Source organism: Lysinibacillus sp. FSL K6-1151 (genome assembly GCF_038630755.1).
GTDB lineage: Bacteria > Bacillota > Bacilli > Bacillales_A > Planococcaceae > Lysinibacillus > Lysinibacillus fusiformis_D.
Map to the genome: position 1 here is coordinate 4,214,677 of NZ_CP152040.1, position 57,671 is coordinate 4,272,347.

The following is a 57,671-nucleotide window of genomic DNA, read 5'->3' on the forward strand; positions in this document are numbered from 1 at the left end:
GAATAATTTGATAAGCTAGTTGCTTTCCTTCTTCAGGTCCTTGATGGATAACCTCTAAAAGTTCAAAGCCTTCTAAATTTTCCTTTTTCATGAGTGATGCTAGTGCCTCAGAAGCAACCCAATAACCATTTACATGGACTAAATGGCGATCCTTCATTTGTGTAGTATCAATGACTATAGGTGATAACTGCTCTTTATCCATTAGACCACAGTATTTACAGTGTGTGCTTAAAGAAAATAATGTCCCTTTGTCCTCTAAGAACATTTCTGGTGAATTACCTGTTGAATTTAAAGTAAATAATGGTGCCCGTTCATATTCCATATCTGAAAATTCAAAGTAAAAACGTTCTCCTATTGAAACAATACCAAATTCGCGTTCTAATGATTTATATAAAGCTGTTACCTGTTCGTATGTTACATCTTCATTTAATGTAAAAATAGGATTAAACTTTGTTTTTAAATTTCTTTTTCTAATTTCAGGCGCACCAATCGCAATACCATGACGATTATAAACGTTAATAACTTGATCTTGACTAGTTTCATCTACGGAAAACAAATTTTCAAGTTCTACTTTCACAATACACGCCTACCTTTATAAAGTTTTATGGTGAAGTATATTGACTAGCTAGTAACATTCTACAATCTACTAACGCTACTTTATTCATAGATAGTCAGGCTGCTTATTCTAATAAAATCTATTGTCTATTACTCACTAAAGCAAATCTACTTAACCACCGTTAATTTAAGCGTACCAGTACTTACACCGTCTTTTCAACTTCGGGTTTACGCCAATTTTTTGGCGTGATTCAAGTGAAAATCTGGCGTGATTTGGCGGTCATAAAAAACACCGCCACTTTTTTGGCGGTGTTCCTAGTATTTTATAGGTTATTTCTCATATAAATATGGTTTTATTTTACTAAGGTAATATTTAGGATAGTAAACTCCCAGAAAGCTCCCTTTTTATTGAAAAATATACCAAGAGTATAGCATAGAAATAGTTTAGAGTAAATTCATTCTTTCAGCTAGATTTACAGCCTCTGTTCGTGAATCTACATTGAGCAGAGAAAAGAGTTGTGTCAAATATCTCTCAGTTGTTCGCTGAGGAATGTTTAATTCAATCGCGATGGCTTTATTTGTATGGCCCTCCGCAATCAATCTTAAAATTTTCTTTTCCTTTTCATTTAAATGAATATCTTTTGCATCTTGCAGTTTAAATTTATCATCCAAAAAATCCAAGAAATTTTTAGGTAAAACAATTTCCCCATTTGCAATGGCCCTCACCGTTCGTAAAATCTGCTCTTTAGAGGCCGTTTTAGCTAAAATGCCTTCTATTTTCCTTTCCAAAATAAGCGGGTAATAATCCGTGATATCATCACCTGTATAGAGGATAACTGCAGCATTTGACTGAAAAGCTTTAATATTACGGGCTAAGTTAATGCCATTTTCGAGTGGCATATTGATATCAATCAAATAGATATCATATGGCTTATTTTTTATTCTTTGAATAACACAAGTAGCATCGCTTTCCGTATCAATGATAATATCATCATTTTCTTGAAATAAGTTTTTAGTTCCCTCTAATACTATTGGGTGATCATCCACTATGAGCATCGTAATCAAGTGTTTCACTCCCTTCTTTCACTATTATTCTAATAGACATCCCTTTGTTTATGTGAGCGTCAATATAAAATTGCCCATTAAATGCTTTTACACGCTCCTGCATACCTCGAATACCCATAGACTCTGCTACAATAATATCCTCCACGTTACAGCCTACACCATCATCATTATAAATGATTTCAAAGCCATCATTCATCTCATTTAAATGGATTTCAACGGATGCGGCATAGGAATGCTTTAACGCATTATTCAGTAGTTCTTGAAACAATCGATAAATCATTAAATTCATGCGCTCATCCTCTAAATAAAGACGATCGATTGTATAAATGAGCACAAAGTTAGCTCTTTCTTGAACTTTTCGAATTAACTTTTCTAATGCAGCATTTAAACCTAAAGTATCCAATAAAGGAGGCTTTAGATTTTCACAATAGCTCCGCAATTCATATAAAGAGATAAGCATTTGTTTATGAATTTTAGCAAGTTGCTCTTGAATATCCGATGTATTCTTTGCATTAACAAGGACATCCACTTCTCGTGCAATATGGAGTTGCTCTTGTAAATTGGTGTCATGTAACTCTTGAGCTAACTGGTATTTTTCTTCTTCAAACCTTAACCATAATAGCTTATTTAGCCATGGTAACTGACCATCGTCAGCCTGTTTCATATGCTTTAGTTCCTCTATCAGTTCTTCCACCATCTTTGTATTTTCAATAAAATTATTTACATACAATAGGAGCAATTCAAGCCATAAAAGCTCCTCATCTTTTAAATGGATCGTATTATTATGCCCCAAAACTAATGCTCTTTTATAATGTGCGTCTTGATGGAGAAAGGCTACATACACTTTGTCTATCTTTCTTATTTCTCCTAATCTCAACTCTTCCACAGTATCAGGATGAATCGTAAAACTTTCTCCAGCCATCGTTAAGAATTCATTCGTAACATAGTTATATGTTATGACAAAAACATCCTCTAACTCAAGATGCATAGAAACTTCATAAGCAAATTTCTCTAAAAGCTCGTCGATTTTAATGGTTTTACCAATTTTATCTACAGCAGTATATAGTTGATGAATATAGTCACCTTTTGTAGAAAATAGTATTTTCCGTTTTCGATAATCAACCTTTTCTTTTACGTAAAAGAGAATTACTAATGATGAAAATGTAAAAAGTGCTACTCCTGACATGACAGTCATAGTTAAATACTGTCCTGCAATAAAATACAGTCCCATAGTAATCCATAACGTAAAGCTTAAAGAGAATATGACATAATAGCGTAATCTTGTAATATGATACTCAATATCAAATAGCCTTTCCGTTAGTTGTGTAAAGATAAAGCTAAAAGGTATAAGCAATAAAAATAATGAGCAAATTTCAGCTGAAAGAATGTACGTATGAAAAAGAATTTGTGGAAGTGCATACAAAAAAAGAAATGGTAGAAACGGTATTAATATACTATTTAATAAAATTTTCAACTGTGGTGAGCTGTATTTGAAATAGCTTATTAGTAAAATACTAAGGATAATCACAAGGAGAAGAAGAAACATGGCTAATACAATATTGGAAAGAATATCGTTAGCAGCAGGATAAATAGTGCCTGTAAAACCTAGTATAAAAGCGATTATGGGGAAAACATAAAAGAGTTTGATATTATCCATAAATACCCAATTCGCTTTCACAAATAAAAAGTAATTTCTTAAAAAATGTAATAATAGGACTAAACATAACACCATACTACTACGATTGACGATAATACCGATCGCATCTAACCTACCAGAGACACCACTGCTCACATATGCTAATGAAACATTTAACATAAAAAGAATAAGTAAGTCTGCTAACTTTGAATTCCTTTGCTTGGAATGTAAATAAAACGCAATGAATAACGTCAAAAAATAATAACACGCCGGAACAAAAAATATATATAAAAATTGCTGAGGAATATCTAAGTGTCTAATATGTATGTTTATTAAACTTCCACTTGGCTTCATAACTGTTAAATCATTAGCTGATAATATTTTGGATTTATACTTCAGCTGATTTAAATGGTCAATTGGACGTTCATCTACCTTTACAATAACATCACCAATGGCTATATTTTGACTGTCCGCCCAGTCTTTATAATCAAGTTGAGTTACTACCCACTGACCATTTTCTTTTTCTACCTCAATATCAATATATGGCGCGCTATAATTCACATAATTTAAATAAAAGCCAATCATTAAATAGAGAATTATAGCTGGCCAAAATAATTTACTACGCAATGTTTTTAGTTCCAAACATCACTTTCTGCAATCATCTCTCCGCTAAATGCTTCTAGAATTGCTTTTTGTTCAACAGGTGAAACTCCAATTAATGAGGCTTTTTGTTCTTTTAATAGTCCAACTAGGCTAGGATTTTGTTCTAAATACTGGATTACATTAATCATACTAATCTCTCCTCATTTCATTAATTCTTGCAGATATATTTTACCTAATTCGTTTATCTCTACATTTTCAAGGTAATTCAAGGCTTTAAACTTGTAAACATTTTTTATTGTGATGGCATAGCGTATTGCTCCACTATTTGTCAACTCATTTTCTGTTGCATTTTGATCTAAAACTGTAACTATATCATCATTATAATAGCTGGCAACAGAATTTGAAATATCATTTTTCTTGGTTAAAAGGTATATAATAGGCAATGAATATTTTTTGTTTAGCAGGTCATTTTTAGGGCCCCACACTTTCAAGCCTTGTATATCATTTTTAATTTGCTGGATAATACCTATGTATTTCCCATACTCCTCTACTTCTTTAGAAACTTCCCCTTTTGCAAGTACTTCGCCGATCAAACAGCCCATTGCTGTTAAAGAGCCAGATTTCTGAGTTATCATTTGTACATAGGATTCTTCATCGCGGCAATTATTTAGTAAATCTAGTTGTTGACCATTTATACTTTGTAACGCGTATTTCTCAAGTAGTCTTATAGCAACTTGTTTATGCTCAAAGGAAGTGTCATCGATTGCTTTAGAAGCCATGATCAGCATTGCTAAGGCAACGTTTAATGATAACTCAGGTGTTTTACTCCAAATATAGTCTGAATCCTTATCCTGTATATCATCAATAATATCAAAGGAAAGTATTAAAAGTTCAATTGCCGCAGCTACTTTATAGATATCTTCATTTACTCCGTCAGAAAATGCTTCGTAATGCCAAAAGCATAACTTACCAAAGGAAAAACCTCTGGTTGTTTTTTCTTCTTTAAAGCTTTTTAACAGTAATTGTAGCTCATGTCCCAGTAATGTCTCATTTTCTATAAGAATGTCTAATGATTCATTAATACGTTCATCTAAACCGTTCAATAGTCCTCTCTCCTCTCTAGCATATTACTAGATATTATATAGATTAGTGGGAATTAATACTAGTAACATAATTAGGTAAGCCATATAAAAGCATTAATTCTTTTTTAGAGATAGAGACCGCCAAAAAATGGCGTTATTCATGCAAACCACGCCAGATTTTTGCTAATAATTACTAAAAAAATGGCGGTAGAGAACTAAGCACCGCCACTAAAGTGGCGTAAACTTACCCTTGAAATGGCGTTCTAACAGATGTTACGCTTATAGTAACTCGAGGATTAGTAATTTTAGCTATAGCAAGATTTTTATCCTGCTCAATATACTACTGCTATGTAAAACAAATGAAAGTACTGGTAAATGACTATCTGTACTGTCTAATACATATTTAATTTACAAATAAGGGGATCAGGACTTACGGTTTGAAATAAATATTATTTTCTGTATGTTTGTCTCTGCCTTAATTACTAAAATATTCTAAATTAATTGAATTTAATATTACTACAATATCTGTATTATTAGAACAAAAGATTTTATAGCAATAAATTAAACATTAGTGAACAATAAATTCTTTTGTACTGGGAGTGATTTAATATTGAAAAATGCATTAAATGAAACTATTTTCATACTTACGGCTACTTTTTCATGTAATATCTCTGTCTCAGCTGAAGAAATTACAATTAAACAGCCTACAATTGATCAACATCGAATGGAGCAAGTCATTATTCAATCCGAGTTAAAAGCTTATCAAGAAACTTTAGCAGCATATCAAGGTATTTCAACCGTATCAAATCTTATTAGTGATATTCCTGGATTTGAGGATACATTCCAACAAAAAAGGGATCTTTATATGGAGCAGCATGGCATTATAAGAGTTTCGACCGAAAGTTTATCCAGTATGGCATCTGTCAATCCTTTTACCTTTGGATTAAACCTAGATTCACCTTCTGTCTATATGACACCACAATACACCATCATCAATGCTAGAGGGCTAGAAATGGAGACGACGACTCAAGATCATTTTGATGAGCAAGGAAATACAAGCATTTCAGGATTGTCCATCAATGAGAGCACGATATCCTTTAATATGGATTCAACATTTAGTGGGTGGCGAAAAACATCAATTAAACATTAAAATATAGTTAAGCAGGTCACCATCATCAACGTGACCTGCTTTTATATGTATTAAAAAAGGTGCCTCAATCTCTTGAGACACCTTAAGGCTATTAACCTTTTACATAATAAACTTCTTGTCCACTTTCAATGATATGATCAGGCTTTGGCTTTCCTGCGCTTGCCTTGTGGCCGGCAATATGCTCAGGGCTCTTCTCCCAATTTTTCCATGCTTCTTCTGATTCCCAGCGAACCATCACTAGCACTTCCTCATCACCGCGGCGAACTTTCTTTACAAGAACCTGTTTATCAATATAACCAGGTTGTTGTTCAAGTAATGATGGACTGTTTGGCTTAGCACCAAAACGTTCCACAACCTTATCCGAATTCCCTTCCGTCACAACGATACGTTTAATTTGTACAAACATATTAGTTAAACGCCTTTAACACATCTTCAGCTTTTTGTGTTTCTGATTGTAAACCGCCACCTGAAAGGTACCAAACTTCTGGATCTAGGTAGAATACTTTACCGTTTTTCACAGCGTTTGTTGCACTTACGATTTCGTTTTCAATTGCAGCTTTTGTACCTGATTCACCGTTTTCATTTACAACAGCGTCACGGTCAACAACGAATAAGATATCTGGGTTTTTCTCACGTACGAATTCAAAGCTTGCATTATCACCATGTGACTCGATTTTGAAGCCACTAGCTTCAGCTACAGCTTTTACACCATACACATCATGAATCACACCGAAACGTGAACCAGGACCAAATACAGATAATGAACCTTCACTACCTAAAACGATTAATGCTTTTTCTTCTGTTGCAGTTGCTTTTGCTTTTACTTCTTCTACTTTTGCTTCATAGGCAGCAATTGCATCTGCTGCTTCTTTTTCTTTACCAAAGATTTTACCTGCTAATTCTGTATTAGCTTTGAATGACTCTAAGAAGTTATTGTTATCTACACCAACATATACAGTAGGTGCAATTTTAGATAATTCAGCATAAGCTGCTGATGCACGACCAGAGATGAAAATAATATCAGGGTTGATTTCAGATAGTTTTTCATAATCAGGCTCGAATAATGTACCTGCATTTACATAAGTGCTATCTTTATATTTGCTTAAGTAAGCTGGTAATGAATCTTGTACTACAGCAGTAGGATTAACACCTAAAGCATCTAATGTATCTAGGAAACCATTATCAAAAACGACAACTTTTTCTGGCATTTTATCAAGTTTTACTTCTTCAAATGTAGTAGTGCTATCACGACCTTCAACCGTGCTTCCAGGAATTGTTAGTGGGTATACTGATGATTCTTCATTTTGTTCTTCAGCCGGTTTGTCAGTTGAAGTCCCTTTATCTTCTTCTTTTGCTTCGTCTTTTGAACCGCAAGCAGCTAATACTAATAGCATCATTGCCATTAATACCGTAAGTAATTTCCATTTTTTCATTGTAAAATTCTCCTTTAAATAATTTATTTGATAGTCAATTGATGGTTGATCCATCGATAACTATTTTTACGAATTAAAATAAACACAAATTCGACAGCCATCCTGTTCTTGAACAGGGATATCCATATCATAGATTTCCTTCAATGCATCTGAGTTAATAATGTCATTTGTAGGACCGTTTTTAACTACACGGCCATCTTTCAATGCCACGATATTATCAGAATAAACAGAAGCAAAATTAATATCATGTAATACGATGACCACTGTTTTCCCTAACTCATCAACAAGTTTACGTAAAATCTTCATAATCTGGACAGAATGCTTCATATCTAAATTATTCAATGGCTCGTCCAGTAAGATATACTCTGTATCCTGCGCAATAACCATTGCAATAAAAGCACGCTGACGTTGACCGCCTGATAGTTCATCTAAATAACTTTGTTGCATATCTTCTAAATTCATGTAGCGAATAGCTTCGTCCACTTTTTCTTCATCTTCAGGCTTTAGGTTTCCTTTTGAATAAGGGAAACGACCAAAGGATACAAGCTCACGAATGGTTAGACGGACATTCATAAAGTTTGATTGCTTTAATATCGAGACACGCTTGGCAAAATCATCTGATTTCCAACGACGTACATCTGCTTTATCGAGTAGTACTTCGCCAGTATCTGCATTCAGTAAACGGCTTACCATTGAAAGTAGCGTGGACTTCCCTGCACCATTCGGTCCAATAAAAGATGTGATTTTTCCTGAAACAATGTCAACACTTACATCTTGAACGACAGGCTTTTTCCCAAAAAACTTCGTAATTTCTTTGACTTGAATCATCCTGCTGACCTACTTTCTCTTAATAATAAGTAGATGAAGTAAACCCCACCCACAAAATTAATAATGACACTAAGTGTAGTACTGAAACCAAATACACGTTCAACCATCCACTGTCCACCGATTAAAGCAATAATACTCATGACACAGGAGCCAGTAATCAAAATAGAATGCTTGTATGTTTTGAAATACTGATACGATAAATTTGCAACAATTAAACCAAAGAATGTGATCGGCCCAACGAGCGCCGTCGAAACGGCAATCAAGATCGAAGCTAAAATCAACATACGTTGTACCAACTTATCGTAAGGTACACCTAAATTAATCGCTGTATCTCGTCCCAAGGACATCACGTCTAATTGATTCATGTGGCGAGCACCATATGCAAACGTTATTAAAATGATAACACCTGCTAGCCAAACTAAATCTGAATTGACATTATTAAAGCTTGCAAACATTTTACTTTGTAAACCTAAAAACTCATTAGGATCGATTAATACTTGGAAGAACGTCGTAATACTTCCTAAAAACGTACCAACAATCATTCCGACAAGCAGTAAAAAATAAATCGGTCGCTTTCCTTCTTTAAATAATACTCGGTAAAAAATTAAAGCGAATATAATCATCACTACAATAGCAAGCGTGAAATTATAGTAAATATTAATGACTAATATAGATGTAGAGCCAAAGAAAAAGTAGATGAATGTTTGAATCAACATATATAAAGCATCTAATCCCATGACACTTGGCGTTAAAATACGATTATGGGTAATTGTCTGGAAAACTACTGTTGAATAGGCAATAGCTATACCTGTTAACGACATCGCTACTACCTTTATGACACGACGTGGAAAAGCATAATGATAGTTACCATTTAGTGCCCAAAATAAATACAATAAAATGGCTATTACGGCAAGACCTAGTAAAATGAACATTTTTGTACGATTACGCATATGCTCTCCCCCTAAACAACATGAATAGGAAGATGGCACTTCCAATTACACCAACAGTCATACTAATTGGTATTTCATAAGGGAAAATCAGTACACGTCCCAAGATATCGCAGAATAATAAAAATGACATACCAAGTAATGCTGTATGTGGCAAGGTTTTTGCCAAATTATCACCTTTAAACAGTGAAATTATGTTTGGAATAATCAAACCAAGGAAAGGAATGACACCGACTGTTAACACCACTGTTGTGGAGATAAGGGCTACCAACACTAAGCCTAAATTCACCACAAATTTATAGGATAGACCAAGGTTTTTTGCAAAATCCTCTCCCATCCCAGCTACAGTAAAACGATTTGCGTAAATGTAAGCTAAAATAAGTACTGGCACACTTATGTATAACAGTTCATAACGGCCTTTCATGATTAATGAGAAATCTCCTTGTAACCATGCAGAAATGTTCTGGATAATATTCGCCTTGTACGCAAAGAATGTTGTAACGGAGGACAAAATATTTCCATACATTAAGCCAATAAGCGGTATAAAAATCGCATCTTTAAACTTAATTCGGTTTAATATTTGCATAAATAGTAATGTGCCGGCTAAAGCAAATATGAAAGCGAAGGAAATTTTTTGAAAATACGTGACATTCGTAAAGAACATCATGGAAATCAATACACCCAACCGCGTGGCATCTAATGTACCAGCTGTTGTTGGCGATACGAACTTATTCCTACTTAAGCTTTGCATAATTAAACCAGCAATACTCATACCTGCACCTGCTAGCAAAATAGCAACAAGTCTAGGTACACGACTAATTAAAAATAGTCTAGCTTCTTCTGATTGAAAGTCTAATAGGTCGCTAGGCTTAATATCTATTACTCCGATAAATAGCGACACAATAGACAGCACAATCGTTGCTGTTAAAAGATATCTTATTTTCATAGTAATCCCCGGTAGATTTCATTTTTGTGTGTAATTCACTTTCTAGTGAAAATGATTATCATTACTCACGTTTCCCATTATAAGCATGATTTTATTCTCAGTCAACCAACAATTGAGAATTATTCTCGTTTTATTGAGTATTAACTAAAAAACGTGTCTAATAAACAAAATATCAGTAAGTTCGCTAAACTTTACAACTGAAATAATTCACTATTTCTACAAATTTTTTATCCAAACAAAAAGGTAATTGAGAACAAAAGCTATCTCTCAATTACCATTTTTATATTAAATAATCTTCCTCGTACCTCTTAACCACGCAGAAACAATAAATATAATTAACACCAAACCTACATAGCCCATTACTGCATACAGCTTTGCGACTAGTGTCGTGAATCCTACAAGACTCGCTAGAAATCCGAGACCACCTATAAAAATAACTGCTACTCTAAAGCTAGCTTTACTAGGCTCGAAAAACCTTACCATGAAAGAATAGAGCATTCCTACGGCCGTATTATAAATCATCCCCAAAAGGGAAATTGCCATTAAAAGGCCCACTATAGGATGGATTTCATTTGCTAAGGCTAGCATTGGAATATCTAATCCAACAATGATATTCATTTTTGCTAGAAGGGAAAAATTAACAAGTAAAATTAAAGCGCCTAACAAAATGCCACCAATTATGCCACCCATGCCAGCAACTTTGGCATTGCGTATAGAACCACACATAACCGTTAGTAAAGAAAAGCTAACCCCTACATTGAATGACATATACAGTAAGGCCGTCACCCACCAACTGTTTGCACTTACTTGAACCTGTTGGGCAATAACTGCCTGCTCTACAAAGGTAAGGTCCATCGTTGCTATAGCATAGATTGCGATAATAGAGACAATTGTTAGTAGATAGGGTGTGGCAAGGGCAATGATATTAATAATGCTTTTGACATCCATCATGACCGTAGCTACTGTAAGTAAAATCATACAAATACTCCCTAGCCAAATAGGTAGTCCAAACATTTGCTGAAATGTTGCACCCGCACCAGCAAACATAATCACGGCTACACCAAATAAAAAGAGAGATAATACAAAATCCAACACAAAGCCAATCGTATTCCCTGAAATTTGATAAATCAAATCCTTATGTGAGGCTGTGCGGAGTCTTGAGCTCACTTGAGCAATACACATGCCAACAATAGAGAAGCCAACCATGGCTAACAGCGCACCATATACGCCTTGAAAGCCATAGCTTGTAAAATAGAGGACAATTTCCTGTCCTGATGCAAATCCAGCTCCAACGATGATTCCTACATAGGCCCCACCGACTTGCAAGCTTTTTTTCAATCAGTTCTCTCCTTGTTTTTCCTTTATTGACTTACTAATGCTTTATTGATAGACCTCTGTACTAATCGTTAACTTATCAATAATAGTCATATTAGGCGCATACCCAATACCAACTGACTGCGACACCTCAATATAACCATCTTTCACTACTACTTCAGGAACAATTATATCTTCATACCAATAATGACTAGAACCTGCAGTATCACCAGGTAAAATAAAATGACTAAGCGATGTTAAGGCAATATTATGTGCTCGTCCGATCCCTGCTTCTAACATACCACCACACCAAACTGGAATTCGTTTCACTTTACATAAATCATGGATTCGTTTCGCTTCTGTTAAACCACCTACTCGTCCAATCTTGATGTTAATAACACCACAGCTCCCAAGCTCAATCGCTCGTCTGGCATCCTCAAAAGATGTGATACTTTCATCTAAACAAATAGGCGTTTTTAACTTTTTCTGTAATGTTGCATGATCGACAATATCATCCGTAGCTAATGGTTGTTCAATCATTAATAAACGAAAGTCATCCAGCTGCTGAAGTATATTTATATCCTCTAATGTATAAGCAGAGTTTGCATCCACCATCAAAGGTAAGTCTGGTAGTTCCGCACGGATTGCTCGTACTACCTCAACATCATAGCCAGGCTTTATTTTTATTTTCACCCTTTTGTAACCCTTTTCAATATGACTTTTTATTACCTCTATTAATTGCGCAGTGGAAGGCTGGATACCTACACTGACTCCGACTTCAATACGCTGCTTTTGGCCACCTAATGCCTGTGCAAGTGATTGCTTCGTTAGTTGAGCATAGATGTCCCAGACAGCACCCTCTATCGAAGCCTTCGCCATACAATTTCGACGAATAGGGGCAAATAAGGAATTGACCTCATCTGGATGCCCAATCTCTTTATGTAACAAGATGGGTATCAAAAAATCCTGTAGCATATGCCATGTGGTCTTTAATGTCTCTTCTGTATACCAAGGTGCTACAAAAGCAACGGTTTCTCCCCATCCTGTAATTCCTGACTCATCTCTTGCTTCTACTAATAACAGCTCTTTTTCATCGACTGTGCCAAAGCTCGTTGTAAATGGTGTTTTCATGGGCATTTTTAAGTGCCTTAACGTTATCTTTTCTACTCTCACGATATTCACTCCTTATCCTTATTATAAGGCTAATAAGGAGCGTCTGACTAACAGATAGCTATGAACATATTCTGGGTGCTTCTTCATACGTACAATGGCATAATCTTGATTAAATAATGTAGTTAAGATTGTGCGTATTTTATAACGCCAATCCTCTGCAAGTTTTGGACTCTCTACTTTCATTTTCTGTAAAGATTGTGGAATTGGTAAGAGATAGGCATCCTTGTAAAAGGACTGCTCCATCTGAAATGCATTTTCCACATCAAGCGCAGGTAAGCCATCGACGGTTAATGTCCACGGTACAATCTCCCCCGCTATTTCTTCTAATTCATCAAGGCTATCTGTCATTTGGTCACGCTCGATCCACCATTCAACGACTAACCTATCTGAAGGTAGTCCTTCATTAAAATCATCCTGGAGCGGGCCATAGTAATCATTTTCATATTGATAGCTAGTGGCATTTAGTTTTAGAAACGCTAGATTAGCTAAACGTACTTCTAACGGTTCAATTAACCAACGGACAAGCTGAAAACCATGTTCTTTTGCATATTCTTGTTGCGCGTGCTTCAATAATTCAGCTACACCTTGTTCACGATATGCTTTTTCTACACCAATCATGTGCGAATGTAAGTACATTTCGCCATCTTGATAACCCACGAAGCAATAGTTAAAGCCAATTAGCTTTTCTCCTAAATATGCCCCTACTATTAACCCACCATTTTGTACAGCTGCTAGTAATTGATGGGAGGGAATTGCTTGGCTACCCCATATTTCTGCATTCAATTTTTGGACCTCTGCAATTTCTACCGGTGTCATTACTTTCTGTATACGCACTTGCTCTAACATTATGCTGACGCCTCCTTTGTCTGCCCTGAATCCAATGCTAGCAGTACTGCCCTCGTTAGAATTTCAACTCCCGTGACAAGTCTTGCTTGTTTAAATTTCATTTTTGGATGATGCAATCCCGGTGTAAGACCACAGCCCAAGCCAAGCATCGTTGTTTTTAAATGTGGTCGTTGCACAGCATAGTGATGAAAATCTTCTCCACCAGGTGTATGAACTGGCTTTCTTAAATTCGATAATCCCACAGCCTGTATAATGGCCTGCTCCATCATGTATTGTGCACTTGTGTCGACTTCAGCAGCTACAATATTCGCAACAGTGCGTAATTCAATCTGCACCTTATGCAAGATTTTAGAGGAATCTATAACGCGCTTTACCCCTTGTGCTAAATCATCCATTACATTATTTTGCTGGGCACGAATATCAATCGTAAACGATGCATTACCAGGAATAATATTGCCTGAATCTCCACCAGCATGAAATTTCGTCATCTTAACAGACACTGGCACCATAGGATCAGTATGAATAGTTCTTAAATCTTCAATGATCGTTGCGCCTACTTCAATGGCATTAATGCCTAGGTGAGGTCTTGCAGCATGGGCATCCTCCCCTATAATCTCCCCCTCAAGCAAGCGAGAGGCACCGTGATAGAGCGCAGCACAATACGTACCATCCTCTAGCTCATGGACAGGTCGTACATGAACACCAAATAAATAATCTAAGTCATCAATAACACCTTCCTCTAAAACAGATAACGCTCCAGTTCCCTTTTCTTCTGCCGGTTGGAAAATAACACGAATTGTACCATTAAATGATTGCTGTAAGTCTTTTAAAAGTAATAGCGTACCAATGGCCATCGTCATATGTCCGTCATGACCGCAGGAATGATTTGCACGGAAATGACCATCGACCTCCTGCCATAAGGCATCTATATCTGTTCTTAACCCCACTTTTGGATATCCATGGCCAACATCGACGTATAGACCTGTGGAATTTTTAAACCGTATAGGAGAAAATCCTTCCTGTGTTAATAGCTCAACTATATAATTGGTGGTTTCTACTTCATGCCAGCTAATTTCAGGATTTGCATGTAAATACGTAAAAATCTCCATTAACCTTGGCCTCAAATAATCTAACTCTTCTTTCATGGCTTCCAACCCCTTAAATTTTCATATTATTAAGACTATTATAACGAAAATGATTATTATCTACATAGAAACTTATACCCACATTCAATAAATTAACTACTTACGATAATATATTTCACTCTAAATTTCTTAGATAGACTTTTATTTAGATAGCAAAAAAAGATGCAAGTACAGTTACTAATCAAACTGTACTTGCATCTTTCTTTTAATTAATACCCTTCATCGCTTTTGAAATAATCGGTGAAAGTACTAATATAATAATTCCGACCACAATAGATAATGAACCTAAGAAGCCGAAGTATGTGAATTCGCTTACAACTTCATAAACCTTTACTAATTGCGCATTAATTGCTTGTGCTGCGGCACTTGTTAAAAACCATAATGACATAGTTTGTGCTGCAAAGGCTTGCGGTGCCAACTTTGTTGTAGCAGATAGACCAACTGGTGATAATAATAACTCACCAACCACTACTAGGAAGAATGACAGGACTAGCCATAAAGGGCTTACTAACGTTTCCCCACCAGATAAGTATGCTGGAATCATCATTACTAAGAATGAGAGACCTGCAAAAAACAATGCATATGAAAACTTACGTGGTGTAGTTGGTTGCTTGTCCCCCCATTTAAGCCATAGCATCGCAAATAATGGTGCCAATGTTATGACAAATAAAGGATTCAACGACTGGAACCATGAAGATTGAAGCTGAATGCCTCCAATACTTAACTGAGTACGCTCATCTGCATACGTAGCTAAAATTGTTGCCCCTTGTTCTTGTATAGCCCAGAACATTACCGCTGATAAAAATAATGGAATATAAGCAAGTAGGCGAGACTTCTCATCTTTCGTAGTTTTTTCACTGCGATACATATAAATGAAGAACACAGTTGGAATTAATACACCTAGTGCCGTAATAATAAAACTGAATACATTCATTGTTAATGTACCCGTTTTAATACCAATAGCACCTAAAATGATGATAAGTAAGGCTACAATTCCGAATTGTGTAAAGACTTTTTTACGTTCTTCAGGCTTTAATGGATTATTAACTTGTAATCCTGCTAAGCCTAAATACTTTTTCTCTGTTAATTTGTAAACAATTAAACCAACAAACATTCCAAGACCAGCTAAACCAAAGCCTAGATGGAAGCTATATTTTTGTCCAATTGTTCCGACAATAAATGGCGCAATGAATGCCCCCATATTAATACCCATATAGAAAATAGAAAAACCTGCATCACGGCGGCTATCTGTTTCAGCATAAATGTCCCCAACAATACTTGAAACGTTTGGCTTTAATAAACCTGTACCCATGACGATAAATGCCATTGAAGCAAATAACATAGTCACTCCGCCAGGCAATGCTAGCAGTAAGTGACCGATCATAATTAACACGCCACCATAAAAAATGGTTCTACGTGTTCCTAAAACTCGGTCGGCAATCCAGCCACCTATAATACCAGACATATAAACAAGTGAGCCATAGATGGCCATAATAGAGTTCGCTGTTCCGCGGTCTAGACCTAAGCCACCCTCATTCAATTCATAATACATAAAGAAGATGAGAATTGCTCGCATTCCATAATACGAGAAACGTTCCCAAAATTCCGTGAAAAACAAAGTAAAGAGCCCTTTAGGGTGTCCAACAAAGCCATTTTGAGGGACAGATTTTACAACTTCATCTTTACTAGACATACAATACCCTCTCCCAAATAAAAATTATTCTCCAAAAACATTACTACCCTAATTTAAGGATAAAAAAACTTTGTTTCATCATACTAAAGCGTTTTATTATCTTTAGCAAGAGTTTTAAAAAATGTTGAAAATTTGTCATTTTTCTATAAATTCTGATTGGTTATAGCACAAAATATTAAATCCTTTGATATATCTAAGTTTTCTCATTCTTTGTTTTCAGAAAACTGACATAAAAGCTTTAAATTATTCTAAAATATTTAACATTCGGATTTTTTACTTATTATACAAATTCACACTATTTTGTCTATAAAATTTACGAAGTCCTGTCATGTAGTTCTAGATTCTACTATTCCCACTAATCACAAAAAGCATGCCAAAAATCCTTTGGCATGCTTTGGGTGATCTACATTTTTTTAATTGACAACATATTGTTGGTACTTGGCATAATCTGCTGCCTTTACTTCAAGCGATAATAATGTACCGCCCTCTTCATAGGCTGTATTAAAAACAGAGGCATATTCATTTAAATAAGAAACAACGTTGCCTTGGTCATAAGGAATTAACATGTCACACGTCACATAATGAGAGAAGATATGCTGACGAATCAATTGTATTAATTCCTCTAAACCGATCCCTTGTTTTGCTGAAATCCACATATTATCACCGCTGACTACAGGGTAAGGAACATCTGCTATATCAGCCTTATTGTAAACATAGATTGTTGGAATGTCTTCTACTCCAACCGCCTTCAGCGTTTCATTTGTCACATCCATCATAAATCCATGCTCTGCATTTGAAACATCAACAACATGGAGTAAAAGATCAGCATCTCGCGCTTCTTCTAATGTGGATCGGAACGCTTTTACTAAATGGTGGGGTAATTTACTAACAAAACCAACTGTATCTGTCAGTAAAAATGTCTTTTTATCGGGTAGTTCAATTTGACGAACTGAAGTTTCAAGTGTAGCAAAAAGCATATCCTTTTCAAAAACCTGTTTATGTTCTTCTTGCCCTATTTGGGCAAGCAACTGATTCATAATGGTTGATTTACCCGCATTTGTATAGCCGACGATTGATACAACTGGGAGTGCATTTTTTCGACGCTGTTTACGTTGTGTTTCTCGTTGCTCTTTAACGTGCTCAAGATCCTTTTTAATTTTAGCAATTTGATCTTCAATTTTTCGTCGATCCAATTCAAGCTTCGTTTCACCAGCACCACGGTTTTTAAAGCCGCCTCCAGTACCACCGCCCTGACGACTTAGAGAGGCATGTAAGCCCACTAAGCGAGGTAGCATGTATTGTAACTGAGCTAATTCCACCTGCATTTGTGCTTCTCGTGTTTTTGCCCGTCTTCCAAAAATATCTAAAATAAGCATTGTTCGATCAATAACCTTCGTTGCTAAATCACGCTCTAAATTACGAATTTGAGAAGGCGACAATTCATCATTAAAAATAACAAGATTTGCTTGCGCTTCTTCATAAAAATTTTTGATTTCTTCTATTTTACCTGTCCCCACATAATGAGACGGTGTAACACGCTCCAAATTTTGCGTGACAACGCCTACTACTTCCACATGCAAGGCCTCTGCTAAATTTTTTAGCTCTTCCATAGAATAATCAAAATGCTCATCATTTCGTAAATTTACGCCAACTAATATGGCCTTTTCAAGTAATACATCGACTTCCTTAATTCTATCCATTAGAAACCTCCCACCAAAGCTTGGTGTCTCTACGACAAATTTTCTTCATTTTACCATATATAACTCTTTTTCGTATCTCTTGATATTCAGCTATTTTTCTAAAAAATGCGCCTCTTAAGAAAAGGCGCATTTTAACTATTTTCTTTCTTCTTTTAGTATTGTCTCTGAGCGAGTGAACTCTTCTTCAATTTCTTTATTTGGTCTATATGTCAGCATACTGACAACAATCGCAACAATTAAACAAACAAAGAAGCCAGGAACAATTTCATATAGAGCACTTGATAAAACATCCACTTTACCCCAAACAAACGCAGTTGCAGCCCCTGTTATCATTCCGCTAAGTGCCCCATAATTCGTGAGCTTTCTCCAATATAAAGAGAGTAAAATAATAGGTCCAAACGCTGCACCAAATCCTGCCCAAGCAAAGCCAACTAAGCTTAAAATGGAACTATCTGGATTCCACCCTAGGATTGCTGCAATAATTGCAACAACTAATACAGCCATACGCCCAACAAACACATAATGTTTATCATCTGCTGTTTTATTAAATAAAGCTTTATAAATATCCTCTACAAGCGCTGAGGAAGTCACAATAAGCTGTGAGGAAATGGTACTCATAACAGCTGCTAAAATAGCCGCCAGCATAATACCGGCTATAAATGGATGGAATAAAACTTGTCCTAGGACAATAAATACTGTTTCAGCGTCTTTCAGCTCACCAGCGTTTTGCTCATAATAGGCTACCCCTACCAAAGCTGTCCCAATAGCACCGAATAAACTTAACATCATCCAGCCAATACCAATACGTCGAGCCTGCTTTGTTTCTTTCACAGAGCTAATTGCCATAAAGCGAACAATGATATGTGGCTGTCCAAAATAACCTAATCCCCAAGCAACTGAAGAAATAATTCCTGCCGCTGTCGCAGTGGCTGGTAATAAATTTAGAAGATCTGGACTAACCGCTTTAATAGAGGTAATTGTATCTCCTATCCCACCTGTTACAAATAGCCCGAATAACGGTACCATAATAAGTGCTAAAAACATAATAAGCCCTTGTAAAAAATCTGTATAACTAACCGCTAAAAACCCACCGAATAGGGTATAGGCAACTGTTACGCCTGAAACGATTAATAACCCTGTGTGATAATCATAACCAAATGAACTCTCGAAAAACTTGCCTCCTGCTACCATTCCTGACGATACATAAAACGTGAAAAATAATAGGATGATAATACCTGAAGCAATCCTAATAAGCTTAGTATTATCACGTAATCGATTATCCAAATAACTTGGAATGGTAATGGAATCATTCGTAACCTGTGTGTAAACCCGTAAACGTGGTGCAACAAGCAGCCAGTTTAAATAAGCCCCTATTGTAAGTCCAATCGCAATCCAAGCTTCCACAAGACCTGATAAAAATATCGCACCTGGTAAGCCCATAAGGAGCCAGCCAGACATATCCGCAGCACCTGCACTTAGCGCAGTAACCGCTGGACCTAAGGAACGACCGCCAAGCATATAGTCTGTTAAATTGGATGTTTTCACAAATGCATACCAACCTATTGCTAGCATGGCGACCATGTAAATAATAATTGCTAATAATTGATACATGTTATCTGACATATTTTCTCCTCCTTTTTTCCTCTTTAGTATCTCCAATTCAAAAAGAATTACTATATTTAAGATACCATGAATATACAATTCCACCTATAAATACTCAGAATTTTTATTAAAATTTTTCCGAATGTCAAAGTAGCCATTGTCTATTATAAAATGTGTTAAACTAGTGCCATCTATTACACAATAAAGTAGGCGAAAATGTATGACATTTGAAGAAATGAAAGCTCTGCTCATTGAGCAAATTTTACAGCAACAGCTTGTGACTGCTACAATCAGTCAACCACGCATGAAATCGAACGAAATCAAACGTATAAAATTAAAGCCATTAATGTTAAAAAATCATTATCATATACAAATTGAATACCAATATGAACGCATTTTAAAACATGAAAATATTGAAGTGGCCGATTTCCCTTACAAGCTTGAAGCCATTTTTGAGGATTATCGTCAAGCACATATCGATTTTGTAGATGAAAAAGTACATGTGCAATTATCCAAAAAGAATAAGGTCCTTTGGAAATCTAATAAATCGACCTCCCCTAAACAAGTCAATTTAGCTCATAATCGAAAAAAAAATTATTTACTATCTGATGACCAGCCCTATCCATTTTTAATTCGGCTTGGGGTACAAACAGAGGAAGGGAGAGTAAAGAAACAAAAATACGATAAGTTTAAGCAAATTAATCGTTTCATTGAATTTATTGATGATGCTTTAACTTACTTACCTCAGGATCGACAAGTGCGTATTTTAGATTTTGGTTCGGGTAAATCTTACTTAACCTTCGCTTTGTATCATTATTTAAAAATCGAAAAGGGCTTAGACATTCGTGTTACTGGTTTAGATTTAAAAAAAGAGGTTATTGAAGAATGTTCAAGAATCGCACAGGATCTAGGCTATGACCAGCTCGAATTTCTTGTAGGAGATATTAATGATTATAATGATGAATCTGCTGTGGACATGGTGGTAACACTACATGCATGTGATGTTGCGACAGACATGGCACTAGCTCGTGCTGTGAAATGGGGGGCCAGTGTAATATTAAGTGTCCCTTGTTGTCAGCATGAGTTAAATCGTCAATTAAATACGCCAGCTCTTGATATTATGTTGCAACACGGTCTTGTTCGAGAACGTTTTGCAGCACTAGCCACAGATGCTATTCGTGCTGAAATATTATCCTTGGTTGGCTATGAGGCACAGCTTTTAGAGTTTATTGATATGGAAAATACCCCTAAAAACATTTTAATCCGAGCATATCAAACAGGTAAAAAACCTAGTGAAGAGCAACGCGCCAGCTATGATGCCTTCTTAAAATTGCTCAATGCCACACCATTTTTAGCTAAAGAGTTAAAAGATTATTTATAATCTACGGGGTACTCCTTCCCTAATAGAAAGGCGATCCATCTTTGAAATGGACCGCCTTTTATTATAGCTCTTGTCGTAAAGCTTGAATCACATCTATTTTAGTCGCTTTGCGTGCTGGACGATAGCCTGAAATCATCGCTACTCCGATACTAATGGCGGCTGCAATAATGACTAATTGCCATGGTATAAGAGAGAATATTATATCATTTGTTGCAAAAGCCTCCTCTCCTGTCGCTGCCTTAAGAATCAATGGTAATGCTGCGTTAGCCGCAAAGCTGATGGCATACGAAATAACAACCGCAATAAACGTTCCAAAAATACCAATAAACGTGCTCTCCATTAAGAATAATCGTTGAATAAGCTTCGGACTTGCACCAATCGCCTTTAACACACCGATTTCACGTGTACGCTCTGTGACAGCCATTGTCATTGTATTAAAAATACCAATAGAAGCAATCAGCACCGCAATCGTCCCTACAAAGATTAAGCCAATTTTTAGTACAAGGAAAAATACATTCATTTGATCTAATTGTTCGGTCACTGAATAGACACTATAGCCTTTACCCTTTAACTTCTCCAAAATCGGCTTTACATTTTCTAAAGTATCCGCATAAATATTAAATTCTGAGTAAAATAGCTCATCTTCTTTGATATCACTATTGGCAGGTATATTTTCAGCTAACACTGACTTTTGTGCTTTATCCATGTGAATGGCGTTATCAACCATCCAATCATAAGAAGGCTTCTCCATCACACCAACAATTGTATAGGCCATTTTTTGCGTTTCATCATTTGTGCCAGTATGAGGCACTAAGGAAAGCTCTATATTTTTTCCAATTAATGATTCTTTATAGCCTTCTTCACTACCATCATAGTATGTTCCTTCTGCTTCAGCCTTTTTACTCTTTTCTTCAATAATATTGCGTTCTGCCGCATTCAATAATGTTTGACCAAAATGATAGCCTACAACAATTTCATTTGGCTTTGTTGGATAGTGTCCTTTTGCAAGCTTGCCGTTCACCTGCTCAAAGTCCTGCATATCCGACAAAATTAAATTAGAGGTTGTATCACGATCACCTAAAAAGGAATGTGCAGAAGCATTCACACTTATCGTTTCAAGCACCGTTTCTACATGGTTCAAATTTTTAATTTCTTGTACTTGCTCTTCTGTCAATTGCTTATCGCCATATACTTGAATTTTCGTAACTGTTTCATTCGAAAGAATTTCATTGCGTAAAGATTCCTGTAATCCAAAACCAACGGATGCTAGCACAATCAGAAAAGCACAGCCCATCGTTGCAGCTAATATCGTCATAAACACGCGCAGCTTATTTTTCTTAATATGTTGTGTTACAAAATCTAGTTGATCTTTAAATAACATGTTAAGCCTCCTCCTTTACAAGTTCGCCATCATACATGCGAAAACGTCTATGTGCTATCGTGGCCACTTCTTCATCATGCGTAATAATGACAAAGGTTAGCCCTAGCTCACGGTTTAGGCTCTGGATAAGCAATAAAATATCTTGCTCGGTTTCTGAATCAAGACTTCCTGTAGGCTCATCAGCAAGCAATATCGGAGGATTTGTGATAAGGGCACGCGCAATACTGACACGCTGTTGTTGTCCACCAGATAATTCATTAGGATAATGATCTGCCACTTCTGTCAGACCAACTTTGTCCATTAATTTCTTTACCCTTTCTTTCCGTACAGCCTTACGTAAGCCCTGTAGTTTTAAAGGTAATTCAATATTTTCGAAAGCCGTTAAACCCGGCATCAACTGAAAGTTTTGAAAAATAAAGCCAAATTGACGTAAGCGAAAAGCAGCACTTTCTGTTTCAGTCAGATGGGCTGTTTCCTTACCATTTACTTTAATAGACCCCTGTTCAGCTTTCATAAAACCAGCAAGAACTTGTAATAAGGTCGATTTGCCAGAGCCACTTTTTCCTACAATGGCAACAATCTCTCCTTTATTAACTTCAAAGTTCACACCTTTCAATACTGGAACCTGTTTTTCCTTCCCTCTTTTACCAATTAAAAATGTATGTTGTAAGTTTTCAACTTGAATCATTTGTTTATAAACGCTCCTTTCTCATTCATTTCCCATTGTAGAAAACAATTCTTAATAAAGAGGAAGGATAAAAATGAAGAAATTCTTAAGAATAAGAAGACTTCCTCATAGTACAAACGTATTTACATTAGCTTTACAATTCATCATGCTATTTCTCTTGTTATTCATCCTATTTTTCGTTGTAATCTGTACCAAACAGAAAAAATTATAAGGTAATTCCTTATTAAATAAGGACTTTACCTGTATCTATAAAAATAAATACAGTCTGTTCCCCTTTCTTTTTGTGAACGAAATAAATATTACAGGAATGTAAATTTTCATGTCGAATATAAAGTTTTTATGTAGATAAATTAAAGATTTTGTTATGATAATAAAGTTTAGAGGTCGATTAATTTTATTTACATCCAGGAGGATTCGATTTACATGCTTAACTCAAAAAAACAAGACCCTTTCTTTATTGCATTGCATAAAATTGCTGAAAATATGAGAGAGGCTGTACATTACGCAAATGATTTTCGTATTAACAGTGTAGCTGACCTAAAAGAGATTAGCATTACAATGAAAAATTACGAAACTGCTGGCGATAAGCTCATTCATGAACTGATCGTAATGCTAAACAAATCATTTATGACACCTATTGAACGTGAGGATATTTTAGAGTTTGCCATTCGTATGGATGATATTTTAGATGGAACAGAACACTGTATTGCACACTTTGAAATGTTTTCCCTGACAGAAATCGATGAATCCATGCGTACGTTCTTAGGGTTTATTTCTAAAAGTGCTGATGAAATTGTTAAAGCGACTGAAGAGTTAAAGAAAAAGAATCTAATTGGCATGCGTCCACACGCAATTCTTATTAAAGACTATGAACGTGAATGTGATGAGGTACAGCGTTCTTCCATTAAGAAATTATTTTTAAATGAAAAAGATCCAATTCGCCTCATTAAATTTAAAGATATATATGAACAACTTGAAGATATCGCTGATCATTGTCAAAACGTAGCAAATACTATGGAAACAATTATCATGCGCAACGCATAATTAGGAGATGGGCACTTTACAATGAACACAATCATTATACTAACCGTACTGGTCGTCATCTTTGCCCTTACATTTGACTTTATCAATGGCTTCCATGATACAGCAAATGCTATCGCAACTTCGGTTTCCACTAGAGCATTGCCACCTCGAGTAGCAATCATCATGGCAGCAACCATGAACTTTATCGGTGCTATTACCTTTGTAGGAGTTGCAAAAGCTCTAACAAAAGATATTGTAGACCCTTTCTCTTTAAATGCTTTTGAAGGTGACACAACCGGTTCAGTCGTTATTTTAGCTGCATTAATTTCAGCTATAATTTGGAATTTATTGACATGGTATTTTGGTATTCCATCTAGTTCTTCTCACACATTGATTGGCTCTATTGCCGGCGCTGCTATCGCTTCTGCTGGCTTTAATGTACTAAACTATGGTGGCTTTACTAAAATTATTATGGCGTTAGTTTTTTCTCCAATACTTGCTATTTGCGCAGGTTTTATTATGATGACGCTATTTAAAATATGGTTTAAAAATTTAAACTTATATCGAACAAATAAAGGTTTCCGTACTATGCAAATTTTCACTGCGGCCATTCAATCATTTACCCACGGGACAAACGATGCACAAAAAGCAATGGGGATTATGACAATGGCGTTAATTGCTGGTGGTTTGCATACAGGAGATGAAATACCGTTCTGGGTGCGTGCAGCAGCAGCAGCAGCAATGGGTCTAGGTACATCGATAGGTGGTTATAAAATCATCAAAACCGTTGGCGGTAAAATTATGAAAATCCGCCCTGTTAACGGTGTAGCAGCAGATTTAGCTTCCGCTACTGTCATTTTTGGGGCTACGTTAGTCCACTTACCAGTATCAACCACACATGTTATTTCTTCATCTATAATGGGTGTTGGTTCTGCACAGCGTGTACGTGGTGTAAACTGGGGTATGGCCCGCAAGATTGTCACTACTTGGATTATTACAATGCCAATTTCAGCCGTTATGGCATCTGTTATTTATTTCCTCTTATCATTATTCTTTTAATAAAAGGCTCCTGTCCAATAGATGGACAGGAGTCTTTCATGTTGTTGAAAAAAGGTAATGTCAACGGCATAATAAGCAATTTGGTAAGACGAGGGGTTGATTTCCGTTCCGCCAGCGTCCTTTCCAGGGGGCGTCCGATGGGCCGCTTCACTCACTGCGTTCGCTCCAGGGTCTCCTCTGTGACGCTAGATCCCCTAGGAGTGACACTGGCTCCACTCCAATCAACCATTCTGCAAAGTGTCTTTTCCTGAACAAAATAGCCCATTATTTATATTATAAGAGAGAATAGCCTCTTACTTTCAATTTGGAGAAGTGATGTGTGACAACACCCCTCCATAAAAGAGTAGTGAATACCTTCACTTTTTTATGGATTGGAGTGGAAGGCTACTTGACTCCCGTGGGAATAGCGAGACAGGCGAGCCTCTAAACGGAGCGGTAGCAGAGGAAGCGGCTCGGCGCTCGCCCACAGGAAAGCAAGTAGCCTGCAACGGAAATCCTTTTTCACCTTTCACATAAATTCTATGGATGGTTTTGTTTTTCAACACTATGAAAGACTCCTGTCCAATATCTTTACTTTGTCACACGACAAAATGTGACACATCCTTTACACTATTTGAGAAGGGGGATGCATTAACAACTATGAAAACTTTTTCGGCATTTATTACAGCACATGCAAAAGCAATCGTAGCGATATGGCTTATTATTTTTCTAGCAATGGCTTATTTTGCTCTACAGCTTCCAGGTAAACTTCAGGGTGATGGCTTTTTTGTTGAAGCCGACCATACCTATGTGACAAATGAGCTAGCAGAAAACTTTGATCTACCATCTGATACGATTTTAATTGTCTTTGATCCAGCTGAAGATCAACAAATGAAAGACACTTTAAAAAAACTAGATAGCATAAAAGACATACATTCAATCCAATCACCTTTAGAAGACTCCTCTTTACGTAAAGATGACATTGCCTATGCAATGGTTCATTTAAAAAATGATGTGGAGAATCTTTCTGACATTGTAGAAAATGTTCGATCATTAATTGAAGAAGACGGCGTTAGCATTACGGGAGGACCCGTTATTTCTGCTGACATTAATACAGCCAGTCAAAAAGATTTAGCTTCCGCTGAAGCCATTGGGTTACCCATTGCCATCGTTGTTCTCTTATTGGCTTTTGGTACAGTGATTGCTTCTATTTTGCCAATCATCATTGGTGTTGTAACAGTTGTTACTGCGTTCGGTATAATGACGCTCCTTAGTGGTAGTGTGAATCTATCCATTTTCGTCTTAAATATTGTCCCAATGCTCGGGCTTGCTTTAAGCATTGATTTTGCATTGTTGTTTATTAATCGTTACCGAGAAGAGCGTGCGCACACCTCTATAGTCCAAGCTATTCAAACTGCTATACAAACAGCAGGGCGTTCCATCATTTTCTCTGCTGTTTGTGTCATGATAGGCTTAGGCGCTATGATCGTTATTGATGTAGAGATTTTTCACAATATCGCTCTAGGAGGTACCATAGTCGTCCTGTTAGCCGTTCTTTCTGGCTTGACACTACTCCCTGCCACTATGATGCTATTAGGAGATAAACTCAATAAATGGCGTCTAATACGCATTAAACCAGGTGGTGCCAATCGTTGGCGTGGCTTTGCAGGCTTTGTCATGAAACATCCAATAGCCATTGTAATCTCTGCTTTATTATTACTTGGCATTGGTATGCTCCCATTAAAGGACATACAACTAACGATTCCACAGGTTGACTCCTTGCCAACTAAATATGATGCACGTGCAGCATATGATAAATTAGATGAAACGTTTGGACTGGGTGAATCATCTACGTTATATTTATTAGCTGAACGAAAAGAAGGCTGGGAGGATGCTGAAGGAAGAGAGCTCATTTATGCTATTCAAGAAAAGCTATTAAAGGACTCCCTAGTAACAAATGTTTCAACAGTCTATACAGCTGCTAACATTCAAACACCTGAGGAGCTTTCTACTTCTTTAGCAATTCCACAGATTGCGGAACAGTTAAAGTCTGTAATGAATACTTTTTCAAAAGATACTCAATTATTTATCCCTATTACCATCGATGCAGCGGGCTCTTCCACTACTGCTCAAAAATTTGCCCGATCTTGGATGGATCAAGATTTAGGTGTAGATTTCGCGCTTGGAGGACCCGCTAAATTCAACCAAGAGATTTTTGATGAAATTTCGAATAAAATAGTTTTGGCTATAGCCATTATCATCATTTCCACATTCTTTATTTTAATGCTGGCATTCCGTTCGATTTTAATACCGTTAAAAGCAATTATTATGAACATTATTGGGCTTTCATCTGCGTTCGGTATACTCGTTTATATTTTCCAATATGGACATTTTGGTATTGAAGCAGGCCCGATTGTACTAATTATTCCAGTCATTGTTTTCTGTCTGGTGTTCGGCTTAAGTATGGACTACGAAGTCTTCTTAATCTCTCGTATCCAAGAAGAATATTTAAAAGGGGCAGATAATACACACGCAACAATTGATGGGTTAACATCCACTAGCCGTATTATTACATCGGCAGCGCTTATTATGATTGTTATTACAGGGGCATTTGCCTTCACAGACGTGATGCCTGTAAAACAAATTGGTGTTGGTATAGCCATTGCCGTTGCTATTGATGCGACGATTATTCGTCTTATGCTTGTGCCAAGTCTCATGAAATTATTTGGTGATTGGAACTGGTGGCTACCTTTTTCAAAGAAAAGTAAATAAAATCATTAAAATCCGCCTCCTTTAGGAAAAGAGGCGGATTTTTCAATTAAACATAGATACTGTTATACCATTCTTTTGCTGCTTGTACTTCCGGCATTGTTAGCTGATGACCAAAATTAAACCAAGCTGTCGTGACCATTGCACCTGAAGACGTTAAAAGCGCTTCTAAATCCTCAGACTCCTGTGCTGTACACATCGGATCATTCGTTCCAGCACCGATAAAAACAGGCGTAGAAGAAAGTTGAGGTAATTCTATTCCACGTCTTGGTACCATTGGATGATGTAAAATAGCTCCTGCTAATGCATCAGCATAGTGGAATAATAAGCTTGCTGCAATATTAGCGCCATTTGAATAGCCAATCGCTACAATTCGTTGGCGATCAAAGCCATATTGCTGTGCCGCCTCCTGTAAAAAGTCATGAAGCTCTTTAGTTCGAAAGATTAAATCCTCTATATCAAAGACGCCTTCTGCTAATCGACGGAAAAATCGCGGCATCCCATGCTCAAGAACATTTCCACGTACACTTAAAATATTGGCTGTTTCATCTATTTCTTTTGCCAACCCAATTAAACTTTCTTCATTACCACCCGTGCCATGTAACAATAGCAACGTCGGTTTTGTTTCATCTGTACCTTTATAAAAAATGTGTTGCACTAACAATCACCTCTCGATTATCTTGAATTCGAGATAATTGTAGCCTGTGGCAAAATTAAATTCAAGCTCTTTGACTTATTAATTTCTCGATTTTCTCGATTCGGCTGTTCCTCATGGTTTTTATAAAAATTAGTAATGGTAAAAACTGAAAATAAACATGCCACGATTAAAACAACAATTACAATTCCCACTAATTTTTTTCCGTTCATTTATGATGATCCCCCGTATGTTTATTTCTTTGTACGAAAGCCTTCTTCTAGTAAATATTCCTTTGCCGCGTCATACGTACCAAATGCCTCTTCAAGATTTTCTCCATGATACACATTCCAAGAACGTTGCTCAAACGCTAGCTGTAATTTCACACCATCTCGGCTATGCCAAATCTCTACAATCGGCTCCTGCTCTTCTACTTCTTCTGATAAATACTGAATAGAATCCTCAATAATCTCACGTAGCTGTTGCTCATCGTAATCACGGATATTCACTAATCCTTTATCAGTAGCCTCTTGCTCATAGCGTAATAAATCCCCAACAAAGACAAAGCCATTGCCATTTGGGTGAAGCTTTTCCACTACAATTGTCTTTTCATAAAGACTATCCATATAGTGATAATTTAAGCGTTTTAATGAAATCTCCTTTTTTGTTAGTCCAGAAAACGATTCAATAATCGCTTGTTTTTGTTCAAATGTTAGCATATTAAAAATGCTCCTTTTCTTTACAATCTATCTTACAGTATAACGTATTTTTTACTGTTATATCGTGTAGTTTCTAAATCATTTTTGCCCAAAAAGTAGGACAAGCTTACATTGATAGCTTGTCCTACTTTCCCTCTTATGATGTTTGATTAAATATCTTTTCGCGTGTAAATTTTATCACTTGTGCTACATACAATTCTCGATAAGGAACAAATTGCGTGGTGCCAACTGGTCTGACAATTTTCACTCGTTGACCATCAGGGAAATACTCGTACCCTTCAATATTAAGTGTTGTTGTTTCTCCCAAGAAGAAAGCCTCAGCCTCATTTAGCCTTGCTCTCACTACACCTGATACTTCCTCGTACTGTAAATCAAAGGAATCCCAATCGTGCTCGAAAGGGTATATGTAGACATGGCAAAATTCATTGTCAATCATATTTTCGGAAACGATACTACAAGAGGTCATGCCCATTTTGACAACTTCATGGACATCTATCTGGAGGCCTAATTCTTCTTTTACTTCTCTGATACCTGACTCCACAGTCTCAATCGCTAAAAGATGTCCTGCTGCTGTAATATCGAGTAAGCCTGGATAATCCTTTTTCTGTGAGCTACGTATTTGAAAATAAATATAGTCTTCATTGACAAGCCAGCAATGAAAAGTCTCATGCCAAAGCCCTTTTTCATGTACTTCTGCTCTCGTAGCTGTCCCTATTTGCTCATGCTGCTCATTAAATACCTTTACAATTTCTTGTTCCATTGTTTCGACTCCTATACTGACTTCGTCGCTTTTTTCTTAATCGCATTACGTTGATCATAAATATTGGATACGATAACCTTTAATACTGCATAAAATGGTACAGCGATAATAATTCCAATAAAACCTGCTATATTACCTGCTGCTAGAATAATTGTAATCACGGTTAGTGGATGGATATCAAGGGATTTCCCCATAACATTAGGTGTGATAAAGTTGCTATCAATTTGCTGAGCAACAAGCGTCACAACGGATACCCACACAACTAAAATAGGATCCTGAATAACTGCTACGATCAGCGCTGGCGCAAAGGCGATCCAAGGTCCGATAAATGGAATCATGTTCATAAAGAACGCGAAGATTACTAGCAGCAACGAATAGTCTAATCCAATAATTAAATAGCCGACATACATAATAAGTGCTAATAAAAAACTAATTTGCAGTTGGCCCTGAATATAAGTACGTAATACATCATCAATTTCACTTAACGTTTTCTTTACCCATTGCTGACGTTCACCACTGAAATACTTATAGATGGATGGTGCAAATTTCTCATGATCCTTCAGCATAAAAATAAAGAAAAACGGAATTAATATAGCTAATAACGATACGGACACTATGGATTGTAAAAAAGACATAAATCCTTTACTCGCCACTACTGCAACATCTTGTACTGAATTCGCCATTTTTTCAATAACATCATTTAATTGCTGTGGGAAGTTATCTTTATTTTGCGTTACATAGTCTGTTAGTTGCTGAATGCTTGTGCTAATGCTTGTACTAATCATAGGGGCATTCTTCACTAATTTATTGATCTGCTCAGCAATCGGATTACCAATAATCCAACCAAAAATCCCTACAATGGCTATTAGCCCAAATACAATCGTCAAAATACTTCCCCATCTAGGAAATCTACGTTTTTCTAAAAATCTCTGGATCGGTTCTGTCACATAATAGAGGACACCGCCAAGTAGTAAAGGGACAAAAATAGCTTTTAATATGATGACTAATGGTGAAAAAATCCAATGAATCTCTATAAAATATTTAATGATTAGTAGTGTAATTAATATCCCTACACCTACTTGAAACCAAACTTTCCTCGTCACTTTTATTCACTTCCTTTTTTCACAGTTACTGAAAATACTACTGATATATTACCCATTTCGCAAGTATCCTAGTATTTTTAAACAAAATCAATGATACTACTGGACGACATTGCTACATGCGCACAGCTAAGCCATGCGTCCAGATTTTTCGAATTTGCTTGAAAAATCAACTTTGACAAACTAAAAAATTCGCTCACTTCCACAACGCTTAGCATGGAAGTGTAGCGAATTTACGTAATCAATTATAGTGAAGAATCGTCTACTGAATTTAAGTATTCCTCAATTTCCCCGATAACCGATTCAACACAGCCATCTTCAAATGGTGAAATTAAACCTGCCTCTTTTACCAGCTTTGTAAAGGACATAGAACCACCTAAGCCACATAGATGAATATAGTCTTTCCAAGCCGATTCAAATTCTTCACGTGAGCGTTTCCAGAACTGGAATGCACAAATTTGGGCTAACGTGTAATCAATATAATAAAATGGACTTGCATAAATATGACCCTGACGTTGCCATATGCCTCCAGCCTCTAGGTAGCTGTTATGATCATAGTCGCGGTGTGGTAAATATGTTTCCTCAATTTTTTTCCATGCTGCTTTACGTTCAGCCGGCGTCATTGTTGGATTTTCATAAATAACATGTTGGAACTCATCTACTGCAACACCATATGGTAAGAATAAAAGACCACTACTTAAATGCGTAAATTTATATTTCTCTGTATCCTCTTTAAAGAACAACTCCATCCAAGGCCATGTGAAGAATTCCATACTCATCGAGTGAATTTCACAAGATTCATAGGTCGGCCATAGATACTCTGGAATGCCAATGTTACGGCTTGAATAAACTTGGAAGGCATGTCCTGCTTCATGTGTTAATACATCGATATCACCTGACGTACCGTTAAAATTCGAGAAAATAAATGGAGAATGATAGTTTTCAATAAATGTACAATAACCACCACTCTCTTTCCCTTTCTTCGCTACTAGGTCCATTAAGTCATGGTCAATCATGAAATTGAAGAATTCTCCTGTTTCAGGTGATAATTCCTCATACATTTTCTTACCATTCGCCACGATCCACTCTGGATCTCCTTTTGGAGCAGCATTACCTGATAAGAAGTTGAATGCTTCATCATAGAATTTAAAATCTTCAATTCCAATACGCTTTGCCTGACGCTCATATAGCTTCGTTGCCACAGGTACAATTAAATCACGAACCTGATCACGGAATTTTTGAACCATTTCCGCATTATAATCAATACGATTCATACGAACATATCCTAGCTCAACATAGTTGTTATAGCCTAGTTTAATCGCAATTTCATGACGTACTTTTACAAGCTCATCATATAAACGATCGAAATCATCTTCATGCTTCGCAAAGAAACCGAAACGGGCATCAGTTGCTGCCTTACGTGTTTCTCGATCAGTTGATTCTGCAAACGGACCAAGCTGAGCAAGTGTTAATGTCTCCCCATTAAAGTCAATTTGTGCAGAAGCTACAAGCTTATTATACTCAGAAACAAGCTTGTTTTCTTTTTGCATTAAATCAATAACTGCTGGTGAAAAACCCTTAATTTGATAGCTTGCAAGGTCAAATAATTGTTGACCCCACTTCTCTTCTAATTGCTCACGGAATGGTGAATCAATTAATGCTTTATAATATTCAGTCGTTACTTCTTCTAGCTCTGGGCCTACTTCATCGAAATAATCGCGTTCTGCTTGATAAAATTCATCATTCGTATCGATTGAAGCGCGAATGTATACTAAGTTAGCCATTGTCGCAAAGTCATTACTGATGGCATTTAGCTTCTCAATTACACCACTTTGCTCATCTATTGATTGTGCATGTTTAAATTGCTCGATAAGTGCTAATTGCTGTTCTTTCATCGCTGCCACATTTGGACGGCTATACTGATAATCTTTAAACGTTGTCATTGAAGTCCCCTCTTTCTGTCCTATACCCCGTGATATTTCTATTATATGCCAAATGGAACCTATTAAGAAACAATTATCTATTTTTGTAGTGGTGTTTTTTACGAGAAAGCACTAGAAATGATTACGCCTCAATGAAAGTACTTTAATAGCCAACAATATACGTTTTTAATAAAGCGGCTCTTTCTCTCAATCTTAGTTTAGCTTCTACTGACTTTGGTGTTTCGGCTGCGACGACATCCACTTCGAAATCTAAAGTTTCTGCTAAATACTTGGCGCGTTTCAAATGAAAGTCATTTGAAACGATGGTGATTTTCTTTGTATCTTTCGGTAATAGTTCTTTGGAAAATACTAAATTTTCATAAGTGGACGTAGACTTGTCCTCGACGATAATCCTTGTAGCCTTGATACCGTTCTGTTCTAAATATTCTTGCATAACAGATGCCTCTGTTTGATCTTCATCAGGTCCTTGCCCCCCTGACACAATGACCTTAACATGAGGGTATTTTGTTAAGTATGGAACTGCCACCTCTAATCTACTCTTTAATGAAAGTGATGGTACACCACCCGCCTTTACTTTTGCCCCTAGTATAATCATATAGTCAGCAGAGCCTTTTGCACTTGGTTCAACACCCTGCTCTATTTGTTTTCCCAACCAAATATAAAGAACCATTCCAATGCTTACTAGAAGTACACTTCCTCCAATTACCCATTTTTTCACAAATCACCCCTCCTTTACCTTTTATTAACGCAGCTAAAGAAAAAAGGATGCTTGTTGACCAAGCATCCCATAGTGTTGAAAAACAAAACCATCCATAGAATTTATGTGAAAGGTGAAAAAGGATCTCCGTTGCAGGCTACTTGCTTTCCTGTGGGCGAGCGCCGAGCCGCTTCCTCCGCTACCACTCCGTTTAGAGGCTCGCCTGTCTCGCTATCCCACGGGAGTCAAGTAGCCTTCCACTCCAATCCATAAAAAAGTGAAGGTATTCACTACTCTTTTATGGAGGGGTGTTGTCACACATCACTTCTCCACATTGAAAGTAAGAGGCTATCCTCTCTTATAATATAAATAATGGGCTATTTTGTTCAGGAAAAGACACTTTTGCAGAATGGCTGATTGGAGTGGAGCCAGCGTCACTCCTAGGGGATTTAGCGTCACAGAGGAGACCCTGGAGCGAACGCAGTGAGTGAAGCGGCTCATCAGACGCCCCCTGGAAAGGACGCTGGCGGAACGGAAATCAACCCCTCGCCTTACAAAATTGCTTATTATGCCGTTGACATTACCTTTTTTCAACAACATGGGATGCTTGTTGACCAAGCATCCTGCATAATTATCTCAATATAAAGCGTTTAATAGACTCCTGTAAGGCTGATATTTCATCAGTTAGATCATTGGAAGACTCACTAACAAGCTGGATTGCTCGTTGCTGCTCATCTACAGACGCTGTTACCTCTTCAGATGCAGCAGCATTCTTTTCACTAATCATTGCAATGCTTTCAATCAACTGCATAATAACATTCTTGGAGCTATTTAAATATTCTACACCCTCTGCCATATCTCCTATAATGGCTATTATTTTTTCAACAGCCAATTTAATTTCTTTAAAAGATAACGCTGTCACCTGAACCGAATCATTTTGCTGATGCACAATAGCATGCGTTTTCTGCATCTCATCATTGACTAACTTCGTTTCACTTTCAATCCCCTTTATAGTGGTGCGGACGAGCTCTGTCGCGACTGATGTTTGATCCGCAAGCTTACGTACTTCTTCTGCAACAACTGCAAATCCTTTACCATGTTCTCCCGCTCTTGCGGCTTCAATAGAGGCATTAAGAGCCAGTAGGTTTGTTTGGTCGGAAATTTGCGTAATTGTCTCTACAATACCTTCAATTTCATGCACTTTGACTATTAAACTGCCAAAAACAGATTGAATGTTCTGAATAATATCGAAAGATTCCTGTGATGTCTCTTTTAAACTATCTAGATTAACGAGACCTTCTTCATTTGATTTTTTCATATGCTGTGATGCATCCAACATTAAATCATTTTTATCGTGCAATCCTTCAATTTGCTGAGCAAACTCAATAGCTGTTCGATTTGTATCCTCCGCATCTGATGCTTGCTTGACTGCACCTTTAGATACTTCATTGATGGCTTTGACGATTTCGTCACCATAGGCATCCGTCTCTTCAGCCACTGCTGTTAGGTTCGCTGATGTCGATTGTATTTCTACAATCGCTTCCTCCACATCTGAAATAAGCGTTTTGAGTTGATTTACCATTTCATTAAAGCCCTCATTTAATTGTCCAATTTCATCTGAACGCTGTAAATGCTCAATCTCTACAGTTAAATTCCCTTGCGCTACTTCTCGCACACGCATCGATAATTTTTTAACTGGTAATGCCAGATGTCTAGATACTAAAATGACTACGATTGTCCCGATAATAATCGCACCCACTAATGTCACACCAATCACTAACAATAAAGAATTTGCCCCTTCGTTAAAATCTTGCATATATGTACCTGATGCGATTACCCATCCCCAATGTGGATCTTTCTCCGAATAAATAATTTTATCTGCTAAGACATCCTGACCTGGTAGCTCAAATTCATATACTGTAAAACCACCACCAGCAAGAGCTTTTTCAGTCACTTCCCGAATAAAATAATTTCCGCTACTATCCTGGTCATTCCAAAGATTATCCCCTTCTCGCGTTGGATGTGTTGTTAATGTCCCCTTATCATCCAATACATAAATATAGCCATATTCTCCTAAATCACCAGGATAATTAATAGGGCGTTTCCCTTCGCTATCTTTAGGTCCAAGAAACGCCTCACGTACTCGCTCCTGTGCAACTTCTAAAGGAATGTCACCTTTTTCAACACTCTCATTGGCAAGCTCAATTATTTGCAAAGCTGATTCTACGCTATTGTAAAGTACTTGCTCACCAATTTCCTCCATGCCATTCTTAGCCTTACCGTAGCTAACTATACCAATTATTAAACTTGGAATAATCAGTATTGCTAATGAAATAATAATCAATTTCCCCTGTATTGAACGTAAAAACCTCATACTTTAGCCCCCCTATTTCGTTCAACAAATATTACTTTATATTATGTTATGGTTTGAAAGTTTTCACAATGGGTAAAACACAAATTATTTTCTAATTTCCCTTAATATGGTTTATTTAGACATTTACACACTACTATCTCCTATTAAAAAACTATTTTTCTACAAGACCTATGCTTATAGAAAAATAGTTTCAAGGTCATCATAATTTGAATGTATTAATCGTATCGATAACTTCTTTAGATGTCTGATCTAAAATGGTTACAACTTCATTTAATTCCGAAACCATTGCTACTTGTAAGTCAGAGGAAGTTGCAACTTCCTTTGTTCCTAGCACACTATGCTTCGCAATATCATTCATTTGCTCTATAGTAGCTAATATTTCCTCAGAGCCAGCTGACATTTCCTCGATCACAGCTGAATCATCTTGAATTTTGTTATTTACCTCAATGACTGATTGCAATATTTGCTCTAAGCTTACACCAATATATTGCACCGCTTTATTGCCTGCTTGTACGTCTACTGTACTGCTCGACATCTCTTGCAATGCTCGATCTGTTATTTTCTTAAAGCTTTCTAAATGCATGTGTATTTCGTCAGCTGATGATTTAGACATCTCTGCAAGTTTACGTACTTCGTCCGCCACAACCGCAAATCCTTTACCTGCTTCCCCAGCCCTCGCTGCTTCAATCGCCGCATTCAAAGCAAGTAAGTTTGTTTGATCGGCAATACTCGTAATGATCGTCACCATCTCTTCAATAGAACGGAACTTCTCGCCCATCTCCTCGACATGATTAGCTGTACGTAAAACGGAGGCTTCTACATTTTGAATTTGTGATACAACTTCTTGTGAATGACCAACACTTGTTTCAACTAGACCCGTCATAGCTGAAGATGACTCGGCAATTTCAGACGTAGTATCAGCTAGACGTTGAATACCAATCGACATTTCGTTCATCGTTAAGACAACCTCTTGATTGTTTTGCTGCTGCTGCTCACTCCCCGCAGCAATTTCGATAATACGATCCGCAATTTGAGCGTTTGATGTTTCCACATGATGAGTTGTCTCATCAATCTTTTGAACGACACTTTGTAAAGCTAATGTTCGTTGTTGAATCGTGTGGAATGTTTCTTTTAAACTTTGTAGAGACTCCTTAAAGGATTGAGCAAAAATAGTAATCTCATTTTCTCCTGTCAATTGAATTTCCTCTACTGCCATAGATGCCTTAGCAATATCTCCTTGTGCAAAGTTTTGTGCGGCAACACCTAAATTTGTTAAAGGCTTCAACGCTCGATTGATATAACGATACATAATAAACATAACAAGTCCTATTAAAGCTAATATAACGACAATTAAAGCAGGTAAAATGGCTGTTAGCACAGCATTTGTCACACCACTTACCTCTGTTGCCTCTATATCTACCCCTACAAAGGCAACAATATTTCCTGAGGCATCTTTCAATGGCACAGTACCTGATAAATAATCGCCAAAATCGCTATGTAAAATATCGGAGTAGTAGTTCCCCGTATCCATTACCTTTTTTAAATCTTTATAATAGGTGGAAGCAGATTCATCTCCTATAACGCCAGCATTTTCTTGATCATCTACTGGCATACCATCCACTAAAAATCGAACCTTTTTATCTTCCTTTGGGACTGCGAAAGTATAGGCATACAGAACCCCATTTATTTCACGCAATTCATTGAGTTCTTGCCTTAGCTGCCAATATAATTCAGATTCCTTTGGGTCCTGTGAGAGTTGTTCATATTCATCTGCGTTCAAACGTTTTGCAATATTCTCAGCAACTGCAACTGCCTGTGTTCCCATTGTTTTATTAACAGATGATTTCGCTGTATATATCGTTGTTACAATGAAAAAGGCTAACAAAGCTAATAGCATAACAAATGACATTAGCACAATTTTATTACTTAATTTACCTGTCGCTCGCATACTTTCCTCCTTTAATACGCTGATATATTAATATCTTACTATTACTTATTGTACTATTTATTTCACTATTTCGACAATATAACTATGCTATTATACTTATCCAAAAAACTAATGCTAGTAAAGTAGCGAGCAGTGTTGGAATTGTAAGAATGATGCCGATTCTAAAATACTGTCCCCAGCTAATTTTAATGCCCTTTTGAGCCAATATATGAAGCCATAATAATGTCGCAAGTGAGCCAATCGGTGTCATTTTCGGACCTAAATTTGTGCCAATAACATTTGCATAAATGAGCCCTTCCTTCATCATACCAGTTGCACTTGTTTCAGAAATGGCTAAGGCATCAATCATAACAGTAGGTAAATTATTCATCACTGCAGACAAAATTGCCGCAACAAATCCCATCGTCATGGTTGCCACTACAAAACCATGCTGTACCGCTTGCTCTAGTAAACTGGCTAGCAATCCTGTCATCCCTACATTTTTTAATCCATAGACCACCACATACATACCAATGGAAAAGAACACTATATTCCACGGCGCTCCTTTTATGACCCTCTTCGTATCTACAACCTTACTACGCTGTGCAAGCGATAAGAAAATAGAAGCAACACCGCATAAAACGAAGGATACAGGAATGTGTAGAACTTCACCGACCACGAACCCTACTAATAGGATGGCGATCACATACCAAGCTATCGAAAATAAGCGAGGATCTCGAATTGCCTGCTTTGGATGCTCAACCGCCTCAAGAGAATAATGCTGTGGAATGGACCGTCGAAAAACAATATACAGTACAACAATACTGGCCACTAAAGAAAAGAAATTCGGTACAACCATATGAATTGCATACTCTATAAAGCCGATTTCAAAAAAATCAGCTGATACAATATTAGTTAAATTACTTATTACAAATGGTAAGGAAGTTGTATCTGCTATAAAACCACTTGCCATGATAAACGGAAAAATCATTTTTTCAGTTAAATTCAGTTTTCTTACCATTGCTAACACAATGGGAGTGAGTATTAAAGCCGCTCCATCATTAGCAAATAGGGCCGACACAACTGCCCCTAGGCAAGCAATATAAACAAATAACCGAATTCCGCTTCCCTTCGCAAGTCGTGCCATGTGCAGAGCTGCCCATTCGAAAAAACCAATTTCATCTAAGATTAGCGAAATTAAAATAATGCCAATAAATGATAACGTCGCATTCCAAACAATTCCAGTTACTGCTAACACATCATGCCAGGTAACTACACCCATTAGTAAGGCAATCGCCGCCCCTATACAGGCTGACCAGCCGATAGATAGTTTACGTGGTTGCACTATGACAAAAAATAATGTGACTAAAAATAAACTAATGGCTAAAATACTCTGCATCGTTTTCCTCCCTAATTAAAAACCAGTAGCTAATTTGCTACTGGTTTACTCACTTCATTTATCGATTTATTCGCCCAAATCTGCATTGTGGAAGACATTTTGTACATCCTCTAAATCTTCTAATGCATCGATTAGTTTTTCAAACTTAGCTACATCATCGCCAGTTAAGGCAACTTCTGTTTGAGGTAGCATAGAAAGCTCTGCTACTGTAAATTCTGCAACCCCTGCAGCCTTTAACGCTTCTTGTGTCGCAAAGAATTGATCTGGCTCCGCATAAATAATAACCGCGTCATCCTCTTCTAAAATATCGCGAGCATCAAGATCTGCTTCCATTAAAATTTCAAGTACTTCATCAGCCGTTTTACCTTCTAAGCCAATAACTGCAGTTGAATCGAACATATAAGCGACAGATCCACTGACACCCATGTTCCCGTTATTTTTACCAAATGCCGCACGAACATCTGATGCTGTACGATTCACATTGTTTGTTAAAGCATCCACAATAATCATTGTGCCGGCTGGTCCAAAGCCTTCATAACGTAATTCATCAAAGTTTTCATCGCCGCCACCTTTTGCTTTATCGATGGCTTTTTCTATAATATGTTTTGGAACACTGTATGTTTTTGCGCGTTCGAGCACTACTTTAAGTGCACGGTTTGACTCCGGATCTGGTTCGCCTGATTTAGCTGCCACATAAATTTCTCGCCCGAATTTTGCATTAATACGGCTTGTGCTTTGATCTTTAGACGCTTTCTTTTCTTTAATGTTGTTCCACTTACGACCCATTGTTTCCACTCTCTTTCAAATATAAGTTTATAAAAATGATAGATACGCAGTTGCACATCTGTAAATGGTAATTAAATACTTATCGTATCTTTACTCTGCAAATAATAACACAATGATGCTTACAAAGCTATATATACCAATGTTTAAGCTAATATTTTCTGAAGAAATAGCTGTTAAAATTTTCGTTTTTTAGTGTCACTTTACAACAGCTCTTGTTTTATTTTTGCTAGTAATGCCTGACAGCCTTCTTGCACTAAATCATAGGTTTCTTGAAAATCACCCGTATAATATGGATCAGGGACGTCTTTGCGATGTTCCGTTAAATCTAGAAAACGAAAAATCTTTGGTGAGCGCGGATCGCCTAGCATCGTTCGGATATTGCGAATATTGCTTTCATCCATACCGATAATATAAGCGAATTTTTCAAAATCAGCCCTTTGTAATTGTCGACCTTGCATGCCTGTTGTGGAAATACCATTTTCTCTAAGCTTATCCAATGTACCTTGATGTGGAGGTTCACCAATATGCCATGAACTTGTGGCAGCAGAATCCACTTCAATTTTATCTCCTAAATGCTCTTTTTCTACTAACTCTCGCATGACGGCTTCTGCCATGGGAGAGCGACAAATATTACCTAAGCAAACGAAAAGTACTCGAATCATGTTTCTCCTCCTACAACAAAGCACTCAAAATCTATGTGACTCTGAGTGCCGCTTCTCTTTATTTGACTGCAATACGTTTTTGTAATTCTTCCGTTAAAGAAATTAGCTCATGTTCAAGATGTTGTGTAAATTGCTCACGACCTTCTTTCCCTTTCCCTGTTACATAAAATGGCTCACCATAGATTAAGTAGCCTTTGCCACGCTTCATTACATCGCCAGCATTACGCGCGCCAACATATGCAGCTGGAACAATTTGCGCCTTTGCTAGCTGTGCAATCGTAATTGCTCCTTGCTTCAAATCCGTTCCTTCTGAGCTACGAGTACCAGAGGGAAAAATCCCTACAATTTTACCTTCTTTCAATAACTGTGAAGGAATTTTAATCACGCTTGGTCCAGGATTATCACGATCCACCGGAAAGGCATTTAAACGCTCAATAAGCCAGCCAAGCCCTTTCATTTCAAATAATTGCTTCTTCGCCATAAAGTGAATTTCACGAGGGTACATGGCTACACCAAGGTTTAAAATATCAACGTAGCCTGTATGTGTACAAGCTATAATATACCCACCATCTTTTGGCAAGTTTTCTTCTCCATATACACGAGCCTTTGAACCCATTAATTTTAATATTACTTTGACAACATTAGCTGCTAATTTATACACTGTTACATTCCTACCTTATTCAATAGTTATTCCCATTGTAATCGAAAAGACCAGTATACTGCAATTGCAGGTGGCCCTCTTAAACTTTCCCTACTAATAGATCTACATCAATCGTAATTTCATTTAATACAATGGCCGTTTCCTCTTTTTTATGCCAGCCCATCGGTGTCATCTCTAATAACGCCGGCACAAGCTCTTCTGCAAGCGGTAAAGTATAGGTTACACGTTCTACTATAACTTCACTAAAGCTATCTTTAAAACGGGCAACAATTTGTTCATTAGAGTATGTTTCCTTGCTCGAATCTGCATATAATTGGGCACGCAGTTCCTGTAAATAGCCGCTTTGTGGTACAACCTTTACAAGACAGCCATCTGGGGCAAGAAGACGCTTAAATTCCTCATAATTTGCGGGCGATAAAATATTTAATATTGCATCAAAGCTTTCTTGCGCAAATGGACTTTTGGCTAAATCACCTACACACCAAATTTGTTGTGGATAATGACGTGTTGCTGCCAATATGCCCTCTTTTGCTATATCGATACCAACACCGATGCCATTGTCTATGTCTGTCATAATACGAGCTAAATGTGATCCTTCTCCACAGCCAGTATCAAGCACTGTTTTTGCAGAGGCTATAAGCTTACTAATTTTTTCTTCTACAGCATCATAAATCCCACTATCAATCACTGCCTTACGAGATTCAAAAAGACTTTTGCTATATTTAGAAGCAGCGCTATGTGTCAGCATGTTGACATAGCCCTGCTTAGCTATATCAAAAGAATGGTTAGCAGGACAAACCAATCTTCCCTGCTCATAGACATGCATCGATTGCTGACATACAGGACAAGCAAATAGTGTGATAGATTGCTCCATTAATGCTGCCGCTATCGCACGTTTAGATAATGCTCCCATTTCTATGCCTCCTTCTGTTCATTCGGTGAAACGAGGGCAAATCGCTCCCATTTACGGCTTTTCCATCTAAAGTATACGATAATTGCACGTACCCATTCATCTGCTGAAATAGCTAGCCATATTCCAACCAAGCCCCAATCCAATATAAATACAAATAAATAACCAAGCGGAAGACTCATACAAACCATCGATAGAAAACCAATCTTCACAGGAAATCTGGCATCTCCAGAAGCACGTAAAGAGTTAATGACAACGATATTCATTGTACGGCCAGTCTCTAGCAAAATACTGAGGGCTAACACGGATGCTCCAATAGTAATGACATCTGGATTATCGGTAAAAACATGCATGAGTGGTTTGCGGAAAATCGTAACGACTGCAACCATAATAATCGTAAAAACAAATGCCGCACGGACACTTATCCATAGTTGATGGTATGCCTCATCCTTCTTCCCTGCCCCCACATGACGTCCGATAATAATAGCTGTTCCTGTACCAATGGCAATCGCAAATAAATACGTAAACATCGAAATATTCATAGCATATTGTCGTGCTGCCAGTGTTTCTGCTCCTAAATATGTCGCATAATATAAAAAGACAATCTGACAAAACTGATAAAGTACCTGCTCAAAGGCAGAAGGTAAACCAATGTTTAATATTTTCCTTACATATTCCTTAGAATAATCAAAATAATAGTGTAGCTTCACGCGTACTTCCATCACTTGATAGAGCAACCAGAAAAACACTAGTACAGCTAATCCCCGACTAATGACCGAAGAAATAGCCGCTCCTTTTACACCAAGCTCTGGTAAACCTAAATTCCCAAAAATCAGACCATAGTTTAGCACAACATGCAAGATATTCATGCCAAGTGATACATACATCGTTTGCTTCGTCCAACCATGTACACGAATAATTGCAGCAAGTGCATTAATAATAGCCTGTAGAAAAATAAAACTCCCGATGATAACTAAATAACTTTGTGCATAGTGAAGTACTTCTCCCTGCAAGTTCATCATAGTCATTAAATGTTTTGCAAAGAAGAAAAATAGAATACTCATTAACAGTCCAACAACCAAATTCATTGTGACAGCTAAAGCCGATATTTTCGCTGCTTCAAAAAAACGTCTTGAACCTAAATACTGTGAAACGACAATGGATGCACCATTCCCTACCACTTCAAGAATCAAGATCGCAATATGGATATATTGATTGGCTGCACCTACTCCGGATACAGCATTATCTGATAAAGCACTGAGCATAAAAGTATCGGCTAATCCCATTAACATAAATAGAAATACTTCTAAGAAAATAGGCCATGTTAAATGGAATAGACTTAACTTATTTGTCTCTTTCATTGTCTCTGCCAATACTTTCACTTCTCCTATATTTTTCTTAAAAATCTATTGTATCTTATCATAAATTTTCAGACTGTAAAGAGGTTTATAGGAAGACAGCGCTTCCACATAAAAAATCCCTCTCACACAGATATGTGAAAGGGGTCATTGTTATGTTAAGCAATAAGCTTGCAATTGCTCTCGTCTAGCAATAGTTAGGCCAAACTCCTGCTCTAAAAACTTAGTCTTTGAGCCATAATGGTAATCCATAGCATCCAATGCTGCTTGTAAATAGTCTTCTCGAGCAGACATTAATGCATAGAATTGCTGTAATTCTTGCTCATTATATTGATGTTGAATAGCCTGTGCCATTCTGTCTACCATTGGACGTAAATGGATATTCGTGTTTAAATAGTCTTCCATAATCGTCTCCTCAGGTACATCTAAGGCTAGCAAAATAAGAGCTCCCCCTATACCTGTGCGATCCTTACCAACTGCACAATGGTGGACAAGACCCAAATTGTCAGGATTTTGTATGGTTTTCATTAACTCTTTAAAAGAAGGATTATTAAACGGCATCTGTGCATAAAAATCTCGGAACATTTCGGGGCTTACTGCTTTATAAAAATCTCTACCACCAGCATTTGTAGGCATTTCAAATGTATGATTGCCCTTCGCTGGTATTTGAATATATTGAGCGTGTGAGAACATAGGGTTAGGATTATGGTGTGCCTCATTATTATCACGATAATCAAAAATGGTTTTAATCCCTAATGTTTCAAATAGCTCTTTATCCGCCAACGTCATTTTCCCAAGAGCCGCTGAGCGGTAAAATAAACCGTTCTTGACAATGCGCCCATCCCTTGTCCTATATCCCCCCATATCTCGAAAATTATAAACTGCCTCAAATGGAATTATCTTTGTCTCTAACTGTTCCAATTACTACACCTCCTAAAATTATCGAGCACTCTTACTTTTATTTTATAGAACTAACTCAATTAATTCCAATTTTCACACTAGGAAATAACAACCCACATAAAAATGGCTAGCTGTCAGTATACAGCTAGCCTTGAATGGTTTCTTATTTAAATAACTCTGGATAGACAGCCTTTGCTACTAGTTCTACGGCTTCCCCAATACGTGGGCCAGGTCGATTAGAGATATCTGTATCAAGAGTCTGTACTGCTTTATTTTGAACTGCTGTCACTGTATTCCATCCATCACGTGCAAGTATTTCACCTATTGGATCCTCTGTGTAGTTTACTGTCGTTAAAATAACATCTGGGTTTTTCACTATGACATCTTCCTCAGAAACTTGTGCCCAGCTGCTCAAGTCAGAAAAAACATTCTTAACATTGGCTGCATCTAGTATTTCTTGCTGGAAAGTACCAGAGCCTGCTGTATAAATATCGGGCTTAGGACTAATTTCTAAATAAACATTTTTCGGTGCTTTTACTTCCTTCACCTTTGCTTTAACGTCAGCTAATTTCGCTTTAATCTCTTCGTTTACTTCATTTCCTTTATCTGCAACACCCATTACAGCTGCGATCTGTTCGATGTCACCATAAACATCATCGAATGTAGCTGCTGATTGAATAACAAACACTTTGATTCCAGCATCTTCAAGTGGTTTCATTGCTTCCTTATCACCAATCGTATAAGCTATAACAACATCTGGCTTCAACGCTATGATTCGTTCACTGTTAAAATTCACAGAATCAGAAACCCGTTCAATTTTCTGTGCTTCCTCTGGGTAAGTATCATACTCAGTTGCTCCTACGATTTTATCACCAACACCTAGAGCAAATAAAATTTCTGTATTACTTGGTTGCAATGATACAACTGTTTTTGGTACTTCTTTAAACTCTATTTCTACACCGCGATCATCTGTCACTTTGTAGTTTGTTTGCTCTGTTTGTTGTGTATCCTGTGAAGCGTCTTTATTTTTAGTATCTACTGAAGTACCACAACCTGCTAAAATCATTGCAAGGAAGAGTACTGTTAGCCATTGAACATTAAATAATTTCTTCATTATTATTCTCCTTTTTCTTTTTCATCGGATATGATTTACTAATAAATGATATTTCAGCTATCCCTGCTTGTTGATTCATAAAGACAGCCATAACGAAGCAGACATTGGCTAATAGGCCTAAATAATCAAAAAGAATAGCTGGAACCTCTCGTTCTTCCGATACTTTGTGTAATGTACGATATGATTTTTTGGCTTCACTACGGCAAAGATGTAGAGCAGCAGCAGCCTCCGTACCTTGAGGTAAAACAAAGTTTTGTATCTCTTCCTTCACATGACGAACATAAAAATCATAGCGCTCACTTAACCAAGCAAGATCCTCTTCTGTTACAGCTAGTTTTCCACGAACCGAGCCATTGACATGGTAGGCCATAGGTAAAATAACCATTAAATCTTCTACAACAGCTTGTACATCCTCTTTCTTAACTGCAGCTAAAGCAACTCCCAAATGCGTAGTCAGACTGTCTGTTCGAATCTCAAAATCAACCGTCGAAGCTTTTTCACGCATAAATGGATAACAAGAATAACGTGCATCTTTTTTCACTTGCGTTCCCCCCACTTTTCATTATGAAAATTCTTGCATAAAAAAACGCCGCTCCTTTACGCAAAGGAACGACGAAAATAACATAATAATGGCCAAATTAACATGACATAGCCTATGTATTTGCCGTATATCCTCCTAGCTTCCGAGAAGTTTTTATACGTTCAAACAAAGGTCGGTCTCCTGGCTTGTACAGTTCATTACATAAAAAACGAATGTGTGATAAAGTACCTTCCCATCTCTGTTAAGACAGTGGTAAACCTTTATACTAGCTGTACTTACAGTTGCGGAAACAGCTTCGGTTTTTCACCGAATTCCCGATTATGCTTGTTAGCACCTTTATTCTGCAAGAATAATTCACTTGTAAAGCAGTTTATCATATATTAATAGGAAAAAATAGCTGTGCTTTGAATGGATCGTCACCATTTCTAAAGAATAAGATAAACAAAACTGTTTTATAGTATAGTTTCAATTGCCTGTTCAATATCAAGTTGTGAATCTGTTGGTTCAAAGCGTGCAACGGTCTTGCCGTTAGCATCTACTAAAAACTTTGTAAAGTTCCAGCGAATATTACGACCATCTAAAAAGTTTGGGGCAAGTTGAACAATTGCCTCAGCAAGCATTTTTTCCTGCATGCTCGCCTTGCCAAACTCTCGAAAATCCACTTCATGTTTTAAATAATTGAATAATGGGTGGGTAGTCTCTCCATTTACTTGTACAAGCTCAAAAATTGGGAAGGTAACGCCATAATTCACTTTACAAAGATGCGTAGTCTCCTCGCCATCTTCAGGATTTTGATGACCAAATTGATCGCAAGGAAATCCTAGAACGACAAAATTATCTTTCCCATATTTATCATACATTTTTTGTAAGTCATCAAATTGATATGTAAATCGGCATTGATTCGCCGTATTGACAATTAGCATCGTTTTTCCACGATATGTTTCCATGGATAAAATTTCACCATTAGGTTTTCGTACTAAATAATTATAAATGCTCATGTCTTAACCCCTTTTGTTTTTTCATTTATTGTTGACTATTCAATAATTTACCAAATAATTTGCACAAAAAACACCATCTCGTTACGTTGAACGGATGGCTGACTTATACTTCTGTTTAGATTTAACGTCCTGCTCTTCATTAATTAAACGATGGGCAATGTCTAATAACTTTATGTCACTTGTCTCGTCATATAGCTTTTTAAAAGATACAATAATATCATGGCGAATGTGAGTCGGATGCTTCTCATCTAAACAAGTTTGAAATCTCTTTGCTAAATAAGACACCACTAAGTCACTTTGTACTTGACCTGCTAGCCCAATTTTCCAAATAGCTTGTAATGCATTTCGAGCTGTAACGGATCGTTCATCATAAGTCACAGCCCAAATTTTTAAAAAATCCTCCAATACCCTTTCTTCTGGGTCACTTTTTGCGGCTAAGGCGCATAAAATTTGTGCAGCACGTGCACGTGCATGACCATCTTTGTATGTAAGTGCTTGTACAAGCTGTTCCCAGACTGCATATGTCCAATCTACGGGTTCCTGCAGAATTTTTATTAGTTCCTCGTAAGATTCAATATCGCGGTCATGCTCTGTTAGATTATTAAAAAGTTGCAAAATCTCTTTCTCCATAATTTATCCCTACCTTTATTGTTTCAGAACGTAATAAAATTTGATTTATGGTACACTTAACTTAATTTTTTTCTCAAAGAAGGTGAGTTTATGAATAAATTTAATGCTAGGAAAATGATTTTCCGATTGATTGTGATTCTTTCTCTACTTGTAGCTGCCTATTTTGTAATCCCTGTATCCATGCCTATAATACTTGCTGGTGTCAGTGCATTTTTCTTAGAACCCATTGTTATGTTCTTTAAAAGGCGATGGAAAATGTCAAGGAAAATTGTAGTTGCTTTTATATACATAGTGAGTGTTATTGTTATCTCTATTATTTGCTATATATCCATTACACAAATTATGTCGCAAATAATTATATTGTCAAAGCAAGCTCCCTATTATATTTCCAAGCTATCAGATATGTGGCTTCATATGCAAGAAAATATTTCTAAATACACAGAGGACTTTCCACCTGAAGTAAGTGCTTCGCTTCAAAAAACCACTATGGATTTCATAAAGAAAGTTGAAGAATCCTTTTTAAGCTTCTTTAATTATAACAAAGTTTCAGCATTCTTTTCAGAGATTCCAAGCCTATTTATCAGTCTTCTCGTTTATATGATTGCTTTATTCCTATTTATGCTTGATTTGCCCAAATTAAAGGAAATCACTTATAAATATTTAAAGCCTAACACAGCAAAGAAAATAAAAATCATCTTAAATCGTTTAAAAGATGCAACATTCGGTTATATGAAGGCACACTTATTTGTAAGCTTTATCATAGGTGGCGTCACACTTATTGGATTACTATTAATCCAACCGAAATATGCAGTTACGATGACCATTATTATTTGGTTAATAGATATCGTTCCTTTCCTAGGGTCCATTATTATATTAGCCCCATGGGGACTATACCATCTATTAATGGGAAACACAGCTATTGCTGTAAAATTATTCATCCTAGCTGCTATTTTACTTATTATTCGTCGTGTCGTCGAGCCTAAACTAATGGGCGACCACATTGGCTTATCCACTTTGCCAACATTAATTGCCATGTTCATTGGTCTACAGTTATTTGGTATCATCGGTTTACTCGTTGGCCCATTTGTTATCATTTTCTTTATTGCCTTAAAAGAGACAGGTGTCATTAAGCTAAATTTTAAAATTTAATGCACAGTCATTACGCTTCGAGCTTACCTTTAATGCTCCTCTTAAACCACTAGAAATGCAAAATAAGTGTTCATCTCTCCTCGACAAAGGAGGTAGATGAACACTAAAGCAAAATAAAAAAGGTCATCTTTGTATATTTTTTCTCTACAAAGATGACCTTTTCATCATGTCAATCGTCTATTAAATATAGAGGCTTATTGAATACGACCAAAGCCTACTAAGTATTGATTCCACCAATCAAGTGATTCAATTACGATACCATTGTTTTGAGCATCGATCATTGTGTTGTTCCCTAAGTAAATACCTACGTGAGCTACACCAGAACCATAGCTGAAGAATACTAAGTCTCCAACACGCGCTTCACTTGCTGAGATACGTTGAGTTGCTAAATACTGCTGTGATGCTGTACGTGGTAAAGAAACACCTGCTTGTTTGTATGACCACTGTACAAGACCTGAACAGTCAAAGCCTGTCGATGGGTTACTACCACCCCAGACATATGGACGTCCTAGGAATTGTTTAGCTGTTGAAATAGCATCTCCTGAAGAAGCCGTACCAGCTCCTGAGCCCATAACAATTTTTTGTGGCACGCCGCCATCATTATTTTGAGTTGCTTGTACAACTGGAGTTGCTGCTTGTAGCGCACGTAAACGGGCTGCTTCTTCTTCAGCTGCTTTACGCTCTGCCTCTAAACGTTCTTCTTCTTGTTTCGTTGCAATTTGAGCTTTTAATGCAAGTGATTTCGCTTCATTTTCAGCCTTTTTCACTTCCATTTCGCTTTCCTTTTGTTGAAGCTCTTGGAATTGCTTTTGAAGCTCTTTTTGTTTTTCATCTAATGTAGCTTTTTGTTGCTCTAAGCTTGCTTTATCTGCTTCCTGTTGATCTACCAATTCTTGGTCAGCATCCATTAATGTTTTGACCGCTACGACACGATCCATTAAATCGGCAAAGCTTTTTGCTTCAAGAACGACATTTAAATAAACGCCTACAGTATTATCTTGTGCTTGGTATGCAGCCATACGCTCACTTAAAATTTTAGAACGTTGCTCGATACGTTTTTGTGTTTCAACAATACTAGCATCCACTTCTTTAATATCAGCTTGTACCTGTTTAAATATTTTCACCTTTGCGTCGATCTCTTGTTGTAACTTTGTTAATTCTTCTTGTAATTTTTTAACTTGTGCATCAATTTCAGCCTTTTTCTCAATCATTTGTTGAGAAGTTTCTTCGGCATGTACTTCTGTTGGTTGAATTGTATTAAATAATAAGCCGCCAGCTAGTGCTAATGCTAGCACCATCGACTTACGCCATTTATTGCGCTTACCCACTGATTTTCATTCCCCTTCATCTGTCAATTTCGCTCTAGATATTCTATGTAATCACTTGAACGATTCTATTTTAATCAAATGTTCTTATATTTATTTTAGCCTTTTAAAGTTTAGCATTTTCAGCATAACTTTTATACTATTTCATGTCTATTTAATACATTAGTAAAACTCGAAATATTTCTGTAATATTTGCAAGAAAGCTACTTTATTCTACAAAACGCCACTTTATTCTGCCTATCGCTACTATTAGCTGATTCGACATTAGACCTACACATCACTTTGTAATGTTTTTGTAATATTTTATTCAAATATTTCAATGAAAAAGGTAGGGAATCAATCCCTACCTACTGCTTCATCGATCTCAGTGCTTGTATAGATAATCTCACTAACAAAATTGCACATAAAAATAAACCTAAATAAGCGGCTGTGTTTAAATATACCGCATACGAATCATGAATAAATTGTGAGATGGCTAAAAGAGCGACAGATATAATGCCAAATGTTATCCCTACTAGAAGCAGAACAAATCGAGAAAACAGATGTGTGATAAAACGTGCATTATGTTCATCCGAGAATATATCATGATGTAAAATGATTTTCCCACTTTCAACCCGTTGAATGAGTTGATCTACCCTTCTTGGCATTTTTCGCAAAGTGGGAATCAGCATGGATAGTTCCTCCTGCAGTCGCTCTTTTGTTGCCATCGGTTCTTTAAATGGCTTTAGGAAAGACGCACGCATATATGTAGCAGAAAAATCCTTTGCCTCTGTAAATATATCGAAACGTTGATCAATGACCCGTAATGTGCCATCTAGCGTCACCAAGGACCGGAGAGCCAATCCTACAGCAGGATAAAATGCAAGTCCAAAATCTCTTACCACTGTAAAGAGCGCATGGATCAATTCTTCAGTTGGTATGCGATCAACATAGGAGATTTTTAATAAAATTTGATCGATGGCCTGCTCCATTCTTGCGCGTTCTGCATGATCAGCATTTTCCACTAATAATGTTAGGCCATCATATAACACGCTTGAATCATTAAGCTGAATGCCCATCAAAAATAGCTTTAAGCCTTCTTGCTGTGTAGCTCCTAATCGTCCAACGGCTCCAAAATCGAGCAAAACGGGTGTGCCATCCGATTCATCGATATGAATATTACCTGGATGTGGGTCTGCATGAAAAATACCTGAGAATAGCATTTGCTCAAAGAAAGAATATAATACCGTTTTGGCAAAGTGCCTACGATCAATAGATAAACGTTTGAATTCTGATGCCCCATCCGCCACACTTTGTCCACGAATATATTCCATCACAATGATATTCTCATTACTATACGCTGTATAAATTTTAGGAATTCGCACCTTATAATCACTTTTGGCTAGCGCATTCTTTACCTGTAATGTGTTACGCACTTCAATATCTAAATGAATTTCCTCACGTAGTCCATCGGCAAACCCACCCGCTAACTCCCGAAAGCCTAATGACTCTGCCCAAGTCGATTTTGTTGAAAGCCAATTAGCAAATTCCTCTAAAATTTCAAGATCATCACGCATAACCCCTTTTACTTCTGGGCGCAATAGCTTGACGACAACCTCTTCATAATTTTTGAGTCGTGCCTTATGCACTTGGCCAATTGACGCTGCTGCAATGGGCTCCATTTGAAAATGACTAAAGATTTCATCCATAGGTTGTGGAAGTGAACCCTCTAAAATTTGTGTAACTTGCTCTGCTGGTAAAGGCTTCACACTATGTTGCAATCTTTCTAACTCATCAATAAAAATAGGTGAAAATAATTCTTTACGTGTAGAGAGGACCTGTCCAAATTTAATAAAAATCCCACCACACTGCTCTAAAGTTGCTCGTAGTGCAATCGCAAGCTCTTTTTCATTTTCCCGCTGCCTTGCATATTTAATTGTTTGCACAACACCGTTTGTAACAGCAATTTTTAACACCTGTCGCAAACGTTTCTGCTGTCGCCAATAGCTTCGCAGACGCAATAGCAAGGACTTTTGACCGTTACGACGATCTCCAGCCGTAATACCGCTTGGATCAAATAACTCAAAAACCAAATAAAGCAACATCGAGATAAGTAGCATACTACCAATCCAAATAAGTGTGCTAACCTCTGTCACTGTCTGCATCATTGTTTCAGACAAAAAATCTGTATGGCGTAAATAAGAATACCAGTAAACAAAAGAGGTTAGTGTCACACTAATGACGACCGATAGCACTCTGCGAACAAAATTAATATTTGAACCAATTAATCGTCCGCTCACAATATAAATCAAACCCGATACAATGAGGATTTGAATTAAAAATTTCAAAAAAATCAACAGTGTCACCCCCTGTGTCATTTCCAATTCCTACTACCGCTAGTATAGCAAATTTATGCCCTAACTTTCTTTCACAAGGAATATCTCTGAAATTTTATAATATGTACTACTTGATAATATACCCTTATAGGTATATTATTGATTTGTAGTATTCATCCTATATAAATAATCAATCATTAGAAATTAAACCCTTATTTAATAGCATCTAAATACCCTAATATGTATTTTGAAAAGGAGTGTTTACTTTGAGTAAAAAATTTATAGTAGTTGGTGGCGTTGCAGGTGGTGCATCAACAGCGGCACGTATACGTCGTCTTGATGAAAAAGCAGAAATTATTATGTTTGAGAAAGGTCCGAATGTTTCTTTCTCTAATTGTTCCCTACCGTTCCACTTGAGCGGGATTGTTGAAAATAGCGATAAATTAATCTTAATGACACCTCAAGCCTTTCAAACAAAATACAATATTGAAGCTCGTGTTCAACAAGAAGTTATACGTATTAACCGCATGCAAAAAACTGTCACGATTACGGATTTGAAAACTGGTGTTGATTATGAGGAAAGTTACGATACGTTAGTTCTGTCGCCTGGTGCAAGTCCTATCGTTCCAAACTTAGAAGGTATTCATTCTGAACATGTCTTTACTATTCGAAATGTGGTGGATATTGACCGTTTAAACCGTTATCTACAAACGGATAATGTGCAAGATATTGCTGTAATTGGCGGAGGCTTCATTGGTGTAGAGGTAGCAGAAAATCTAAAGCTTGCAGGCTTTAATGTATCACTAGTCGAATTCGGTCAACAAATTATGGCACCGTTCGATTATGACATGGCTCAAATATTACACAAGGAAATGGCTGACAAAGGGGTTCAAGTCATTGTGAACGACGGCCTCGCACAAGTTGCACCAGATTATGTGGTATTAAATTCAGGCAAGCAATTAAAAGCACAAGCAGTTGTATTAGCCATTGGTGTTCGCCCTGAAACCAAATTAGCTAAAGAAGCTGGGCTAGCTATTGGTGAACTAGGGGGTATCCGAGTGGACGCTAATTATGTGACATCTGACCCTTCCATCTATGCTGTAGGAGATGCTATTGAAGTATTCCATCAGCTTACTCATAAACAAACGCGTCTAGCTTTAGCTGGTCCTGCTCAACGACAAGCACGCGCCGCAGCTAACCATATGTATAGTATCCCACAGCATAACAAAGGGGTTATTGGTTCTTCGAGCGTACAAATCTTCGACCTTGTATGTGCTGCAACAGGTTTGAACGAAAAAACAGCTCTAGCAAATGGCTTTCAAGCAAAAAGTGTTTATTTAATTGCACCAGACAAAGTAGGATTAATGCCAAATAGTAATCCGCTTCACTTTAAACTCATTTACGAAACACCAACTGGAAAGGTTCTTGGTGCACAGGCGGTTGGTAAAGGGAATGCAGATAAACGAATAGACGTTATAGCCACTCTTATCACAATGGGCGGTACTTTAGAAGATTTGAAGGAACTAGAATTATCCTATTCTCCAATGTTTAGCACTGCACGTGATATTGTAAATTTGGCAGCACTTGTAGCACAAAACCAATTACACGGGAACTTCAAACAAATAAAAGTGGATGAAGTTAGGCCACTCATTGAAAAGCAAGCCTTTTTCTTAGATGTACGTGAAAAGAACGAATTCGAATCTGGTCATCTCATTGGCGCCCACCATATACCTTTAAGCGAACTTCGAGAACGAATGAATGAGATACCAAAGGATCAGCCTGTTTATGTACATTGCCGATCTGGTCAACGAAGTTATAACGCGGTTATGACTCTACAAAATAATGGCTATTCTAATGTCATGAATGTCAGTGGATCATTCCTTGGTATTTGCTTATATGAATACTTTACAGATATAACAACTAACAGGGAAAAAATTGTAACTACCTATAACTTTAACTAATCTAAAAGGGATGCGGTGATGTCAATGGGAGAAGCAGCTATTTTGAAAGGTAAGGGGTTGATTTCCGTTCCGTCAGTGTCCTTTCCAAGGGGGGGCGTCCGATGAGCCGCTTCACTCACTGCATTCGCTCCAAGGTCTCATCTGTGACGCTGGCTCCACTCCAATCAACCATGTGCAAAAGTGTCTTTTCCTTATCTTTCATACGAGCCGTAGTGAACAAATTAACCCATTATTTGTCTGATTAGAGAAAGGAAAGGCTCCTATTTTCAATATAGAGAAGTGATGAGTGACAACATCTCTCCATAAAGAGTAGTGAATACCCTTCACTTTATTGGAAAACCTTTACTAAATTTATGGGTTGGAGTGGAAGGCTACTTGACTCCCGTGGGATAGCGAGACAGGCGAGCCTCTAAAAGAGGAAGCGGCTCGGCGCTCGCCCACAGGAAAGCAAGTAGCCTGCAATGGAAATCCATTTTCACCTTTCGCAAAAATTCTATGGATGGTTTTGTTTTACAACACAATAAGGGATGCTGTTAAACAGCATCCCTTATTGTTAATTTGTTGACAGTACTTTTTCCCAATCAATCGTACCGTTTTTAATTTGTTCACGTTTTTCTTTATTCATAATGTCATTTGGACGTCCGCCTTTTGGCCAGTCTTTATCATGGTTTGCCCACTCTGGACGATCTTGCGATAAAATAAAGGCAGCTAAATCAGAAGCTTCCTGGTCAGTTAAAGTACCCGCCGCACCTATCGGCATATTATTTTGAATATAACCTGCCATCTTCGACATACGCGCCATGCCAGCTCCATCATTAAAGGAATTTCCCCCCCATAACGCTGGACCAGTATTGGCATCAGTACCAGATCCGTCAGCAGCATGACAAGCAATACAAGACTGTGCATAAAGCTCCTCGCCATCAGCAACATTTGGAATCGGAACATTCTTCATATCACTAGTGCCTGCCCATTCACGTTTTGCACCGATAGGTACACCTTCAGAAATATAAGCAAAATACGCCACCATAGCCTCTAGCTCATCACTATTCATTTCAAATTTTTTACCATTCATACTACGAACCATACAACCATTAATACGTTCTTCAATCGTAACTATACTACCTGAGCGTCCGATATATTGTGGATAATTTGCCATTACTCCCACTAACGACGATGTTTGCTCATCATAGCCTGCACCTGCGTGGCAACTTGTGCAAGATAATTGGTTTCCTACATATTCATCTGCCGCTACATGCGTGTTATTGACAAGCTCATAACCGTATAAGATTGCCTCTTTCATAGGTCCATCTGGTACTTCTTCAATACTTGGCGGAGCATAGACCACTGACTGAGCAGCTGCTGTTGTTGGTAATTGCGTCTGCACTGTCGCTTCTTGCTCGCCAACATTCGAATCAACTGATATTTTATCGCTGACAATTGTTCCAACAAAAATTGCGCCTGCTAACAGTACTGTCCCTGCTACTCCTGCTACTATAGGTTTCATCTATAATACCCCCCTTTGTATCCTCTCTTATATTTTAGCAACATAGCAATTAATTGGATGTGATTTTTCTCACATCTCTTTAAAATAGCACCGTTAAGATGATAAAAATGGATATATTATACATTTATTTTTGTTCTATAACACAAAAAACTAGACTTAATACCTCTTGTAGTATATTGCTCATTCTGAATAAAAAAATGTCGAGCACCCAAGTACTCGACACTTTTTTATAGTTTACATACGTCATCATTACAGGCAGCTCCATCATTTCCCACCAACTTTATCGTCGGTTGATTTCCTGCTAATGCTGCCGCCTGATGTAAAGTTCGCACAAACACTTCATTTGGCTCTGCCCCTTTAATGCCATAACGGTTTTCAAACACGAAGAACGGGACACTTTGCACACCAAGTTGCTGTGCATCATAACGATCTCGATCTAAGGCCTCGCTAAAATCATTCGTTGCTAAAATAACCTTTGCCTCTTCTATATCTAAATCTAATTGTGCTATCACTTTTAATAAAAAAGCATCTTCGTTGACATCTTCTCCAGCTGTAAAATACCCTGCCATGAGAGCTTCAGTATAAGCCGCCGCCTTGCCAAACTGCTGAGTCCACTTCGCTAAACGATGAGCCTTTTCTGTATGGGCTGTTGTCATCTTATCAAAATCATAATGCAATCCAATCTCTGCTGCTCTCACGGCGATGCCCTTCGTCATGTCTTTCGCAGCTTCTAGCGAGATATCATATTTTTTAGCCATCCCCTCGTAAAAAGAGGGGGCATTCACTTTCGGCGTATCTGGCCCTATTTGGTATGCTTTATATTCTATTTCTACTTGCTCTGTATAGCCCGCAACATCAATAGCTCGCTCCAATTCACGCTTACCAATATAACAAAATGGACATGTGAAATCAGAAAAAACTTCAATTTTCATCGCTACACTCCCCCTATTATATCCGCCCAAATTTTAATAGCCGTTGCAACGATCAGCACCGCTAAAATGGCTTGTAACACTTTTGTATTCAATTTTTTCCCCGCTCTTGCACCAAGAGGAGCCGCTAGCAGACTAGCTACAATTAAGATGAAAGCTGGATAATATTCAACTTGTCCCGTTATTAATTTCCCAATGGTGCCTCCTATTGAAGAGAGAAAAGTAATGGCAAGGCTTGTCGCTATGGTCATACGTGTTGGAATTCCTAAGACAACTAGCAGAATCGGTACTAATAAAAAGCCACCTGCTGCCCCCACAATTCCTGAACCAATACCAACAATCCAGGCCAAAATGATCGCCAGTGGTTTACGAAATGT

Annotated in this window: 51 protein-coding genes and 1 riboswitch (2 of these 52 only partly in view); of the genes, 7 read left to right on the plus strand and 44 right to left on the minus strand. The window is 37.3% G+C overall.

The annotated features are described in order from the left end of the window. The 5 genes from MHI04_RS20370 to MHI04_RS20390 form a co-directional block, all read right to left on the minus strand. On the minus strand, positions 1-577 hold the 5' portion of the coding sequence (locus MHI04_RS20370; protein WP_036128369.1) for a hypothetical protein. 323 nt of this gene lie to the left of the window's left edge; only the first 577 of its 900 coding nucleotides appear in the window; the start codon lies at positions 575-577; its stop codon lies off the left edge, out of view. 422 nt (positions 578-999) lie between these two features. Then, positions 1,000-1,611, minus strand: coding sequence for a response regulator transcription factor (locus tag MHI04_RS20375; RefSeq protein WP_244504882.1), 612 nt, complete (start codon positions 1,609-1,611; stop codon positions 1,000-1,002). Further along, complete coding sequence (locus MHI04_RS20380; RefSeq protein ID WP_051891772.1) at positions 1,595-3,841, minus strand: ATP-binding protein; 2,247 nt, start codon at positions 3,839-3,841, stop codon at positions 1,595-1,597. Before MHI04_RS20380 ends, MHI04_RS20375 begins: the two co-directional genes overlap by 17 nt. A 47-nt stretch (positions 3,842-3,888) precedes the next feature. Further along, positions 3,889-4,047, minus strand: a complete 159-nt coding sequence (gene comX / locus MHI04_RS20385; protein ID WP_036128375.1) for a competence pheromone ComX — start codon at positions 4,045-4,047, stop codon at positions 3,889-3,891. Between the two features lie 12 nt (positions 4,048-4,059). After that, positions 4,060-4,962, minus strand: a complete 903-nt coding sequence (locus MHI04_RS20390) for a polyprenyl synthetase family protein (protein ID WP_036128377.1) — start codon at positions 4,960-4,962, stop codon at positions 4,060-4,062. Positions 4,963-5,551: 589 nt separating this feature from the next. On the opposite strand from MHI04_RS20390, the gene MHI04_RS20395 reads away from it, so the two are divergent. Beyond that, positions 5,552-6,091, plus strand: a complete 540-nt coding sequence (locus MHI04_RS20395; protein ID WP_036128391.1) for a hypothetical protein — start codon at positions 5,552-5,554, stop codon at positions 6,089-6,091. Between the two features lie 91 nt (positions 6,092-6,182). Here MHI04_RS20395 and MHI04_RS20400 read toward each other — a convergent pair whose 3' ends face one another. From MHI04_RS20400 to putP, 12 genes are all read right to left on the minus strand, one after another. Continuing rightward, complete coding sequence (locus MHI04_RS20400) at positions 6,183-6,497, minus strand: antibiotic biosynthesis monooxygenase (protein WP_036128393.1); 315 nt, start codon at positions 6,495-6,497, stop codon at positions 6,183-6,185. 1 nt (position 6,498) lies between these two features. Continuing rightward, positions 6,499-7,524, minus strand: a complete 1,026-nt coding sequence (locus tag MHI04_RS20405; protein ID WP_342535128.1) for a siderophore ABC transporter substrate-binding protein — start codon at positions 7,522-7,524, stop codon at positions 6,499-6,501. Between the two features lie 66 nt (positions 7,525-7,590). Next, positions 7,591-8,352, minus strand: a complete 762-nt coding sequence (locus MHI04_RS20410; RefSeq protein ID WP_036128397.1) for an ABC transporter ATP-binding protein — start codon at positions 8,350-8,352, stop codon at positions 7,591-7,593. After that, positions 8,349-9,302 (minus strand): iron chelate uptake ABC transporter family permease subunit, encoded by a 954-nt coding sequence (locus tag MHI04_RS20415; RefSeq protein WP_036128399.1) that lies wholly within the window; start codon positions 9,300-9,302, stop codon positions 8,349-8,351. The genes MHI04_RS20410 and MHI04_RS20415 overlap by 4 nt, the downstream gene beginning before the upstream one ends. After that, complete coding sequence (locus MHI04_RS20420) at positions 9,295-10,245, minus strand: ABC transporter permease (RefSeq protein WP_036128401.1); 951 nt, start codon at positions 10,243-10,245, stop codon at positions 9,295-9,297. The genes MHI04_RS20415 and MHI04_RS20420 overlap by 8 nt, the downstream gene beginning before the upstream one ends. 285 nt (positions 10,246-10,530) lie before the next feature. Next, positions 10,531-11,583, minus strand: a complete 1,053-nt coding sequence (locus MHI04_RS20425; RefSeq protein ID WP_036128403.1) for a membrane protein — start codon at positions 11,581-11,583, stop codon at positions 10,531-10,533. A 42-nt stretch (positions 11,584-11,625) separates the two neighbouring features. Then, a complete protein-coding gene (menC, locus tag MHI04_RS20430; protein WP_342535129.1) occupies positions 11,626-12,732 on the minus strand; it encodes an o-succinylbenzoate synthase in 1,107 nt (368 codons plus the stop codon). A gap of 21 nt (positions 12,733-12,753) precedes the next feature. After that, positions 12,754-13,578 carry a GNAT family N-acetyltransferase gene (locus tag MHI04_RS20435; protein WP_058844744.1) on the minus strand — a complete coding sequence of 275 codons (825 nt, stop codon included), beginning with the start codon at positions 13,576-13,578 and terminating at the stop codon, positions 12,754-12,756. Continuing rightward, positions 13,578-14,723, minus strand: a complete 1,146-nt coding sequence (locus MHI04_RS20440; RefSeq protein ID WP_036128409.1) for a M20 peptidase aminoacylase family protein — start codon at positions 14,721-14,723, stop codon at positions 13,578-13,580. Before MHI04_RS20440 ends, MHI04_RS20435 begins: the two co-directional genes overlap by 1 nt. A gap of 205 nt (positions 14,724-14,928) precedes the next feature. Then, positions 14,929-16,416, minus strand: coding sequence for a peptide MFS transporter (locus tag MHI04_RS20445; RefSeq protein ID WP_036128411.1), 1,488 nt, complete (start codon positions 16,414-16,416; stop codon positions 14,929-14,931). 413 nt (positions 16,417-16,829) lie between these two features. Beyond that, the gene (gene hflX / locus MHI04_RS20450) at positions 16,830-18,116 is read right to left on the minus strand and encodes a GTPase HflX (RefSeq protein ID WP_249646074.1); all 1,287 of its coding nucleotides are present in this window, start codon (positions 18,114-18,116) and stop codon (positions 16,830-16,832) included. A gap of 135 nt (positions 18,117-18,251) precedes the next feature. Continuing rightward, complete coding sequence (gene putP, locus MHI04_RS20455; protein ID WP_249646073.1) at positions 18,252-19,739, minus strand: sodium/proline symporter PutP; 1,488 nt, start codon at positions 19,737-19,739, stop codon at positions 18,252-18,254. A gap of 199 nt (positions 19,740-19,938) precedes the next feature. Between putP and MHI04_RS20460 the strand changes: the two genes are divergently transcribed. Next, complete coding sequence (locus MHI04_RS20460) at positions 19,939-21,099, plus strand: SAM-dependent methyltransferase (RefSeq protein ID WP_249646072.1); 1,161 nt, start codon at positions 19,939-19,941, stop codon at positions 21,097-21,099. A 61-nt stretch (positions 21,100-21,160) separates the two neighbouring features. Here the strand turns inward: MHI04_RS20460 and MHI04_RS20465 are convergent, their stop codons facing one another. Together MHI04_RS20465 and MHI04_RS20470 are read right to left on the minus strand one after the other, a co-directional pair. Next, the gene (locus MHI04_RS20465; protein WP_036128417.1) at positions 21,161-22,480 is read right to left on the minus strand and encodes an FtsX-like permease family protein; all 1,320 of its coding nucleotides are present in this window, start codon (positions 22,478-22,480) and stop codon (positions 21,161-21,163) included. A gap of 1 nt (position 22,481) precedes the next feature. Continuing rightward, positions 22,482-23,168: an ABC transporter ATP-binding protein gene (locus MHI04_RS20470; RefSeq protein WP_036128420.1), complete on the minus strand. Its 687-nt coding sequence runs from the start codon at positions 23,166-23,168 to the stop codon at positions 22,482-22,484. A gap of 423 nt (positions 23,169-23,591) precedes the next feature. On the opposite strand from MHI04_RS20470, the gene MHI04_RS20475 reads away from it, so the two are divergent. The 3 genes from MHI04_RS20475 (at position 23,592) to MHI04_RS20485 (ending at position 28,001) form a co-directional block, all read left to right on the plus strand. Then, positions 23,592-24,212, plus strand: coding sequence for a DUF47 domain-containing protein (locus MHI04_RS20475; protein WP_036128422.1), 621 nt, complete (start codon positions 23,592-23,594; stop codon positions 24,210-24,212). Positions 24,213-24,233: 21 nt separating this feature from the next. Beyond that, on the plus strand, positions 24,234-25,250 hold the full coding sequence (locus MHI04_RS20480; protein WP_058844748.1) for an inorganic phosphate transporter: 1,017 nt from the start codon (positions 24,234-24,236) through the stop codon (positions 25,248-25,250). 639 nt (positions 25,251-25,889) lie between these two features. Next, a complete protein-coding gene (locus MHI04_RS20485) occupies positions 25,890-28,001 on the plus strand; it encodes an MMPL family transporter (RefSeq protein WP_271911177.1) in 2,112 nt (703 codons plus the stop codon). Positions 28,002-28,047: 46 nt separating this feature from the next. On the opposite strand, the gene MHI04_RS20490 is transcribed toward MHI04_RS20485, so the two are convergent. The 20 genes from MHI04_RS20490 to MHI04_RS20585 form a co-directional block, all read right to left on the minus strand. Beyond that, positions 28,048-28,656 carry an alpha/beta hydrolase gene (locus tag MHI04_RS20490; protein ID WP_036128466.1) on the minus strand — a complete coding sequence of 203 codons (609 nt, stop codon included), beginning with the start codon at positions 28,654-28,656 and terminating at the stop codon, positions 28,048-28,050. 17 nt (positions 28,657-28,673) lie between these two features. Then, on the minus strand, positions 28,674-28,865 hold the full coding sequence (locus MHI04_RS20495) for a hypothetical protein (protein WP_036128468.1): 192 nt from the start codon (positions 28,863-28,865) through the stop codon (positions 28,674-28,676). 21 nt (positions 28,866-28,886) lie between these two features. Continuing rightward, the gene (locus MHI04_RS20500; RefSeq protein WP_036128470.1) at positions 28,887-29,351 is read right to left on the minus strand and encodes a hypothetical protein; all 465 of its coding nucleotides are present in this window, start codon (positions 29,349-29,351) and stop codon (positions 28,887-28,889) included. Between the two features lie 136 nt (positions 29,352-29,487). Continuing rightward, positions 29,488-30,111 carry an NUDIX domain-containing protein gene (locus MHI04_RS20505; RefSeq protein ID WP_036128472.1) on the minus strand — a complete coding sequence of 208 codons (624 nt, stop codon included), beginning with the start codon at positions 30,109-30,111 and terminating at the stop codon, positions 29,488-29,490. Between the two features lie 11 nt (positions 30,112-30,122). Beyond that, on the minus strand, positions 30,123-31,214 hold the full coding sequence (locus tag MHI04_RS20510; RefSeq protein ID WP_036128475.1) for an AI-2E family transporter: 1,092 nt from the start codon (positions 31,212-31,214) through the stop codon (positions 30,123-30,125). A gap of 242 nt (positions 31,215-31,456) precedes the next feature. Beyond that, positions 31,457-33,154 carry a M3 family oligoendopeptidase gene (locus MHI04_RS20515; RefSeq protein WP_036128477.1) on the minus strand — a complete coding sequence of 566 codons (1,698 nt, stop codon included), beginning with the start codon at positions 33,152-33,154 and terminating at the stop codon, positions 31,457-31,459. A 142-nt stretch (positions 33,155-33,296) separates the two neighbouring features. After that, entirely contained in the window at positions 33,297-33,857 is a 561-nt protein-coding gene (locus MHI04_RS20520; protein WP_101966906.1) for a YdcF family protein, read from the minus strand. Positions 33,858-34,482: 625 nt separating this feature from the next. Next, a complete protein-coding gene (locus MHI04_RS20525; protein ID WP_342535130.1) occupies positions 34,483-36,225 on the minus strand; it encodes a cache domain-containing protein in 1,743 nt (580 codons plus the stop codon). Positions 36,226-36,424: 199 nt separating this feature from the next. Next, positions 36,425-38,173: a methyl-accepting chemotaxis protein gene (locus MHI04_RS20530; protein WP_342535131.1), complete on the minus strand. Its 1,749-nt coding sequence runs from the start codon at positions 38,171-38,173 to the stop codon at positions 36,425-36,427. 82 nt (positions 38,174-38,255) lie between these two features. Then, positions 38,256-39,551: an arsenic transporter gene (locus MHI04_RS20535; protein WP_036128494.1), complete on the minus strand. Its 1,296-nt coding sequence runs from the start codon at positions 39,549-39,551 to the stop codon at positions 38,256-38,258. A gap of 66 nt (positions 39,552-39,617) precedes the next feature. Continuing rightward, the gene (locus MHI04_RS20540; protein WP_036128496.1) at positions 39,618-40,337 is read right to left on the minus strand and encodes a YebC/PmpR family DNA-binding transcriptional regulator; all 720 of its coding nucleotides are present in this window, start codon (positions 40,335-40,337) and stop codon (positions 39,618-39,620) included. Between the two features lie 200 nt (positions 40,338-40,537). After that, positions 40,538-40,999 (minus strand): low molecular weight protein-tyrosine-phosphatase, encoded by a 462-nt coding sequence (locus MHI04_RS20545; protein ID WP_036128500.1) that lies wholly within the window; start codon positions 40,997-40,999, stop codon positions 40,538-40,540. A gap of 58 nt (positions 41,000-41,057) precedes the next feature. After that, positions 41,058-41,660: a 1-acyl-sn-glycerol-3-phosphate acyltransferase gene (locus tag MHI04_RS20550; RefSeq protein ID WP_036128502.1), complete on the minus strand. Its 603-nt coding sequence runs from the start codon at positions 41,658-41,660 to the stop codon at positions 41,058-41,060. A 79-nt stretch (positions 41,661-41,739) separates the two neighbouring features. Next, positions 41,740-42,573, minus strand: a complete 834-nt coding sequence (locus MHI04_RS20555; protein ID WP_036128503.1) for a putative RNA methyltransferase — start codon at positions 42,571-42,573, stop codon at positions 41,740-41,742. 2 nt (positions 42,574-42,575) lie between these two features. Then, on the minus strand, positions 42,576-43,931 hold the full coding sequence (locus MHI04_RS20560; RefSeq protein ID WP_101966905.1) for an MATE family efflux transporter: 1,356 nt from the start codon (positions 43,929-43,931) through the stop codon (positions 42,576-42,578). 150 nt (positions 43,932-44,081) lie between these two features. After that, positions 44,082-44,849 carry a tyrosine-protein phosphatase gene (locus tag MHI04_RS20565; protein WP_036128509.1) on the minus strand — a complete coding sequence of 256 codons (768 nt, stop codon included), beginning with the start codon at positions 44,847-44,849 and terminating at the stop codon, positions 44,082-44,084. Positions 44,850-44,991: 142 nt separating this feature from the next. Continuing rightward, positions 44,992-45,942 (minus strand): ABC transporter substrate-binding protein, encoded by a 951-nt coding sequence (locus MHI04_RS20570; RefSeq protein ID WP_036128510.1) that lies wholly within the window; start codon positions 45,940-45,942, stop codon positions 44,992-44,994. Then, positions 45,926-46,483, minus strand: a complete 558-nt coding sequence (locus MHI04_RS20575; RefSeq protein ID WP_342535133.1) for a hypothetical protein — start codon at positions 46,481-46,483, stop codon at positions 45,926-45,928. Before MHI04_RS20575 ends, MHI04_RS20570 begins: the two co-directional genes overlap by 17 nt. Positions 46,484-46,635: 152 nt before the next feature. After that, a riboswitch (cobalamin riboswitch) is annotated at positions 46,636-46,836 on the minus strand. Between the two features lie 99 nt (positions 46,837-46,935). Continuing rightward, positions 46,936-47,481, minus strand: a complete 546-nt coding sequence (locus MHI04_RS20580; RefSeq protein ID WP_036128514.1) for a glutathione peroxidase — start codon at positions 47,479-47,481, stop codon at positions 46,936-46,938. An 81-nt stretch (positions 47,482-47,562) separates the two neighbouring features. Continuing rightward, entirely contained in the window at positions 47,563-48,111 is a 549-nt protein-coding gene (locus tag MHI04_RS20585) for a hypothetical protein (protein ID WP_036128516.1), read from the minus strand. Between the two features lie 90 nt (positions 48,112-48,201). Between MHI04_RS20585 and ytvI the strand changes: the two genes are divergently transcribed. Continuing rightward, positions 48,202-49,260: a sporulation integral membrane protein YtvI gene (gene ytvI, locus MHI04_RS20590; RefSeq protein ID WP_036128518.1), complete on the plus strand. Its 1,059-nt coding sequence runs from the start codon at positions 48,202-48,204 to the stop codon at positions 49,258-49,260. A gap of 194 nt (positions 49,261-49,454) precedes the next feature. Here the strand turns inward: ytvI and MHI04_RS20595 are convergent, their stop codons facing one another. After that, a complete protein-coding gene (locus MHI04_RS20595) occupies positions 49,455-50,588 on the minus strand; it encodes a C40 family peptidase (RefSeq protein WP_280139373.1) in 1,134 nt (377 codons plus the stop codon). A gap of 344 nt (positions 50,589-50,932) precedes the next feature. Further along, complete coding sequence (locus MHI04_RS20600) at positions 50,933-52,921, minus strand: AarF/UbiB family protein (RefSeq protein ID WP_342535134.1); 1,989 nt, start codon at positions 52,919-52,921, stop codon at positions 50,933-50,935. 245 nt (positions 52,922-53,166) lie between these two features. On the opposite strand from MHI04_RS20600, the gene MHI04_RS20605 reads away from it, so the two are divergent. Continuing rightward, the gene (locus MHI04_RS20605; protein WP_271911195.1) at positions 53,167-54,861 is read left to right on the plus strand and encodes an FAD-dependent oxidoreductase; all 1,695 of its coding nucleotides are present in this window, start codon (positions 53,167-53,169) and stop codon (positions 54,859-54,861) included. Between the two features lie 553 nt (positions 54,862-55,414). Here the strand turns inward: MHI04_RS20605 and MHI04_RS20610 are convergent. The 3 genes from MHI04_RS20610 to MHI04_RS20620 all read right to left on the minus strand — a co-directional run. Further along, a complete protein-coding gene (locus tag MHI04_RS20610; RefSeq protein ID WP_058843910.1) occupies positions 55,415-56,365 on the minus strand; it encodes a c-type cytochrome in 951 nt (316 codons plus the stop codon). 227 nt (positions 56,366-56,592) lie between these two features. Next, positions 56,593-57,297 carry a DsbA family oxidoreductase gene (locus tag MHI04_RS20615; protein WP_058843909.1) on the minus strand — a complete coding sequence of 235 codons (705 nt, stop codon included), beginning with the start codon at positions 57,295-57,297 and terminating at the stop codon, positions 56,593-56,595. Between the two features lie 2 nt (positions 57,298-57,299). After that, positions 57,300-57,671: the end of a sulfite exporter TauE/SafE family protein gene (locus MHI04_RS20620; protein ID WP_342504364.1), read on the minus strand. 414 nt of this gene lie beyond the right edge of the window; only the last 372 of its 786 coding nucleotides appear in the window; its start codon lies off the right edge, out of view; it ends in the stop codon at positions 57,300-57,302.

What these genes read in the sequence shown, in the direction of transcription:
- MHI04_RS20375 (WP_244504882.1), bottom strand. Translation starts at nt 1,611, where the DNA reads ATGCTCATAGTGGATGATCACCCAATAGTATTAGAGGGAACTAAAAAC.
- MHI04_RS20380 (WP_051891772.1), bottom strand. Translation starts at nt 3,841, where the DNA reads ATGATTGGCTTTTATTTAAATTATGTGAATTATAGCGCGCCATATATT.
- comX (WP_036128375.1), bottom strand. Translation starts at nt 4,047, where the DNA reads ATGATTAATGTAATCCAGTATTTAGAACAAAATCCTAGCCTAGTTGGA.
- MHI04_RS20400 (WP_036128393.1), bottom strand. Translation starts at nt 6,497, where the DNA reads ATGTTTGTACAAATTAAACGTATCGTTGTGACGGAAGGGAATTCGGAT.
- MHI04_RS20405 (WP_342535128.1), bottom strand. Translation starts at nt 7,524, where the DNA reads ATGAAAAAATGGAAATTACTTACGGTATTAATGGCAATGATGCTATTA.
- MHI04_RS20410 (WP_036128397.1), bottom strand. Translation starts at nt 8,352, where the DNA reads ATGATTCAAGTCAAAGAAATTACGAAGTTTTTTGGGAAAAAGCCTGTC.
- MHI04_RS20415 (WP_036128399.1), bottom strand. Translation starts at nt 9,302, where the DNA reads ATGCGTAATCGTACAAAAATGTTCATTTTACTAGGTCTTGCCGTAATA.
- MHI04_RS20420 (WP_036128401.1), bottom strand. Translation starts at nt 10,245, where the DNA reads ATGAAAATAAGATATCTTTTAACAGCAACGATTGTGCTGTCTATTGTG.
- MHI04_RS20435 (WP_058844744.1), bottom strand. Translation starts at nt 13,578, where the DNA reads ATGTTAGAGCAAGTGCGTATACAGAAAGTAATGACACCGGTAGAAATT.
- MHI04_RS20440 (WP_036128409.1), bottom strand. Translation starts at nt 14,723, where the DNA reads ATGAAAGAAGAGTTAGATTATTTGAGGCCAAGGTTAATGGAGATTTTT.
- MHI04_RS20445 (WP_036128411.1), bottom strand. Translation starts at nt 16,416, where the DNA reads ATGTCTAGTAAAGATGAAGTTGTAAAATCTGTCCCTCAAAATGGCTTT.
- hflX (WP_249646074.1), bottom strand. Translation starts at nt 18,116, where the DNA reads ATGGATAGAATTAAGGAAGTCGATGTATTACTTGAAAAGGCCATATTA.
- putP (WP_249646073.1), bottom strand. Translation starts at nt 19,739, where the DNA reads ATGTCAGATAACATGTATCAATTATTAGCAATTATTATTTACATGGTC.
- MHI04_RS20460 (WP_249646072.1), top strand. Translation starts at nt 19,939, where the DNA reads ATGACATTTGAAGAAATGAAAGCTCTGCTCATTGAGCAAATTTTACAG.
- MHI04_RS20465 (WP_036128417.1), bottom strand. Translation starts at nt 22,480, where the DNA reads ATGTTATTTAAAGATCAACTAGATTTTGTAACACAACATATTAAGAAA.
- MHI04_RS20470 (WP_036128420.1), bottom strand. Translation starts at nt 23,168, where the DNA reads ATGATTCAAGTTGAAAACTTACAACATACATTTTTAATTGGTAAAAGA.
- MHI04_RS20475 (WP_036128422.1), top strand. Translation starts at nt 23,592, where the DNA reads ATGCTTAACTCAAAAAAACAAGACCCTTTCTTTATTGCATTGCATAAA.
- MHI04_RS20480 (WP_058844748.1), top strand. Translation starts at nt 24,234, where the DNA reads ATGAACACAATCATTATACTAACCGTACTGGTCGTCATCTTTGCCCTT.
- MHI04_RS20485 (WP_271911177.1), top strand. Translation starts at nt 25,890, where the DNA reads ATGAAAACTTTTTCGGCATTTATTACAGCACATGCAAAAGCAATCGTA.
- MHI04_RS20495 (WP_036128468.1), bottom strand. Translation starts at nt 28,865, where the DNA reads ATGAACGGAAAAAAATTAGTGGGAATTGTAATTGTTGTTTTAATCGTG.
- MHI04_RS20500 (WP_036128470.1), bottom strand. Translation starts at nt 29,351, where the DNA reads ATGCTAACATTTGAACAAAAACAAGCGATTATTGAATCGTTTTCTGGA.
- MHI04_RS20505 (WP_036128472.1), bottom strand. Translation starts at nt 30,111, where the DNA reads ATGGAACAAGAAATTGTAAAGGTATTTAATGAGCAGCATGAGCAAATA.
- MHI04_RS20515 (WP_036128477.1), bottom strand. Translation starts at nt 33,154, where the DNA reads ATGACAACGTTTAAAGATTATCAGTATAGCCGTCCAAATGTGGCAGCG.
- MHI04_RS20525 (WP_342535130.1), bottom strand. Translation starts at nt 36,225, where the DNA reads ATGAGGTTTTTACGTTCAATACAGGGGAAATTGATTATTATTTCATTA.
- MHI04_RS20530 (WP_342535131.1), bottom strand. Translation starts at nt 38,173, where the DNA reads ATGCGAGCGACAGGTAAATTAAGTAATAAAATTGTGCTAATGTCATTT.
- MHI04_RS20535 (WP_036128494.1), bottom strand. Translation starts at nt 39,551, where the DNA reads ATGCAGAGTATTTTAGCCATTAGTTTATTTTTAGTCACATTATTTTTT.
- MHI04_RS20540 (WP_036128496.1), bottom strand. Translation starts at nt 40,337, where the DNA reads ATGGGTCGTAAGTGGAACAACATTAAAGAAAAGAAAGCGTCTAAAGAT.
- MHI04_RS20545 (WP_036128500.1), bottom strand. Translation starts at nt 40,999, where the DNA reads ATGATTCGAGTACTTTTCGTTTGCTTAGGTAATATTTGTCGCTCTCCC.
- MHI04_RS20555 (WP_036128503.1), bottom strand. Translation starts at nt 42,573, where the DNA reads ATGGGAGCATTATCTAAACGTGCGATAGCGGCAGCATTAATGGAGCAA.
- MHI04_RS20560 (WP_101966905.1), bottom strand. Translation starts at nt 43,931, where the DNA reads ATGAAAGAGACAAATAAGTTAAGTCTATTCCATTTAACATGGCCTATT.
- MHI04_RS20570 (WP_036128510.1), bottom strand. Translation starts at nt 45,942, where the DNA reads ATGAAGAAATTATTTAATGTTCAATGGCTAACAGTACTCTTCCTTGCA.
- MHI04_RS20580 (WP_036128514.1), bottom strand. Translation starts at nt 47,481, where the DNA reads ATGAGCATTTATAATTATTTAGTACGAAAACCTAATGGTGAAATTTTA.
- MHI04_RS20585 (WP_036128516.1), bottom strand. Translation starts at nt 48,111, where the DNA reads ATGGAGAAAGAGATTTTGCAACTTTTTAATAATCTAACAGAGCATGAC.
- ytvI (WP_036128518.1), top strand. Translation starts at nt 48,202, where the DNA reads ATGAATAAATTTAATGCTAGGAAAATGATTTTCCGATTGATTGTGATT.
- MHI04_RS20610 (WP_058843910.1), bottom strand. Translation starts at nt 56,365, where the DNA reads ATGAAACCTATAGTAGCAGGAGTAGCAGGGACAGTACTGTTAGCAGGC.
- MHI04_RS20615 (WP_058843909.1), bottom strand. Translation starts at nt 57,297, where the DNA reads ATGAAAATTGAAGTTTTTTCTGATTTCACATGTCCATTTTGTTATATT.